Raw genomic sequence first — 57,671 nt, 5'->3', positions numbered from 1 at the left:
GCGGCCGGCGATCATGATCGCCGTCATCAGCACGCCGAGTTCGCGCAGGATCAGCACGCCGACGAGATCGACGACGAAAATATCGGCACCGAAATAGCTGAGCTGATAGGCGCCTTGCTGGGCAACGATGGCGCCGACGATCGCCGACATCAGCACCACCACCGGAATGGCGCCGACACCCATGCGGTCGATCTGGTTGAAGATCGCCGCCGGGTTGACGGCATGACCACGGCCGAGCTTCATCTGCGCGCCGCGGATGGTGGCGCCGAGGATGTTCATCGAGGAAAGGAAGTCGTCGCGCATCTCGTAGACGCGCCGGCCGACCGCCTCCAGCGCGCGAATGACGATGTTGGGCGGTCGCGCCGGGCCGGATTCGCGATCGCGCCGCACAGCCTCGCCCACCGCGTCGAGCAGGATCGACGCGATCTCGCTCTGGCCTTGCAACTGGATCTTGACGCCCTTCTTCTCGAAGGCGCTGACCAGCCGGTCGATCAGCCAGGCGCCGGCGGTATCCATCTTCTCGATCTTGGAAAGATCGAGCGCCAAAATCTTGAAACCGCTGCGTTTCTCTATTCTGCGCAGGTCGGCGTCGATCGACGCCACGGTCCGTGTCGTCCAGGTTCCGGAGAAGGCGCAGCCGAGAACGCCGTCCTCCTCGCCGATCGCCACGCGCGGTTCGTGGTTAGCCTCCCCTGCGGTCGTGCCGCTTGCGTCGCGCTTGCCGATATTGAACATGGCATCCTGTTTAGCTTGACGGGTCTGACCTGTCGATTTGCCGACAACCCTTGTCGCATAGCAGGAGCAGAAAAATATGGCGCGTGTCATTTCGGTCGAGGCCGAGCGTTTTCCAATCGCAGGAACCTTTACGATTTCGCGCGGTTCCAAGACCGAAGCCGAAGTGATCTCCTGCACGATCAGCGAGGGCAGCCACGCCGGCCGCGGCGAATGCGTTCCCTACAAGCGCTATGGCGAGACGATGGACGGCGTGCACGAGGCGATCGAAGCCATGCGCGACCGGATCGCCGGCGGCATCAGCCGAACCGCCTTGCTCACGGCCATGCCGGCCGGAGCTGCCCGCAACGCCATTGACTGCGCCCTGTGGGATCTGGAGGCAAAGGTCAGCGGAACATCGGTAGCCGATGCCATAGGTGCTGCTCCCATACGGACGCTCGAAACCGCCTACACGCTGTCGCTCGGCGAACCGGAGGCGATGGCGGCACAGGCCCGCGCCAATGCGGCGCGGCCCCTGCTCAAGGTCAAGATCGGTGGCGACAACGATATCGCGCGCATCCGCGCGGTGAGGCAAGCAGCGCCCGACAGCCGCATCATCCTCGACGCCAATGAGGCCTGGACAGACGACAATATCGTTGCCAACCTCGCTTTTGCCGCCGAGCAAGGCATTGCGCTGATCGAACAGCCGCTGCCAGCCGGCCATGACGAGATCCTGCGCCATATTGCGCATCCGGTGCCGGTCTGCGCCGATGAAAGCGTGCACGAGGTGAAGAACCTCGGAGCTCTTATCGGCCTCTACGACGCCGTCAACATCAAGCTCGACAAGTCGGGCGGCCTGACAGCCGCCCTTGTGTTGCGCGATCGCGCCCGCGAACTCGGTTTCAGCGTGATGGTCGGCTGCATGGTCGGTACGTCGCTGGCGATGGCGCCGGCGGTGCTGCTCGCTCAGGATGCCGATTTCGTCGACCTCGACGGTCCGCTGCTGCTCGCTCGCGACCGTGTGCCCGGCCTTGTCTATCAGGGATCGCTGGTGTCACCGCCTGAGAAGGCGCTGTGGGGCTGAGCGCGCCGCAAGCCCGATCAGCACCAGGCCGATCAAGGCGATCGGGACCATGGCAAAAAAGCCGTCGACGCCGAACCGCTCGTAAAGCGGGCCGGATGCCAGCGTCATTACCGCCATGAAGAAGCCATTGGAGAAATAGGCGATGCCTTGCGCGGCACCGGTTCGTTCCTCGGAGACCGTTTCGCCGATCATCTTCTGCAGGCCGATCAGCACCAGCGCCACCGAGACCGAGTGCAGCGTCTGGACGCCGAAAAATCCGGCAATGCCGAGGCCGAGCGACCAGACCAGCGGAAAGGCGATCCAGCGCACGATCGCGCCGATCCCCGCCATCGCCATGATCGACACGACGGAGAAGCGGTCGAAAAAGCGGGTGAACATCATGAACATGCGGACTTCCGAAACCACGCCCCACGCCCACAAAAGGCCAACAACCGAATCGCTGATACCGATCGATTTCCAGTAGATCGAGACGAAGCCATAGAGGAATGCGTGGCTGGCGGTGATGACGCCGACACCGATCGAAAAATACAGGAAATATGGGTTGAGAAGCTTCGGCGCGGCGTGCTGGATATCGGTGGCCGACAGCGGCGAGGCGCGCCGCGGACGGCCAAGACGCGGCGCCAGCAGGCCGGCGGCAAGAGCGGCGACAAACGCCACGAGAATGATCACCGGAACGGCCCGAGAGCCTGTCGCCGACAGAATGAAGCCCCCCGCGACATTGGCGAACAGATAGGAGATCGAGCCCCATTTGCGCATGCTGGCATAGTTCGAGCCGAAGCGGCGCACGCCTGAAAGCGCCAGCGAATCGGCGATCGGCGAATGCGGCGTCCACACGATTGTCAGCGCCAACGACACCGCCAGCACCGTCGCATAGGTCGGCACCAGGAAATAACCGGCCGACAAGAGCAGCGACGCAGCCACCAGCGCGACATAGACATCGGCGCGATCCCTGGCACGGTCGGCGAGCGCGGTCAGCAACGGCGTCGTCACCACGCGCAGGAACATGGGCGCCGCCAGGATGACGGCGATCTGCTCGGCATGAAAACCCTTGGCCTGCAGCCACAGCGGAAAATATGGCAGATGTGTTCCGAGCGGCACGAACAGCGTCGCGAAGATCATGCTCATGCGCAGTTCGAAATGGCGAGGCTTGACGAGTTGTTCGGGCGAAAGCGGCGGCAGGGACATGAATCGATCCAATCACGCTGCACTCGACCTGACGGCAACGTGTATCGATCCCTTAACATGGGCAAAAACCCAGCGGAACCGGTTGGACTAATCGATTGATCCCAGAGCCGGGACGACCGCCGGCGCTATGCCGCCTGCCCTACCCGTTCTTCGATGAGCAGCGGGATAAAGGGCTCGTCCGGCACTTCGGGCAGCACCTGTGCCCAGGTCAGGATTTGCATCTGGCCGTCAAAATGTTCGACCACGGCCGTGCAACTTTCCACCCAGTCGCCGGTGTTGATGTACTGGACATCGCCGAAATTCTCGATGACGGCATGATGGATGTGGCCGCAAATCACGCCGTCGACATGCGAGCGGCGCGCCTCGTCCGCAAGCATGGTCTGGAACGAGCCGATGAAGTTCACCGCCTTCTTGACGTTGACCTTGGCCCAGGAGGAGAACGACCAGTATGGCAGTCCGAGCAGCTGGCGCAGCCGCGTCACCACGCGGTTGACCAGCATGGCCGCGTCATAGGCGTGGTCGCCGAGATAGGCCAGCCAGCGCGCATTGTGGACGACGGTGTCGAACTGATCGCCGTGGATGACGAGCAGGCGCTTGCCGTCGGCGGTCTCGTGGATGGCGCGGTCGGCGACGACGATGCCGCCAAAATGCACACCCTGGAACTGGCGGGCGAATTCGTCATGATTGCCGGCGATGTAGGTGATGTTGGCGCCCTTGCGCGCCTTGCGCAGCAATTTCTGCACGACATCATTGTGGCTTTGCGGCCAGTGCCAGTTCCGCCGCAGCCGCCAGCCGTCGACGATGTCCCCGACCAGATAGATGATATCGGCATCGTGATGGCGCAGGAAGTCGATCAGGAATTCGGCCTTAGCCGCCTTCGAGCCCAAATGGACGTCGGAAATGAACATGCTGCGGAAAGTGCGGGGCTCTTGGCCGGACATCGCGATTTTCACCGTTGCTTTCGCGACAGCCTATGCCCCGATTCATGCAACAACCGTATGACGGTTGCGATTGGTCCAGCCGAGGGACTAGCTTGCCGCCGGCTCACAAGGAGAAATCATCATGGATCTCGGCATCAGCGGGAAAAAGGCCATCGTCTGCGCTTCCAGCAAGGGACTTGGACGCGGTTGCGCGATGGCGCTGGCAGAAGCCGGCTGCGACATCGTCGTCAACGGGCGCAATGCAGATCTGGTGGCGAAAACCGCCGCGGAGTTGCGCCAGCGTTACGGCGTGACGGTGACGGAGGTCGTTGGCGACGTCTCCAAGCCCGAGGTGCAGAAGGCGCTGCTCGCAGCCTGCCCGGAACCGGATATCCTCGTCAACAACAATGGTGGACCGCCGCTTCGCGATTTTCGCACCCTCGACCGCGAAAAGATCCTCGAAGGCGTCACCCAGAATATGGTGACGCCGATCGAGCTGGTCCAGGCGGTCCTCGACGGCATGGCTGCGCGCGGCTTCGGCCGTATCGTCAACATCACTTCGCTATCGGTCTACGTGCCCATTCCCGGCCTCGACCTGTCGTCCGGCGCGCGCGCCGGCCTGACCTCGTTCCTGGCCGGCGTGGCGCGGACGGTGGCGGATCGCAACGTGACCATCAACAGTCTTTTGCCGGGCAAGCTCGACACCGACCGGCTGCGTGGACCGCACGAGGCCGGCACATCAGAAGATCCCGCCGCCGCCGCTGCGCGCAAGACCCGCATCAGCGCCGATGTTCCGGCCAAGCGGCTCGGCACGCCGGAGGAATTCGGCCAGATCTGCGCCTTCCTGTGCTCGGTCCATGCCGGCTATCTGACTGGGCAGAACATACCGGTCGATGGCGGTCTCTACGTCAGCGCCTTCTGATCGAAGCGCCTGCCAACCAGCGGGACTCATTTGCTATCAAATCTACATAAGTAATTGATAGTTAACGGTTTTAGACGCACCGCCGGGTAAAGTTGTCGGCGCGTCATTTAGCGTCGCGAAAAACCTCGGCTGCATGCTAAAAGGGGTCTTCACGCAGATTCCGAGGGAGCAGCCGCATGGAAGGCGAGAGCAAAAAGACGCCACGTTCGGACCTCGACGAAGCCGCCCTCTACTTCCACAAGCACCCAAGGCCGGGAAAGCTCGAGATTCAGGCGACCAAGCCGCTCGGTAACCAGCGTGACCTCGCGCTCGCCTATTCGCCAGGCGTCGCCGCCCCTTGCCTGGAAATCCGCGACGATCCGGCGAGCGCCGCCGACTACACCGCGCGTGCCAATCTGGTCGGCGTCGTCTCCAACGGGTCGGCCGTGCTCGGCCTCGGCAATATCGGCCCGCTGGCCTCCAAGCCGGTCATGGAAGGCAAGGCCGTCCTGTTCAAGAAGTTCGCCGGCATCGACGTCTTCGACATCGAGATCGACGCGCCGGGGATAGAGCGAATGGTCGAGACGATCTCGGCGCTGGAGCCGACCTTCGGCGGCATCAACCTCGAAGATATCAAGGCGCCGGAGTGCTTCGAGGTCGAGGAGCAGTTGAAGGCCCGCATGGGCATTCCGGTCTTCCACGACGACCAGCACGGCACCGCCATCATCGTCGCCGCCGCCGTGCTCAACGGACTGGAATTCGCCGGCAAGACCATAACGGACATCAAGATCGTCAGCTCTGGCGCCGGTGCTGCCGCCCTTGCCTGTCTGAATTTGCTGGTTTCGCTTGGTGCGCGGGTGGAAAACATCTGGGTCACCGACCGTTTCGGCGTCGCCTATAAGGGCCGCACCGACGAGATGGACCGCTGGAAAGATCCTTATGTGAAGGACACGGACGCACGCACGCTGGCCGATGTCATATCAGGCGCCGACGTCTTTCTCGGCCTGTCGGCGGCAGGTGTGCTGAAGCCGGAACTGCTCCAGCATATGGCGCCGAAGCCGCTGATCCTGGCGCTGGCCAACCCGAATCCCGAGATCATGCCGGAAATAGCGCGTGCCGCGCGCCCCGATGCGATGATCTGCACCGGCCGTTCCGATTTTCCCAATCAGGTCAACAACGTACTGTGCTTTCCTTACATCTTTCGCGGTGCGCTCGACTGCGGCGCCAGCGCCATCAACGAGGAGATGAAGATGGCAGCGGTGCGGGCGATCGCAGCGCTCGCCCGTGAAGAACCTTCCGATGTCGCCGCCCGTGCCTATTCCGGCGAGACGCCGATCTTCGGCCCCGAGTTCCTGATCCCCTCGCCCTTCGATCCGCGCCTGATCCTGCGCATCGCCCCGGCGGTCGCCAAGGCTGCCTGCGATACCGGTGTCGCGACCAGGCCGATCACCGACTTCGCCGCCTATATCGACAAGCTCAACCGCTTCGTCTTCCGCTCCGGCCTGGTGATGAAGCCGGTGTTCTCGTCGGCCAAGGCATCGACCGCCAAGCGCGTCATCTACGCCGACGGCGAGGACGAGCGCGTGCTGCGCGCCGCCCAGGTGGTGCTCGAGGAAGGCATCGCCGAACCGATTCTGATCGGCCGTCCGCATGTCATCGAGGTGCGCCTGAAGCGTTACGGGCTGCGCATCAAGCCCGGCGTCGATTTCGGCCTGATCAATCCCGAGGACGATCCTCGCTATCGCCACTATGTCGACCTGCTGATCGAACTCGCCGGCCGCCGCGGCGTGACGACGGAGGCCGCGCGCACCATGGTACGCACCGACAACACGGTGATCGCAGCACTTGCGCTGAAGCGCGGCGATGCCGACGCCATGGTCTGCGGCCTCGAAGGCCGCTTCGAGCGGCATCTGCGCAACGTCACCCTGATCATAGGCCCGCGCACCGGCGTCAGGGATCGCGACCTCTCCACGCTCTCGATGCTGATCTCGCAGCGCGGGATCATCTTCCTCACCGACACGCACGTCTCCGTCGACCCGACGGCCGAAGAGATCGCCGAGATGACAGTGCTGGCAGCAGAAGAAATCCAGCGTTTCGGCATCGAGCCGAAGGCAGCACTCCTGTCGCATTCCGATTTCGGCTCGCGCGATTCGCCGAGCGCGATCAAGATGCGGCAAGCAGCGGCGATCCTGGCGCGCATCGCGCCCGAGTTGGAGTGCGACGGCGAGATGCACGCCGATACTGCGTTGTCGGAGCATCTGCGTCAGCGCGTCTATCCCCACTCCAGGCTGAAGGGCGAAGCCAATCTGCTGGTGTTTCCCAACCTCGATTCGGCCAACATCACGCTGACCGCGCTCAGGACCATGATGGATGCACTGCATGTCGGGCCGATCCTGCTCGGCACCGACATGCCGGCGCACATATTGACGCCTTCGGTCACGTCACGCGGCGTGGTCAACATGACGGCACTGGCCGTGGTCGAAGCCGCCCACAAGGCGCAGGCGGTCGTCAATCTGGGCTGAACGCGGATTTCGCGGTAAACTGCAGTTAACCGCGAACACGGTAGCCTTGCGGGCCAGCGGGCGGGATTTGGGCAGGCGGAGTTTGGGTGGATGCCAAGCGGAGGGTGGAAGCAGGCGCATGCTGCCGTGCTGCTTGGCCTTCTATTGTCCGCAACATGGGGGGTAGCCGAGCCACAGGCCGCCTCGCGGGTCTGCCGCCAGTTGGAAAACGACCTTGCCGCAGCCTCTCGCGGTGGCGGTGGCGGTCCGGCGCTGATCCGGAAATACGAGTCCGCAATTGCCCGGCAACGCGAGCAGATTTCGAAGGCTCGCAGCCAAGCGAGCCGGGCTGGGTGCGGTTTTTCGCTGTTTGGCCGCAACCTCGATCAATGTGCCGGGCTCAACGCCACCATCGACCGTATGAATGCCAATCTCGATGCGCTGCAGAGCAAGCGCGAACGGCTGGCCGACGGCGGCTCGCGCCGTGACCGTAGACGCATCCTGGCGGCGCTTGATGCCAATGGCTGCCGCGACGACACAGTTGCGCCAAGGCGCGCGCCGCTGCAGGAAGCCAACCGCGAAGGCGGCAGCACAAATCTGTTCGATCAGCTTTTCGGCGGCAACAGCCAGCAGCTCGATACATCGGATACGCTTGATCAGCTTGACGATCCCGGCGAGGAGCGCAGCGTCCGCCGGGTGCTCAACCGGCCCGGCATACCGGACTTTCCGAGCGTCGGCGGCGAATTCCACACCTCCTGTGTGCGCACCTGCGACGGCTACTTCTTCCCGATGTCGAACTCGGCCTCGGCAGGCGATTTCGAACGTGACCAGAAGAATTGCGAATCGAGCTGCCCCGGCACCGAGATGCAGGTTTTCTATTCGCGCGGCATGGACGACGATTCGGCCTCGATGACATCGTCAGTCACCGGCAGGCCCTACAGCGAATTGCCGACCGCCTATCTCTACAAGCAGCCAGACATGTCGCGGCCCCCGGCCTGCGGCTGCAACGCCGCGCAGAATTTCCAGGTCATCGCCGGCAACCCGCCGAATCCGGAACGATCCCAGCCCGAAACGAATTCTGCACCGATCATCCCGGTCCCGGTTTCCAAGCCGGACCCCGGTTCCGATCCGGAAACCTTGGCCAATCTGCAAGGCGGGCTCGACCGCGAGGCGATCAAGAGGCTTTCCGCCAAACCGGTGACGTCGCCGGTATCAGCCTTGCCGCCGGACCAGCGCAAAATCAGGGTCGTCGGGCCAGCGTTCCTTCCCGACCCATCAGCGGCAATAGATCTGCAAGCTCAGGCCCCGAAGGCAGCCCGGTAAGGGCAAGCCTGAGCGGCATGAACAAGGCCTTGCCCTTGCGCTCGGTCGCTTCCCTTATCTTGCCCGTCCAATCCTTCCAGATCGTCGCGGTCCAGGGTTCCTCCGGCAGCAGATCGAACGCCTGTTGAAGGAAATTGCGGTCGTCATCGGAAAATTCCGGCTTCTCCTGCGGTCCTTCGCGCAGGATACGCCACCAGTTGGCCGCATCGGCCAGCCTGTCGAGATTGCCACGCACTGCCAGCCAGAACGGTTCGGCCTCTTCGCCCGAGACGCCGAGCACGATCAGCCGGTCTTGCGCCTCGGCGAATGGCATGTGGTGCAGCAGTGTCCGGTTGAGCACGAACAGCTCGTCCGGATCGAATTTGGCCGCGGATTTCGATGTCGCCGAGGGATCGAAATGTTCGGCGAGTTCACTCATCGTCGGCATCGCCGCGACGTTCTCCGAGGTGCCGACCAGCACGGCCAGCGAAGCGACCGCCATCGGCTCGATGCCGTCCTCGCGCAGGCTTTCGATGGAGAGCGCGCCGGTGCGCTTCGACAGTCCCTCGCCCGATGCGGTGGTCAGCAGATTGTGGTGGCCGAATACTGGCGGCTCGGCCGCCAGCGCCTTGAACAGCGCAATCTGCACGCCGGTGTTGGTGACGTGGTCGTCGCCACGGATGATATGACTGATGCCCATCTCGATGTCGTCGACCACGGAGGGAAGCGTATAGAGGTAAGTACCGTCCTCGCGAACCAGCACTGGATCGGAAAGCGAGGCGAGATCGACGGTTTCCTCGCCGCGCACCAGATCGTTCCACTGGATTTCGGTGCGTTCCGGCTGTTGCGGATCGCTCGAGAAATTGGGGAGGAGAAAACGCCAGTGCGGCCGGCGGCCATCGGCCTGGTATTCGGCGATCTGCTCGTGCGTCAGGGCCAGCGCCTCGCGGCCATAGACCGGCGGCAGGCCGCGCGTTCGGCGCACCTTGCGGCGGAGATCGAGCTCCTCCGGCGTTTCGTAGCAAGCATAAAGAACACCTGATGCTTTCAGCCTCTCAACCGCCGCGTCATAGAATTCGAAACGCCGCGACTGGTACTCGGTGGCGTCCGGGAAAATGCCCAGCCAATGCAGATCGTAGAGGATGGCGTCGGAAAATTCCTGCTTCGAGCGGGCAATGTCAGTGTCGTCGAAGCGCTGGATGAAGCGGCCCTTGTTGTTCATGGCAAACAGCCAGTTGAACAAGGCCGTGCGCGCATTGCCGATATGGATGCGGCCGGTTGGCGACGGGGCGAAACGAACGGTAACTGTCATAAGCGGGGCGTACCGGATGCTTTTGCGGTTGACAAGACGCGCCCCCGCGTTGCCCGGCAGACATAGAACATGGCGGCTGGAATGAAAAGACCGGCCGGCGTGCGCCTCAGTCGGCGCTTAGGCGGCGGCCAGCTTCCGACCGCAGCCGGCCGGTGGCGCCGCCGAACGGGGCGTTGAAGGCGATCAGCGGCCGAAGTCATCGGAACTGAGGCGGGTCCAGCGATCGCCCATCACCCCACCGATAAAGATATCGCCGGAGCGGACCGCTTCCGTAACCTCGGCGATTCGCGAGCGGACCATCGTCCCCCCGGCATAGCGGAAGAAGAGATTCTTATAGCCGAAGAGTTGGGGCATGAATCTGCTCTGTGTCTGCCCGGTGATACCCACGCAGCCCATTTCCCACGCGGCCGCGATGAGCCCATCCAGCGTCGCGCGCCAGTGCGATCCGGACGCCTGGATTTGCAACAGACTCGCGATGTCGCCGGCTTGACCGTAGAAGGCATAACAACCGAGCATTTTGCCCGTCTCGTCGTAGCTTCCACCAAAATGAAGTGGGCCGTCGGCCCGCTTCTCGGCCGCCAGTGCGAGCAGCCGTGGCAACTCGCCATTCTTCCAACTTGGACGAAGGGAGTAATCGGACAGGAGGGTCGGCAGCCGCTCGGCAAATTGTGCGGCATCGATCGGCTTGCAGTAGACGCGTTGCGACGGCGAAGCCTGGACGGGGGGCTCGAACCGTCTTTTCGCAAGACTATCCAGTGCTCGTGAGCAGGGATCGAGCGCCAAGCGAAGCAGGCCGGGCCATTTACGGTGCAGCGTGGCGGCGGCCATCGCGGCCGGCCGGAAAACATAGGTCCATCCGAGACAATGCACCGGCAGAAGCTGATATTTCATCGGGCGCGCGAAGGCCAAAGATGTCCGGTTGGCCGAATCGGTCAGCTGCAGATCGAATTCGCCTTGGTGCAATGCGCGCAGCAATTGCGGTCCGGCCGTACCGTCATCGGTGCCGGGGTCGGCCATGAGTGGACCGATGATCGCCGCGTTCAATGCCGCTCCCTTGAGCTCGTAGCGGGCTTTCAGGACGCCGAGGAAACCACCCAGACGACCCTGCCGGTTGATCTGGACGAGAGCGCTGCTCACGCCGGTCTGGCTGGCAGGGTCAAGATAAATCTCTCTCATATAATCGGCCGTCTCCGCGATCGCGCGTTCAAAGAGACGACGCCGCCGCCGTCGGCGAAACTTGGTCAGGAAGAGTGCGGCGACGCCCTCGAGATCTGAGGCAGCGAGCGGCCGAACCGAGCCGTGCCGAGATTCCAGCACCGACGGCGCAGCAAGCTTTTCGGGACCGCCATTTGCGGAAACAAGATGCATCGTAAGGACCGCTCCGGGCTGCTTGTGTATGTTTATATTAGGCAATGACAGAAACAACGCATCTTCGGTGGGTAACGTAAACAGACGTCTCAAACCCAGGAGCTGGAAAGGCACCCCACAGTCGGATTTGCTTGGCCGGTATACGCTGGGTGACAGATTTGCGCTGCGCCGCTTCCGCTGGCTGATAGTGCCTAATCGAGCTGGCCGTCGGCCGAAGCCGGCGGCCATCTCAGGGTCAGATCACTAGACCCTTGGTCAGTTCCAGCGCCTGGCGCTCGAACAGACGGCGGTAAATGCCGCCCTTCAGCCGGATCAGCTCGTCATGCGAGCCTTCCTCGACGATCTTGCCGCGATCGAAGACCAGCAGCCTGTCGAGCGCCCGCACCGTCGAAAGCCGGTGCGCGATGACCAACGTGGTGCGACCGACCATCAGCCGCTCCATCGCCTGCTGGATCAGCACTTCCGATTCGGAATCGAGGCTCGATGTCGCCTCGTCCAGGATCAGGATGCGCGCATCGGCAAGAAAGGCTCGCGCGATCGCCACGCGCTGACGCTCGCCGCCCGACAGTTTCACACCGCGCTCGCCGACCAGAGTGCCGTAGCCCTTCGGCAGGTTGGTGATGAAATCATGCGCGCTCGCCAGCCGCGCCGCATGCTCGATCTCATCCTGCGTCGCGCTCGGCCTGCTATAGGCGATGTTTTCGGCCAGCGACCGATGGAACAGGATCGGCTCTTGCTGGACGATGGCGATCTGCCCCCGCAGCGACGCTTGCGCCACCTGCGAGATGTCCTTGCCGTCGACCAGGATTTTTCCCGCATTCACGTCATAGAGCCGCTGGATGAGCTTGACGAAGGTCGTCTTGCCCGAACCCGAATGGCCGACCAGCCCGACTCGTTCACCCGGCGCGATGTCGACCGAAAAATCACGATAGAGCGCCGATCGGTGACTGCCGTAGTGAAAGGTGACGTTATCGAAGCCGATCCGTCCTTCAGTGATCCGGATCGGCTTGGCGCCGCGCCGGTCCTCGATACCGAGCGGTTCGGACTGGAAATCGACCAGCTCCTCCATATCGTTGATCGAGCGCTGCAGATTGCGGATATGCGTGCCGATATCTCTGAGATAGCCCTGCAGCACGAAAAACGAGGTCAGAACGAAGGCGACGTCACCGGCGCTCGCCTGACCCCACGACCACAGCATCAGCGCCAGGCCGATCACCGCGGCGCGCATGGCCACCAGCAGCGCCCCTTGCGTGGTGCCGTTGATGGTGCCGCGCACCCAGGTGCGCCGTGTGCGCGCACGCCATTTGGCGACGACCCTGGCGAGGCGTCGCTCCTCGCGCTCCTCGGCGCCAAAGCCCTTGACCACGGCGTTGCAGCTCACCGCGTCGGCCAGCGAGCCGCCGAGGCGCGTGTCCCAGGTGTTCGCGAGCCTTGCCGCCGGGGCGACATAGCCAAGCGACAGCATCGTCGTGACCATGATGAACAGCACCGAACCGGCGGCAACGACCGCGCCCATCAGCGGCCAGAACCAGCCGAGCAGCAGCGTCGAGCCGACCAGCATGACGACGGACGGCAGCAGCGCGATGAGGATCGTGTCGTTGAGCAGGTCGAGCGCCCACATGCCGCGTGTCACCTTGCGCACGGTCGAGCCGGCAAAGCTGTTGGCATGCCAGTCGGTGGAAAAGCGCTGGACGCGATGGAAGGCGTCGGCAGCGATATCCGCCATCATTTTCAGCGTCAATTCGACGATGCCCATGAAGGCAAGGTTGCGCAAAACAACGCCGGTCAATGCAAGGGCCATCAGCATCGAAAACGCCGTCACCGCGGCATTCCAGGCAATCGCGTCGGCGCCGGCGCTGCTGGCGACGGCGTCGACCAGCCGGCCGGAATAGAGCGGCGTCAGGACGTCGGCCAGCGTCGACAGCAGGAAGCCGCCCATGATGAGCGAAAGCCGCCACGGCTGGCGCCGCCAATGGGTTAGCGTGAAGCCAAGAACGCTGCGAAACGCGCCCGCGCGCAAATCGATTCGAAAACGAGCCATGATGTCATTCGGGCGCAAACGAGCCCGATCCCAGTAAGGTCGAAAATTGAAGAAGCCGCGCAAGGGGCCAATGAGTGCCCGGAAAGCGGAGCGGCATATTTGGCGTCTCGCCCGTAATCGGGCGACGACCGGCATCGGCATAAGCCTGTGCTCAATCCGGCATCGGCTCGAAGGGCAAACCTTCGCGGAGCGCCGGGTGAGACCTAAGCTTCGCGGCCTCGCATTACCATTTGAAATACTGCCATTCAGACCTCCCGCAAATGAATCGCGGAGAGGCCCTTATAGAGACGCCCCGATGCATCGCCAAGATCAGCGCACGCTAAAAGTGTATCTGGCCCAACCACTGCGATTATTTTGCAACAATGGCTGATGTAAGCCAGCCGCGGGCTTTCAGCGTCTAGCCTCCATCCCTGAAACGATTGGTAATGGGGTAGCGGCGGTCGCGGCCGAAATTCTTCTTGGTGATCTTCACGCCCGGGGCCGCCTGCCGGCGCTTGTATTCGGCGATGTAGAGCAAATGCTCGATGCGCGTCACCGTCGCCCGGTCATGGCCGCGCGCAACGATGTCGTCGACGCCCATTTCGTTCTCGACCAGGCATTCGAGGATGTCGTCCAGCACCGGATAGGGCGGCAGCGAGTCCTGGTCGGTCTGGTTCTCGCGCAATTCCGCCGACGGCGCCTTGTCGATGATGTTCTTCGGGATCACCTCGCCAGAAGGCCCGAGCGCGCCCGGCGGCACATGGCTGTTGCGCCAGCGCGACAGCGCATAGACCTGCATCTTGTAGAGGTCCTTGATCGGATTGAAGCCGCCATTCATGTCGCCATAGAGTGTGGCATAGCCGACCGACATCTCGCTCTTGTTGCCGGTGGTGACGACCATCGAGCCGAACTTGTTGGAGATCGCCATCAGGATGGTGCCGCGCGCGCGGCTCTGTAAATTCTCCTCGGTGATGCCTTCCTTGGTTCCTTCGAACATCTGCGTCAAAGCGTGCAGGAAGCCTTCGACCGGCTCGAAGATCGGCACGATGTCATAGCGGCAGCCGAGCGCACGGGCGCAGTCCTCGGCGTCCTTCAGCGAGTCCTTCGAGGTATAGCGGTAAGGCATCATCACCGCGCGCAGGCGCTCCTCGCCGAGTGCATCGACGGCAAGGGCCGCGCAGATCGCCGAATCTATGCCGCCCGAGAGACCAAGCACGACATTCTTGAAACCGTTCTTGTTGACGTAGTCGCGCAGGCCGAGCATGCAGGCGCGATAGTCGGCCTCTTCCCTGTCCGGGATTTTCGACATTGGCCCTTCCGAGCAGACCCACCCTTCGGCTTGCCGTTTCCAGGTGGTGACGTCGATTGCTTCCTCGAACTGGCTCATCTGGAAGGCCAGTGTCTTGTTAGAACCTATGGCAAACGAGGCGCCGTCAAAGATCAGCTCGTCCTGGCCGCCAAGCTGGTTGGCATAGATCATCGGCAGCCCGCATTCGATGACCTGGCGGATGACGACCTGGTGGCGAACATCGATCTTGGCGCGATAATAGGGCGAGCCGTTCGGCACCAGCAGGATTTCCGCCCCGCTTTCGGCCAGCGTCTCGCAAATGTCGACATCGCCCCAGATGTCCTCGCAGATCGGAATTCCGATCCGCACGCCGCGGAAATTGACCGGCCCCTGAATTTCGGGCCCGGCCTGGAAAACGCGCTTTTCGTCGAATTCGCCGTAATTCGGCAGATCGAGCTTGTAGCGCTCGGCGATGATCTTGCCGCCATCGGCGAAGACAATCGAATTGTGCGTGCCGCTCTTGCGCTTCAGTGGCGTGCCGATGATGACGCCCGGACCGCCGTCGGCGGTATCGGCGGCAAAGTCCTGTGCCGCTTTTTCGCAGGCCTTCAGGAAAGCCGGCTTCAGCACCAGATCTTCCGGCGGATAGCCGGCGAGGAAAAGCTCGGTATAGAGCACGAGATCGGCGCCTTGGCGGGCAGCATCGGCTCTCGCCTCGCGGGCTTTGGCGAGATTGCCGGCGACGTCACCGACGGTCGGGTTTAGCTGGGCGATCGCGATGCGCAGGATGTCGAGAGGCTTGGTCATGCCTGCTGACTTAGCGCGGCAAATTTCGTCGGGCAATGGCGTTCGTTTGGACCAATTCGGACTGATCGTGGCCGCACTGCCGGCGATCAGTCGTCACCCATATATTCGCGCAATGATTGCGGAGAATGGTTCTCCCCGATCGACATCGCCAGGATGCGCGATATGTGGCGGCGCGGCAGACGTGTCTGCGCCGCCCACTGATTGATCTGGGCCTGGATCTTGTCGAGATCTCTCTTCGAGGTCGGGCTTTCGGCGATTTCGAGCCCCGAGTCGCGCAATGCCGCCGCCATATCGCCCGAAATGACGAAGGCATCCCAGCCCAGCCAGCGCAGGAAATACTGGCCGGTGTTGCCGCCGAGCCGGCTGCCATGTTTGCCGAGATAGGCCATCAGCCCGACTTGGTCGTCGGCCGGCCAGTTGGCGAGGAATTCGCCGAAGCCACCATGCTCCTTCGACACGCGCTCGACGAAGGCAGCGTTGTCGCGAACGGATTTGATCTTCTGCGGATTGCGCACGATGCGCTGGTCGGAAGCCAGATCGTGCCAGAAATCATCGGGCTGGAACAACAGCCGTTTCGGCTCGAAGTGGAGAAACGCCTCTTCGAAGCCCGGCCATTTCTGTTCGATGACTACCGATGAGTCAATTAAACATGATCTTGCGCCACGATGTACGCTGTTGGGACGGGCCGCAGGACGCCTTCTCAGCTAGGCTCTGCGGCGCTTGGAAAGAGCCCGCAACAGGACCACTTCGTTCATGATCCCGCTTCGCACAACCCCGACGATTTCCTCAGCGAGGTCTTCCCTCTGTTCCTTATCGATGCGGCAGCGGGATTTAGTGTCACCTATCTCGCCACGACAGAATCAAACTTGAATTTATAGAGCGGACTCACCATCGAGGACTCCTCCAGCAGATTGGAGTCCGCAAGCCCGCTGACATCCGACGGGTAAAAATGCCCCGAGAAAACAATTGTTTGGCCGACCTCTAAACCCAACAGAGTTTGATACAAGCTCGAGTCAGCGGTTATGAAACTTCCGTCCTCAGGCTTGGTTCTTTCCGACGACCCAAGTGTTTCTGCGGTCTGGTTTAGAATTCCGCTCACCATCGAATCCGGATTATCCAATAGGCCTCCCGAACCAATTCTAATTTCGTCGCCGATCTCAACGGAAAGAGACGCCCAACGGCCACTCACCCGATCAACTTTGGACACCTTCCCTACCCAGTTCGAGACTGAACCGTCTTTGCTGAACGCTTCGAGCTTTTTACCCCTCTCCTGTACAAGCGTGGATTTCAGCAGGTCGTTTTCTGACCCCTTGTATCTCTGCCGAAATTCGCCGTTGATTGCTAAAAACCTCGCTTCTTGATCAGGCATGACCGGATCAGATTGAACGTTCTGAACCGGATTAGGCTGGGCACCTGCGGCGTCGGTTCCATTGCTGTTGCCGGCGCTGGCGGCAGTCTGGGTCCCAACCGCAAATTTCGTCGAGTTACCATTGAGGTTGATGGCAAGGTGCAGCAAATACAGCCCCCCAACTACAACCACGAACCTGACCAGAAATTTCGTGCCAAATTTGCCCTCGGTCGCCCGAGCATCCGCAGTGTTCGAATTCGAAGGAAACATCAAAGCCGACACGGCCTTCTCGAACTGCTTCTTGGTCAGAGTTTTGTCCGACAGCAACCCGTACAGCTTGTCGATTTCCTCGGCTATCCTGAGATGCTTGCCGCTGACGAGCTGCGACTTGGCACTCTCGTATCCTTTTGCGGAGATAACCCCCCTCTCCCGGAGAGACGAAAGACGAATTAATTCATCGGCAATTTCTGCGCTCATTCCCAATCACCCCAAACCCGTACGTCGCCACCTAACTCAATAGCCAATGGTGGTCGGATTTTCAACGAGAATTCCGTAACTTACTACGTCTTTCTAGGCGTTTCACCGGATGTTGTTCGGTTCACGGTTTGAAACTGGCAGCGCAATGCTGCCCTATGTCAGCGACCAAAAACTTCGGCACGATTCTGAGAGAACTCCGCAACTTGCGAGAGCTTACGCAAGAGGAGTTGGCGCTCCGGACGGAGAGGTCAGTAGACGCCGTCTCCCAGTGGGAAAGAGGTTTGTACTGGCCAAATTTCGAAACCCTTGTGCGCCTCGGCAAGGCTCTGGATGTCCCCGTGAGAGTTTTCTTTCAGGACGGCGATCTGGCTCAATCTGAGCAACGTGCCATGCTGGAGATTCAGGCCAGCGTGATACTCTCAGGGCTTACCGACAGCGATTTGAAGGTCGCAGTGGAGCAGCTAACGGCGTTGGCAAAAAGAACCAAATCGGCCTCTTAGCAGAAATCCCCGAGTCCCGCTTTTGGCAGCTAAACTTCCCGCACCCTCCAATGATCAGCCTTTGACTTTCGTTTCCCGCCTTGGTCGCACCGAGTGACAGCTAAGTGCTTAACGCCGGGCGACCCGTAGCCCAGTTCTGTCCAATGCACTCCGCCGTCTTTTGTCTGGAGGGCGGGAGGACAGGAGGACTCATCCAGTTTGGTCGGCCGTTTTGGCGAGGCTAGGACGAAGAAAAGCCTGAGCGGGTCCGGAAAACCGTTGTTGTACTCCACCAGCGCAGTCAGCCTAGTCAGCTTGCTTTTAACCTGCCTATTCCCCCAGTGCTGCCCCGCCTTCGCCTCGACGATAATCAGGGTCCGTCCGTAGGCGACTAAGAGATCAAAATCCTCCTGTGTGCCCTTAACCTGACCCGACCCATTTGGGTATGGAGGGAAAGGTTCTTCAGATTTCAATGTGGTCGATAAGGCACCGAACAACCAATCAACATGATAGTCGATTGCCCACCATGCGTTCTCCGGGACCCTGACGTCCGCTTCCGGTCCAAAAATCGCATCAAGCTTGGCCCGGAACACTTGCGAGAGTGGCTGAAGCCCAACCGCCTCCCTTAGGAGCCAATATCGCTCTTTTCGGTTGAATCGGTCGAGGGCGGACACAAGTACTGACATTCAAGACTCCACTTAAGGAAAGGAATAACCCACCGTCGAGTTCCAAACTACATCAAGATGCCCCAAGGCTGAATGCATATTCGTTGAACAGCTTGGCGCATGTCAGTTCGTTATTGTCTAGCTTCGATTCTATAAAGCCTGTCTGAACCAATGCCCGAACATCATGGGTAACAATCCTCATGTCCTCCTTCGAAAGTCCCTTCACCGTGCCATAATAGGTTTTCCTTTTGGAGTTGTCGGGGTGTTCCGGGTTATCGGTGGGCTTCAACAATTGCATGTTCAGAGGGATATAGCCGAACCCGAGGATAACCACGGTTCTAGCCCTGCGAACGGCAGTGTGGATTGCTTGAATCTCGCTGGATTCTCTGTCCACACCTTCTGTGTAGGTCTTGATGTTTCCAGCTAAAGACAAAAGAGCGGAGCCGGGCATATCTGCGCCGAAATCTGCAAACGCTACCCCGCCCATCCAAGGCAAGTTCCCGACTGTTCCATAGGGATGGTAAATCGACATCGATTTGACCACGTCTGCCGCTTCTTCTGGCGAAACTCCGTAGTAGGTTTGGATGGCATGATACATAAAGTGCTCAAAACACCGATCATAGTTGAAAGTGATCACGTCGAGATTCGTCAGCCTTCTCTGGAATTCGTCAAAGTCTGACTCAAAGAGCAGGCTGGCGAACCGGTTATACCAAGAGTCGCTCAGACTTCCGAAATTAAACGGATATCCCGAACTGTCTGTTTTCAGGGCCATCCTGCTATTGCCTTCTGCGGCCAAGATGCAGCGTACGATTCCGAGTTTCCCGCAAAGCTCAAAGAACTCTGATTTGCGATGTGAGTGAAGGTAGTTATCTATCGAGCGGGCTAAAGGTAGCGCAGCACTTATCCGTTCGCAGGCTTTTAGCAATTCGGAGCGGTCATTGCCGGTCGCATAAAGGGCTTCGTTGATCGCCCCGTCCGCAACTCCACGTTCGATTAGCTGTAGCGGCGAGTCGCTGTAAACTAGTAAGGCGTTCGAGATGTCCCGTTTCAATGCGTCGCCTAGCGGCAAGCCAACCTCGTAGCTGGCCCCTGCCCCAAGGATCAAAAGCGTTCTGTCGGCGAACATCGCTGAACCTTCGGTGTCAACTGGGTTCTACATTTGGCAATGAACTTTCGATAAAGCTACACCGAAACAGTATACTCCTCATCGTCTCTCACCTTAGTCAAAAGGGCGACGGCTTCCTTTGAATATCGCCTAAAACATCCGTTGCCGGACGGAACAGCATAGTGATACTGGTTGTCACTCGAACAGATATCAATCCCCTTCTCATCTCGTATTCTCTCAATCAGCTTGCGAGGCCTGTGCCATCTACCATATCCGAGTTGTTTCCCAACTGCCGTTAGAGTGAATGGGTGGCTCGCATTTGGGCTGTCGGACTTGGCGATACCCAATAATTTTGGAAGCTCATCATCTGAATCAGCAACAGATTGAAGTTGATCGTAGTTTATTTCCAATCCACCTTTAGGTATGTCGGTACGCAGTAGCTTGAAAAAACGAGCTGAAATAGCTCGAAGCAATTTTGGATTTACCCACTTGAGAGGGCTTTGCTCAGACAGTCTCGTAAAGAGCCAGTCAAACTTGTCTGTTACAATAGCCCGAACACGAAGTTGCGAATCTTCCGATCCAATGACGTACTCCTCCCGGAAATCAGTTAAGGTGGCAGCATCTGGCCGCCACTCTACATAGAATATATTTTCTATTAATTTATCCGGCCCTCCTAGTATTTCACCTATATCTTGTATTATTTCAGTAACATTTGGGTCTCCTAGTCCATAACCAAATATAAAAACAGGATGCTCAGCAAGATATGTTAGAAGTTTTGCAGAAATATACTTCTTCTTTGTTCTGTAATTCTTATAATCTTCACCCGTAATAACCAACGATGCCGGATCTTCCATCGAACCGTGAATTTTGAATATCTCGCCAATGAGATTCATGTCCCGGCGAATGACCTTCTCTCCCACTACAGCTTCATAGTCGCCGAATATGCTCTCAAGAAAACTGTCGTAGTTCGTTGTTATGATTGCGTGAGGGTTGGTTTTCCGAAGGAGCTTTATCTCTTCGGCGAATTCTAACGTCTCGATCTCAGTTGCCGCCGGGCTGGCTCCAGAAATTTGTTGGGCTACGATATGTTTTAGGAACAACGACCTATCGTAGTTTTCCTCGAAATACTCGCCCGGAAAGCTGTTTTTGCCCGTTGTCCAAGCCCATTCGAACGCCTTTTCTTCGAGGATCGTTCCTATCTCAATGGTGCTTTGGTTTGTTTTTTGCCGCAAATATTGGAAGTCGGGGTCTGACATACCGATGTAATTGGCCACGTCTTTCAGGAGTTCCATCCATGTCGGCGCATTGAAATATCGCTTTGACACACCTGTTCCGATGAAGAAAATTGGTTGGCATTCCAAATCTTCGAGCGTTTCCTTGATTAGCGAGGACGTTCGCTCTTGGTAACGCTCGTACGGTGACTGCGGCATCATCTCCCCTTCCGGTTCTAGCAGGACCGTGTCTTTAGGCCCTGCTCCAGTGGGACCAACCGTAAGCACCGCTACCCGTCCCACACAAGTCGGTTTGACATTTTAGGAATCTTATCCTATGACTTCTTAGAGGCTATTGGGAAGGATTCGGGATGTTTGTGGGGTATGCGAGAACCAGCACCGTCGAGCAGCAAGCAGGTTATGAGGCTCAGCTTCGTGATCTCAAATCGCAGGGTTGCGACAAGGTTTTCAGGGAGCAGGTGTCTTCCGTAAATTCGCATCGCCCGGAACTAGAGCGAGCAATCGAGTTCGTGCGAGAAAACGATGTTCTCGTTGTCACCCGACTTGATCGACTCGCCCGCTCCGTTGGCGACCTGCAACAGATTGTTGGCAGGCTGGAGGCCAAGAAGGTCGGGCTGAAGATACTAGACATGGCGATTGATACGTCCTCGGCAACCGGCAGACTTCTCATGAATCTCGTGGGCTCTATCGCCCAGTTTGAGCGTGAGATTATGCTGGCCCGTCAACGGGAAGGCATTGCCAAGGCCAAAGCTGAACACAAGTTCAGAGGACGTGCCCCCACGGCCCGCCGCAAGACATCTGATGTCGTCTCGATGCATCGGGCGGGAAAGAAGCCAACCGACATTGCCAAGGCACTCGGCGTGGGCCGCTCATCGGTCTACCGAATTTTGGCAGCAGTAGCATAGTGGGACTCGGAGGATAGGCACGATTGCGGAATCGGGGCGCAGCTTCAACATCAGGCGCTATCGATACACAGCGCCATTTTCGCCGGCGCTTTAAGGTTGACGGCTTGCTGTTCGAGTTCGCCGCTATCAACGGCGGCCCGGTGACATTCCGAACCATCGGCGGGGCAACCCCATTGAAAGCGTTTGCAGGCGGCTCATGGTTGGCATGGGACGCCGAGGTCGCCCAGTTCACGGAAGGCGGCTACTTTCGAAATGGATTTCCCGTTCTGCGGCACGTTGTGGCGTTGACCGCAGAATGGGTCCAGCGGGAAAAGCCCTACAGCTTCCATTTCGAGGCGACCGACGACAGAAAACACCGGATTTATGAATACCTCGTCGCACGATACGGCAGGTCGATAGCTCACCGGTATACATCCTATCGGGACGGCTGCCTGTTCTGCTTTGTGCGCAGGTCCAATCCATAGTTTCTGCACTCAATCCGTGCCGAGCAGCTTATCGCCCGTTTGACTGCCGTACTTACGGAGCCGATTCGGAAAACGGCAAAATATTATACCTGTTCTACAGATCAAAAAGCAATATTATTTCGTCAAAAGTCAACAAGTCTTTGTCTACATATGTCTGACATAATGTAATACGCATCAATATTCTTCCAATCCGCTAAGCGGATTGTCGGTCAGCATTTCCATTTTGTCATATCGCCAAGCGATTTATCATGAGCATTTTTGAAAAGGCATTGCGCCAACAACGTTATAATTGTATCTAATAGAAAGTAAAAGAAATGAATATAGACGAATTTCTCCAATCAATGGATGAAGAGAAAGCACCAAAATCAATACAGACTATAATCGATAATTTTAGAGAAGATTATCGAGTAATATATATGGAATTTAGGACTTCAGTTAGTGGTGATAGATACCAAATTGCAAACTTTCAGCTATCACAGCTTTTAGTCGAGATGAACCTCTCGATCCTATATATCCTGCAATCTGCAAATCTGGACCCGAAGCAATATGTTTAGTGTCCGTCTCGATCAACCAACACACGACGCTCTGGGCATCCTAGCAAAGCGATCCTCGCTCAATGCCAGTTCATTCGTCCGCCAGATCATCAACAACTACCTTGCTAAGCACGCCACGAAAGTAGCTAAAGAGCTGATTCGAAACGAGGTGCATAAGCACGATCTGAATCAGTTCGTCACCATTCCATTCGTACAGGCAAGCGATCCGGAAGCTGCCTACCGCCGACTGTCCGGAAAGGCCGAACACGCCATCACGCCGGCAAAGCCATTTGCCCTTTTCGAAAGGGATCGCCCCACAGGAGAGCGATTGGTGAAAGCCTACTTCTCGGCCATGCGTAGGAAGTTTGGCTCAGATGGTAATCTGCCCGCATTGGGCGTTTATGAGACGATAAAAAAGAACGGCATAGATGCCACCTTCTTGCATTATCACTGCCTGCTGGCCATCCCGGAGCCCGAGGAAGGCCGTTTCGTCGAGGCGACCTCCGATTTCTGGACAAAGATAGGAAATCGCCACTTTGGCACGCCCATCATTTGCAAGGTAGAACGAGCTAATTCCAAGGAAGCCGTGGCCGGATATGCATTGAAAAACGTCAATGACGATTACCCAATCGACTCCATCATCATGGTGGGTTTCGACCGGGTACTCGGTTGACGGAAACAAAGCCAATCAAATGGTCGGCAAGCCTGCTGACTGCACTTTCCTTGATAGGATTATTATCCTAGTCTTGAAGTTTCCACACGGAGATCGCAATCCTCACAGCGGCTATCGCAGGCTGAAATCGACCGCTTTGTGGCGGCAACGGAAGAGCTACACAAGGCCATCGTGAAGCCGTTCATATCGCCGCATTGCGACCACTACCGAGCTACCCGTGTCTTGCATGAGGTTCTATTGAAAGCCGTTCGAGATGTCACCGGCAAGGAAGTCGGGTTCATCCAGTGGTGCACGACGGGACCGGTACAAAAAATCTAATTGGGTCAATCTGCCGCTTTGATGGCTACAGCGGGTTCTTCCACTTTCGGCAGTTTCTCCCGCTGAAACTTTTCGGCCTTCTTCACTATTGCATCATAGCGAAGTGGGTTTGCCTTTTTCAGATAGTTCACAATGGCCAATTGGCGGCTGTAATCCGCATTCGAAAATAGTTTCAACTCCAATGACGGCCAGATCGTAGCCACTATGGAAAAAGCTATGGCTATGAACAGAAGACAGATGATTGTTCCGCCAATAAACATGATCATGTATGAAAGGAATTGGTATTCGATTGCAAAATTTATGACTGGTGACATGATGTTGAATTCATCGATTTGGGAGCTTTGAATCGATATGGGCCTGTCCCCTACGGCCACAAAGAATTTGGCTTGTGGTTCAATTCCATTACTCAGGCGATAGCCGCTTGATATGGCAGAAACAGTGATCACGTCACCGGGGTTCATGGTGAAGTGCTTATCACCCGAAAGGGACTCTATTATCCCGTCATGTTGAATCAATGCATTCTTATATTCCGTAGCTCTAACCAGAACATCCTTGTAAATCCGGTTCCCATTGTTACGAATGTCAAACCTTTGAATCGTATACAGTTCGGCATAGAAGTTTGGGTCTGCGGAAACCAGCAGCTTTTTACCGGCCTCCATGGGAATGCCAACTATCGTTTCATGAACTGCAATATTTGGGGTTTGCGGACCATCTGTCAGAAAATAATAGCTGAATGTCGCAACAACAATCGCACTCAAAATGGAACTTATGGTTGCGATAAAGACGTTTTTCATTGCCCGCCGTCCTAAGTGAAAATCGAACCAGTATAACAGGCAAATCCTATGGTTACAGGAGCTTACCGGGGTTTCCACGGGTTTTATTGGGTCCGTCAAACCTAGTTTGTAGCCGATTCCTATAATTTTTTAGAGTCATGGAAAGCTGGACGCAGAACACACCAATTGTGTCTCCGATTCATGACGAATTCCTAAGGTGTCCTGTCCCGCTCTTGCTCTGCCACGGCTGACAGGATGGTGAACATCAGCTTGGCTATGCCATTGCCGGTCACATCGCCACCGATGTTCAGCATGTGAAGCTGAACACCATATCCCTCACGTCTTCCGAGGTGTTCAGACCATCACGGGCTGAACGAACCATACGATCTAGCTTGGTGACTAGGATCACATCCCCTTTGCCTATTTCTGCCACCATACGGCCCCCTGTGGACGTTCGGCCAGTGGAATGGAACCAGACACGCCAGCTTCAACGAACGTCTCTGTGTCCGTCCAGCCCTTCATCATCGCATAGCCTGCAAGCTCACGGGTCTGGGTCTCCAGTGATTCACCATTCTTGGCTTGTTCGTCGGTGCTGACTCGAATGATACCTTTCCGGCTCTAGCCAGTGCAAATTCTTCCTTGGTTCTGGTGGCCTTTGGCAGCTTGGTCTTGTCACCCCCAAAGCCCAAATTCAGGACGAAAAACGCTTCTCTGCCGTCCTTGTCCCGGTTGTCGGGATAGATGGTTCTGGTGGCACCACCTTTGAACTTGATCACGTATCGGGAGTCCAATGCAGACTTCTTTGCAGCACCTTCGGCAGCACCCAGCCATAGTTCCTTACCAGCTTCGTTGTCAGCTTCCATGGCGGCTTTGCGGTACACCTTTGCCCAATGCTTCCTGTCCAGTTCGATGGACTCCACAATGGTCCTGATGTGTTCAGCCGCCTTGGCTCTTAGCTGGTATAGCTGTTCAATGGTCACTTCCCCTTTGCCAGTTCCTACCTTGGGGAAATGAATGCGGATGCCGTCTATGGATGCCTCACGTTCTGACTGGATTTTATTCCGCTCAATCTCCAATGCCTGCATCTCGTCGTTGATAGCCTTGATCCGCTTGGCATTCTTCACCATGGGTTTCCTGAATGACTCCTCTAGGATGTCATCGGCTTCCGTCATTTTCACGTACTTTTGTTGGTTCTTAAACAGCCCTAGCCGCTCACCATCCAACTGTTGAATTTTATCAGTGATTGTCTCTTGGCTTGATCCTGTCCCGCCATGGATGATTTCTTGAAGATCGATTTCAGCGACAAACGACAAGAACGAACCTTCAAAGCGTTCGTAGTTCCATGGTGCAGCTTCATGACATTTCCCGGTTAGAGAGCCCTTGCAGTAGAACTGTATGGCTCTGCCCGGCTTTGGGTTCCTGATGGTCATGGGCTCTTTGCAGAATGCACACTTGGCGATGCCCGAGAACAAGTTGGAATATGTCTTTCCCTTCCTGCCTCTCCCGGTGCGCTGGCGTTGGGCCATGCCTGCCTGAATGCGGTTGTATTCCTCTATCGTGATGACTTGTGGAAAGATCATGCACGGTTCGGACTTCGGTGGAGCGTAAAGCCCGTATGTCGCCTTGGATTTTAGGATGTAATGGACATTCGCTATCGTCCAATATTCTGCCCTGCCCTTCCTACGCTTATCCATGGCAAACGGTTTGATGCCATTGGCATTCAGGGTTTTGGCAATCATGGGCAAGCCACAACCGGCCAAGCTCATGTCACACACTCGCCTGACAATCTCTCCCTTGTCTTCGTCCAGCTTGGCCTTTTTGGTTTCAGGGTCTTTGAACAGCCAACCCGGCAGATTGCCAGACACCACTTGGCCCGTGTTTTGGGCAAGCGCATTGCGCTTGATATAGCTGTTCTTCACTCGCTTCCCTTTCATGGCTGACTCTTCCTTGGCCCGCATTGCCACCAGCACAAGAGTCAGTGCGTCCATGTCGTCACAATCGGGACGATATTCCTTCTCTGGCGATAGGGTGACGATGATGATTCCAGCTTTCCAAATCTCTTGGACGATGGCAGCGGTGGCAAACATGCCTTGACGTGACAGGCGATCAATCGACTCCACCAACAGGTAAGAGCCACGCTTGATTTTTCCTGCCTCTGCGGCTTTCAGGAATGCCCCTAGCGCACCCTGTTCAAGGTTCCTGCCCTTGAATGCTGACAAGCCTGCATCGGTCATGATGCGATCATCAGCCAACGGGATTCCGTTTTCGATGCTCCACTTTTCGGCCAATGCGAATTGGCGTCTGTAGCTATCGCCAGAACCTTGGATAGCGGTGGACCAACGAATGTATGAGTAGGCTACAGGTCCGGTGTAGGCCAATGCCGTTTCAGCCACCAAATCCGGCTTGATAGATTCAAAGTTCAGTGATTTGGCCACGATAGATTCAAAGTTTTGATCCGTAGGCACTATAGATTTGTCATTTGTTTTCATATGGTTAGCTCCGTTCGGACACATGTGGGCGTGCCCCAAAACGGTTTCAAGGGCTACCCGATGTCCAAACGTTTAAGACGTGACGCGCCAGACGAAACCGGCGGCAAACACGCGCTCGGCCATAATAGACAGAATGCGATTGTCCGCGATCTCAGCCACGGCGGCATTGTCGGGCGCGGGGCCCAGCAGTGACGAAAGCTCCGCTTCGCCACCCTTGCGTTTTGCGGCACGTGCGCGGATTTTTGCGAAATCGGCCATTCTGCTTGTGTCCTCGCGTCGTGCTTTTGACGACCGGCATCTTCCTATATGGAAATCAGGCTGCCAAGCCGATGCTTTGTATGGAGACATCCATGAACAAGACCGTGCCGGAACTCGCCAATCTCTGGCTGAGGCGAAACCCGGAGAGCCTGAGCGAACTTGAGAGGCGGGTGCTGCAGAGTACCGTCGACCGCAAGCCCATAGCGCAGGACATCAATGTCAATCTTGCCGGCCTTCAGGGCGTGGGCGACCGTATCGCCGACGCCATTGCGCGCGTCGGCGGCTCGTGGACGTTCATCCTGTCCTTCATCGCCTTCCTGATCCTCTGGATCGGTGCCAATTGGTGGCTGCTGGGGCGAGAATCGTTCGACCCCTACCCTTTCATCTTCCTCAACCTCGTCCTCTCGATGATCGCCGCCTTGCAGGCGCCGGTGATCATGATGTCGCAGAACCGACAAGCGGCGCGCGATCGGATCGACGCCGCGCACGATTACGAGGTCAACCTCAAAGCCGAGATCGAGATCATGGCGCTGCACGAAAAGCTGGACGAACTGCGCCACAGCCAGATCATCGGCATGCGCGACGAGATCGCGCAGATAGCTGAACAGGTGAAGCGGATTGACGAGCGACTTGCCCCCCAGACCCAGCCCTCATGACGGAGGCCGTCCATCATTTCATCGAACAATATGGACTGTTCGCCATATTTCTCGGCTGCGTTGCCGAGGGTGAAAGTGCCGCCATCCTCGCCGGCTTTTTCGCGCATCAGCAGGTCTTCGTCCTGTGGCACGCCTTTGTCGCGGCTGGCCTCGGCGCCTTCGTCGGCGATACCTTCTTCTTCATCCTTGGACGAAGCTTTGCCGACCATCGCTATGTCGTCAGATTGCGCAAGCGACCCGGCTTTCGCCGCGCCTTTCGCCTGCTCAACACCCATCCCAACATTTTCGTCCTGTCGAACCGCTATGTCTACGGCATGCGCCTCGTCGGCGGCATCGCGGCCGGGCTTTCCAATATCCCCGCGCCGCTCTTCGTCATCCTCAACGCTATTTCGTCGGCGATTTGGGCGGTGCTGTTCGGCACGATAGGTTATGTCTTTGGACTGGGAGCCGAGCACTTCATCGGCCAGGCGTTGATGCGCCACGAGCGCTTGCTGGTCGGGCTGGGCATCGGCCTGACCGTGGCGATCCTTGCCTGGTTCGTTGCCCGTCACATCGCCAACAGGGAGCGCGCCAAGGAGAGCTGAGCTGGATGTGCTTGAGATTCAGGTCATGCCGCCATCACCTGGATATTCCAGCACCTCCTGCTAAATCGGTAGGCCCGTGATCCGCTCGATGATGGCGATGCCCCAGACGCCGGCGACGATGAGCACCGAAATCAGCACCGCCAGCGAACCGCAGTCCTTCGCCAGTTGAATGTCGACATTGAACTCGCGGCTGAAGGCATCGCATGCCGCCTCGATGCCGGTGTTCAGCACTTCGACCAGAATCAGCAGCAGCACCGCGCCGATCAACAAGGCATAGCCGCGCCATGAGATCGAAACGAACCAGCCGAGCGGCAAGGCAAGCGCAAGCAGCACCAGTTCCTGCTGGAAAGCCTTCTCGCTGGCCGCCAGCTTGCGAAACGCCCGCACCGAATTGAAATAAGCGCCGATCAGCCGCTGCATGCCAAACCCCTTTCCGAATCACCGGCACGGGATAATGCAATTGCTGGCCAGATCAACGAAATAAGGCGATTTTTCCAAGAATCATTCGGCGACCGGTATGGACGGTGTCGATTTCTCAAACTGTGGCAGGCCGTCGTCGATCGAATAATAGTCGCCCTTGTCGCCGACGAAAATATGGCATTCGCCCTCAAGGCCTGTCGGCTTGTCGAACGACCCTGCCATGACTGAGATGTAGTCCTGGTGTCGCGGCTCCCAGAACATCACCGATCCGCACGCCTTGCAAAAACCACGCCTGGCGAAGGCAGACGCCTCGTACCAGGTGATGTTTTCCTTGCCCTCGATCACGATATCGGCATTGGCAACATTGGTCGCGGCGTAGAAATGTCCGCTCTGCTTGCGGCATTGCGAACAATGACAATAGACGACGCCACGCAGCGCTCCGTGCGTTCTGAAGCGGACCGCTCCGCACAGACACGAGCCTCGATGACCATCACTCATGGCGACTCCTTCTTGGAGAAAACTCTGCCTGGCACGAGCTTCGCCATCACGTTTCCAGCTTTGCGGCAGCCACGCGCCAGCAAATGCGACACATGCTGGCGCCGCGAACCCGAAATTCAGTTTCATTCAAGCTTCTGCAGCCGCAAATAGAGAAAAACGCGTCCGCACTTTACAAATTAAGGAAACTTTAGCGCCGGCGCATTTATGGTCACGGCAAGCGAAGGTCGTGGGTGGGGACGCGTCTCGTCGCAAATTGTGGACTATCGGGTGGCATTCCCCAGGACGGCGACACGTGGAACCTGCAAATTCTACGGCGGGATCCGAGGGGAAGAGTGATCAGAACATGCAGCTGGCAGCCGTCCCCACAGAACGAAAGACCGACATCGCAGCCAGTGTCATCGCCACAATGCGCCAGCTGGGCGTGCTCGGCCTGCCGCGCAACTACGAGATCTTTTACGAGGCCCTGAGCGGCACCAATCGCGAACTCAGCCTCGCCGTCGTTTCGCTGAGCAACCGGCCGACACAGGATGAACTGGACCAGATCGGGCGCACTTTCTTTGCCCAGAACCATGGCCCCGGCATCGTCGAGCATGCCAGGGACGTTATTGCCAGAGAGCTTGAAGAGGTCGCCTCACTGTTGCGGAGCGAGCGTAGCCACATCGAGAAATACGGCAGGATCCTCGATGAGACATCGAGTGGCCTCAGCGGCCGCAGCCTTCTGTCTCAGGATCTTTTGCAGAAGATTGCCAACGCCATGTCGGTTGCCACCAATTCGACGATCGATCACGGTCGGCAGGTGGCCTCGACGCTCCGCGACAAGACTGCCGAACTGGAGAGCGTCAAGTCGAAGCTCGAGGAATACAAGCGGCTGGCCGATACCGATCCTTTGACCCATATCTGGAATCGCCGCGCCTTCGACAAGGAAATCACGAGGATCTACAACAGCAACAAGGGTATCCTGTTCAACGCCTTGATCCTTGCCGACATCGACCGTTTCAAGGACATCAACGACCGCTACGGCCACCCGGTCGGCGACAAGATCATCCAGATCATAGCCGACATTTTCCAGACAGGCATTCGCGGCGACATGTTCGTCGCCCGCACCGGCGGCGAGGAGTTCGCGCTGATCATCGAGGGCGCCAGCGAGGATGCCACCTACGAGATAGCCGAGCGCATTCGCGCCCTAATCGAGGAGACGCCGTTCACCAGCAGCCAGACCGGTACCAATTACGGCACCGTCACCGTCTCGATGGGCATCTGCATGGCATCCGAGGCCGAGGGGCCCGAGGACCTCTACACCAAGGCGGACCGGGCGCTCTATCGCTCGAAGGTCAGTGGCCGCAACCGCGTCACCAGGCACTCGACGATGGCCGGTCGGGCCGGCAAGAGCTGGCTGCTCTACAAGAAGGACTGATACCTTCGGTTCCTGCCTGCCCTCGCGGCCTGTGCCGGCAGCACGAACGCAGGGCTGAAAACAAAAAGCGCCCGATTTCTCGGGCGCCCTTTCATGAATTCATCCGGATCGCGGCGAAAAATCAGCCGTTGACGGCCTGCTTGTGCTGCACCGGGTGGCTCTTCTTCAACAGATCCGAGACTAGAAACGCCAGTTCGATCGCCTGGTCGGCGTTGAGGCGCGGATCGCAATGGGTGTGGTAGCGGTCCTGCAACTCCTCGGCGGTGATGGCGCGCGCGCCACCGGTGCATTCGGTGACGTTCTTGCCGGTCATCTCGACATGGATGCCGCCCGGATGCGTGCCTTCGGCGCGGTGCACCTCGAAGAAGGTCTGCACCTCCTTCAGGATGCGGTCGAACGGCCGCGTCTTGTAGCCTGCGGCCTCGATCGTGTTGCCGTGCATCGGGTCGGACGACCACACCACGCTGCGGCCCTCCTTCTGCACGGCACGCACCAGCTTCGGCAGATGGTCGGCGACCTTGTCGGAACCGAAGCGCGCGATCAGCGTCAGCCGGCCGGGCTCGTTCTCGGGGTTGAGCAGGTCGATCAGTTCCAGCAACCCGTCCGGCGTCAGCGACGGGCCGCATTTCAGGCCGAGCGGGTTCTTGATGCCGCGGCAATATTCGACATGCGCATGGTCGGGCTGGCGGGTACGGTCGCCGATCCAGATCATATGGCCCGAGGTGGCATACCAGTCGCCGGAGGTCGAATCGACGCGGGTCAGCGCCTCCTCATAACCGAGCAGCAACGCCTCGTGGCTGGTGTAGAAATCGGTCTCGCGCAGTGCGTAGTTGGTTTCCGAGGTGATACCGACGGCCTTCATGAAGTCCATCGTCTCGGTGATGCGATTGGCGAGCGATTCATACTTCTCGCCTTGCGGACTGTCGGACACGAAGCCGAGCATCCAGCTATGCACATTCTCCAGGCTGGCATAGCCGCCCTGCGCGAAGGCACGCAGAAGGTTGAGCGTCGCCGCCGACTGGCGGTAGGCCATCTCTTGCCGTGCAGGATCGGGAATGCGTGACTTGGCGTCGAATTCGATGCCGTTGATGATGTCGCCGCGATAGCTCGGCAGCGTCACCCCGCCCTTGGTCTCGTTGTCGGACGAACGCGGCTTGGCGAACTGGCCGGCTACGCGGCCGACCTTCACCACCGGCTGTGCGCCGGCGAAGGTCAGCACCACCGACATCTGCAGGAACACACGGAAGAAGTCACGGATGTTGTCCGCGCCATGCTCGGCGAAGCTCTCGGCGCAATCGCCACCCTGGAGAAGGAATGCGTCACCGGCAGCGACGGCCGCAAGCTGCTTCTTCAGCTTGCGTGCCTCACCTGCAAAAACCAACGGCGGAAAGGTCGCGAGCTGGGCTTCCGTGGTCTTCAGCGCGGCAAGGTCCGGATAAGCAGGAACCTGCTTGATCGGTTTTGCTCTCCAAGAATTCGGCGACCATTTCGTCATCGCTGCACCCAACGCTCTTTCCGAGCAATTCCAGGAAAAGTGTGAAACGGTTTTCCGTCCGGAATTGCGTCAAACAAACAAATGGGCGCCATCGCCCGCCAACCCGCCCTATAAAGGGATCGCGGCTCCATACACGAAGCCGATTTCCTATTCTAGACCGGATTTGGCTGCGTGGCGAATGCCCGCCTGGCGAGGCGGTTTCCTATCCCTGCCCTACGCCGCCGCCTTCTCCACCAGCCGCGCCAGTTGCGTCATGACGACCGCGGAGCCCGCCAGCCGCTTCTCGGCCGTTGGCCAATCGCGCACGAACACGACGCTGTGGTCCGGCCGGATCTTGGCCAGCGACCCCTGCTCGCCGATGAACCGGACCAATCCGACCGGGTTGGAGAATTCACGCTTGCGGAAATGGATGACGACGCCCTTCGGTCCGGCGTCGAGCTTCTCGACATTGGCCTTGCGGCACAGCGCCTTGATGAAGACGATCTTCAAGAGATGCTTGACCTCCTCGGGCAGCGGGCCGAAGCGGTCGATCAGTTCGGCGCCGAAAGCATCGATTTCCTCGGTGTTTTCGAGATCGCCGAGACGCCGATAAAGCGCCAGCCTGAGCTGCAGGTCCGGCACATAGCCTTCCGGGATCATCACCGCCGTGCCGACGGCAATCTGCGGCGACCAGCCGCCATCCTGCACCTCGCCGGAATCCTTCACCTCGGCGACGGCCTCTTCCAGCATCTGCTGGTAGAGTTCGAAGCCGACCTCCTTGATGTGGCCGGACTGCTCTTCGCCCAGAAGATTGCCCGCGCCCCTGATGTCGAGGTCGTGGCTGGCCAGCTGGAAGCCGGCGCCCAACGTGTCGAGCGATTGCAGCACCTTCAGCCGGCGCTCGGCGGTGTCGGTCAGCTTGCGGTTGGCCGGCAGCGTGAACAGCGCATAGGCGCGCACCTTCGAACGCCCGACGCGGCCGCGCAATTGGTAGAGCTGCGACAGGCCGAACATGTCGGCTCGATGGATGATAAGCGTGTTGGCCGTTGGGATGTCGAGGCCGGATTCGACGATGGTGGTCGACAGCAACACGTCGTACTGGCCGTCGTAGAAGGCATTCATGATGTCGTCGAGTTCGCCCGGCGGCATTTGGCCATGGGCCACCGCAACTTTCAGTTCAGGTACGGATTCTCTCAGGAAGTCATGGATTTCTGAGAGATCGCTGATGCGCGGCACGACATAGAAGGAATGCCCGCCGCGATAGCGTTCGCGCAGCAGCGTCTCACGGATCACCAGCGGATCGAAGGGCGAGATGAAGGTGCGCACCGCCAAGCGGTCGACCGGCGGCGTGGCGATCAGCGACAACTCGCGCACCCCGGTCAACGCGAGTTGCAGCGTACGCGGGATCGGCGTCGCCGACAGCGTCAGCACGTGCACATCGGTTTTCAGGTCCTTCAGCCGCTCCTTGTGCTTGACGCCAAAGTGCTGCTCCTCGTCGATGATCAGCAGGCCAAGATTCTTGAACGAGATCGCGGACCCAAGCAGCGCATGGGTGCCGATGACGATGTCGACCTGGCCCTCGGCAATGCCCTTCTTCGTTTCCGCCAGTTCCTTGGCACCGACCAGACGCGAGGCTTGGGCAACGCGGATCGGCAGGCCTAAGAAACGCTGCGAAAACGTCTTGAAATGCTGGCGCGACAACAGTGTCGTCGGCACCACCACAGCCACCTGAAACCCTTCCATCGCCGCGATGAAAGCGGCCCGCAACGCTACCTCGGTCTTGCCGAAGCCGACATCGCCGCAGATCAGCCGGTCCATCGGCTTGCCGGCGCCAAGGTCGTCGCGCACGGAGTCGATCGCCGTCTGCTGGTCATCGGTCTCCTCGTAGGGGAAGCGGGCGGAGAACTCGCCGTAGAGGCCTTCGGCCGGCACCAGCGCCGGTGCGGCGCGCATCTGCCGTTCGGCGGCGATGCGGATCAATTGCCCGGCCATGTCGAGCAGGCGCTTCTTCAGCCGCGCCTTGCGCGACTGCCAGGCGCCGCCCCCGAGCTTGTCCAGCGTCGCCTCGGCGGTGTCAGAACCGTAGCGCGACAAAAGCTCGATGTTTTCGACTGGCAGGAACAGCCGGTCGTCGCCGGCATAGTGGATTTCCAGGCAATCATGCGGCGCGCCGACTGCCTCGATGGTACGCAGACCGACGAAACGGCCGATGCCATGGTCTGCATGGACGACGATGTCGCCCGCCGACAGCGCCGAGGCTTCGGCAATGAAATCCGAGGGACGCTTCTTGCGCTTCGAGCGCCGGATCAGCCGGTCGCCGAGAATATCCTGTTCGGCGACGACGACCAGTCTTTCGGTCTCGAAGCCGGATTCGAGCGGCAGCACGGCGAGCGCCGCCTGCCCCGGCTCGAGCTTTTCGGCTTCCGCCAGGGTCGCGACCTGCTTGAGGTTGCCGAGGTGGTGCTCGCCAAGGATCTGCCCAAGCCGGTCGAGTGAACCTTCGGTCCAGCCGGCGACGACGACGCGGCGGCGCGTCGCGCGCTCGTCGGCGATGTGTTTGACGACGACGTCGAACACATTGATGCTGGGGTCGGCGCGTTCCTCGACGAAGCTGCGGCCGTGCCGCGAACCGGCGTGATAGACTTTCTTCGCGCCGGCATCGGGCGCATCGAACGGCGTGAAATCGATCGCTTCGCGCGGCCCGAGCGAGGCGATCAGGTTTTCCGGCGAGAGATAGAGCAGGTCCGGCGGCACCGGCTTGTAGGGCACGGCATCCTTCAGCGCACTGTCAGCCTGCTTCTTGCGCGCCTCGTAGTGATCAAGGATCAGCGTGTGGCGTTCGGCCAGCGCCTCATGCGCCAGGTGGTCGAAGACGACAGGTGTATCGGTGAGATAGTCGAACACCGTCTCCAACCGCTCGTAGAAGAACGGCAGCCAGTGCTCCATGCCGGCGAAGCGCCTGCCTTCGCTGACCGCCGCATAGAGCCCGTCGTCGCGCTGCGGTGCGCCAAAAGCTTCGATATAGGAGCGGCGGAAGCGGCTGATCGTTTCCGGCGTCAGCGCCACTTCGCTCATCGCCTGCAGCGCCATCGATTTGCGCTGGCCCGTAGTGCGCTGGGTAGCGGCGTCGAAGACACGGATCGATTCCAGCGTGTCGCCGAAGAAGTCGAGCCTGAGCGCCTCCGTCCAGCCTGGGGCAAACAGGTCGAGAATGCCGCCGCGCACCGCGAATTCGCCGATGCCGCGCACCGTCGGCACCCGCTCGAAGCCGGATGTTTCCAACCGCGACACCAGTGCGTTCATGTCGATCTGGTTGCCGGGCCTGGCGTGGAAGGTCTGTGCCTCGACCAGTTCAGCCGGCGGAATGCGCTGCAGCAGTGCATTGGCAGTGGTGAGGATGACGGCGCGATGCGGCTTTTTCGCCAGCGCGATCATGGCGGTCAGCGCATCGAGGCGCTTGGCGGCAGCGTCCGAACCAGGCGACACGCGGTCGTAGGGCAGGCAATCCCAGGCCGGTAGTTCGAGGATCGGCAGACTTGGCGCCGCGAAGGACAGCGCCTCGATGATCGCCGGCAGGCGCTGGCCGTCGCGCGCCACGAACAGCACCGGCTTGTCGGGCGCGATCTCAAGTGCCGCCTGCACCAGCGCGAAGGCTTCGTAGCCGTCGGCGACGCCGTCGACGATGAACTGGCCGGCGCGGCCTTTCGGCAGACCGATGGTGGGAATGAGGCTCATGAAATCACTGTCTTGCTTGTCGCAATTCCGGACGGAAAACCGCTTCGCACTTTTCCTGGAATTGCTTGTGTTCAGAATGTCATGGAGTGGCGGAACGCCAGGATCTTTCGCAGGATGGCACAATCGATATCTGCCGGGACCGGGCGTTCGCCGGTGACCATGGGCAGGAATTCAGTGTCGGGAATGTCGAGGAGCTTCTCATATTGGTCGATTTCCTCGTCGGTCAAGGCGCCGATCTCAGCGTCGGCGAAAGTGCCGAGGATCAGGTCCATCTCGCGCATGCCGCGATGCCAGGAGCGAAACAGAAGCTTGCGGCGGTGGGCGTCCAGCCCCTCGCTTGATCTCGTCGTTCCGGTCATTGTGCCGCATCCTCGCTTGCTGCGGCGCATATAGCGTGGATAGAAGGTGCTGTCAGCCTTGCGCTGTAGCCGTCGCAACATAAGCTGACATCATGCGCCCCACCATCCTCGACCCCTTGTTTGTCCCGATCACTTCGCTTGCCGGCGTCGGGCCGAAGGTTGGCGCCCTGATCGAGAAAGTCGTCACCGCCGATCTCGGTGATCGCGCCGCCCGCGCCGCCGACCTTCTGTTCGTGCTGCCGCACACCGTCATCGACCGCCGCAGCCGTCCGGGTATCGCAGGATCCGCTGAAGGCCAGATCGTAACGCTCGACGTGCGCATCGACCGCCACCAGCCGCCGCCGCGCGGCAACAGGTCGGTACCCTACCGGGTCTATGCCCATGACGACACCGGTGAGATCGCGCTGACCTTCTTTCATGCGCATGCTTCCTATCTCGAAAAGGCGATGCCCGAGGGCGAGCATGTGGTGGTCTCCGGCCGCATGGAATGGTTCAACGGCCGCCCGACCATGGTCCACCCCGATCATATAGCGCTGGCCAGCGAAGCGGAGAACCTGCCGCTGGTCGAACCGGTCTATCCGCTCACCGCAGGGCTCTCGGGCAAGGTGCTGCGCCGGGCGATCGGCCAGGCGCTTGCGCGCGTGCCTGAATTTCCCGAATGGCAGGACGGCGCCTTCATGCGCCGGCACACCTTTTCGGCCTTTGGCGATGCGCTCGCCCGCATCCACAATCCGGCAGACCCGATCGACGTCTCTGTCGACGGCGCGGCGTGGCGGCGGCTCGCCTATGACGAGTTGCTGGCGGGCCAGGTCTCACTGGCGCTGGTGCGGGCAAAAGTTCGCCGCCTGTCTGGTCGTCCCCTGGTCGGCGACGGCAGCATCGTCGAGAAGCTGCGCGCCGCACTGCCCTACTCGCTGACATCAAGCCAGGAGTTTGCGCTGGCCGAAATCAATGCCGACCTCGCCGATCCCGAACGCATGCTGCGGCTTTTGCAGGGCGATGTCGGCTCCGGCAAAACGGTTGTGGCGTTGCTGGCCATGGCGCGTGCCGTCGAGGCCGGCGGCCAGGCCGCCTTGATGGCGCCGACGGAAATCCTGGCGCGCCAGCACCTGGCGACGATCGCGCCGCTTGCCGCCAAGGTCAGACTGCGCATCGCCATTCTAACCGGCCGTGAAAAGGGCCGCGAGCGCACCGATACGTTGGCAGGCCTGGCCAGCGGCGAGATCGATATCGTCGTCGGTACCCACGCGCTGTTCCAGGAGACCGTCACCTTCCACGACCTGGTCCTCGCCGTCATCGACGAGCAGCACCGCTTCGGCGTCCACCAGCGCCTTGCCATCACCGCCAAGGGCGATGCACCAGACATGCTGGTGATGACGGCGACACCAATCCCGCGCACGCTGGTGCTGACCGCCTTCGGCGACATGGACGTGTCGAAGCTGACGGAAAAGCCGGCCGGCCGCCAGCCGATCCGCACCGTCACCTTGCCGCTGGAAAGGCTGGACGAACTGGTCGGCCGCATGGTCGACGCCGTTGCCGGCGGCCAGAAGATCTACTGGATCTGTCCGCTGGTCGAGGAATCCGAAGAGATCAAGCTGATGTCGGCCGAGGACCGTTTTGCCTCGCTGAAGCCGCTGTTCGGCGACCGCATCGGCCTTGTCCATGGCCGCATGAAGGGTGCCGACAAGGACGAGGCGATGCGCGCCTTCAAGCAGGGCGAGACACGCATCCTGATCGCAACGACGGTCATCGAGGTCGGCGTCGATGTGCCGGACGCCACCGTCATGGTCATCGAACATGCCGAACGCTTTGGCCTCGCCCAGTTGCACCAGTTGCGCGGGCGTGTGGGGCGCGGCGACAAGCCGTCCTCCTGCGTGCTGCTCTACAAGGACCCGCTCGGCGAGACCGCGAAGCGCCGGCTGTCGGTAATGCGCGAGACCGAAGACGGGTTTCTGATTGCCGAGGAAGACCTGAAGCTGCGCGGCGAAGGCGAATTGCTGGGCACCCGTCAGTCCGGCACGCCGGGTTTCCAGGTGGCGCGCATCGAGGCGCATGCCGACCTTCTGGAGGCTGCTCGCGACGACGCCAGGCTGATCCTGTCGCGCGATCCGGAGCTGCAATCAGACCGAGGCGACGCGTTGCGCCTGTTGCTCTATTTGTTCGGCCGCGACGAGGCCGTGCGGCTCTTGCGCGCCGGCTGAGCCAGGGCGGCAACCGACGGATTGGCAAGCATTCCCTCGATCGGCTCGCCGTTCACGACAACCATCTGCTTGACCTCGGGCGCCACCAGCCCGGCCGAGACGATCAGCTTGGCGCCGTCCTCGATCGTCATGTCGAGCAGCACGATGTCCGACTTCGGCACATACATCAGAAAGCCGGTCGTCGGGTTCGGTGTGCAGGGCATGAAGACGGCAATCAGCGGATCGCCTGCCTGGTCGAGCTTCTGGTTGATCTCGGTCTCCTTCTCGCTGGCGACGAACACCAGCGACCAGACGCCCTTGCGCGGATATTCGACCAGCCCGACCTGTCGGAACATGTCGCCCTTGTTCGACAGCACGGTCTCGAAAATCTGCTTCAGCGAGCCATAGATGCCGCGCACCAGCGGCATACGGCCAAGCAGGCGTTCGCCGAAATTGACGATGGCGCGGCCGACGATGTTGGCCGTCAGGAAACCGATCAGCGTGATCAGGATCAGCGCCACGATCAGCCCGAACCCCGGAACCGGAAAGGGCAGGTACGTATCAGGACTGTAGCGCAACGGAATATAGGGCTTCACCCAGGAATCGACCCAGCCGATAAACGACCAGGCGATGTAGGCGGTGATCGCCAGTGGCGCGCAGACGACGAAGCCTGTGAGGAAATAATTCCTCAGCCGGGTCATGCCGGAGGTCTTAGGGGAGTCGGACATGGTTCACCGGGGACGCGGGTTGCACCGCAACATAATGAACCAGAGGGCGCATTGGAACTGCGAAGTTTTTAAAGCGCCGATTATGCCGCCGCGTCTAGCGGTTCGATTTTCTCGAGTTCCGGCGCCAGTTTCTTGGCTTCGGTTTCAAGCTCATAGGCCTGTTGAAAATTCATCCAGAATTCGGGTGTGGTGTTGAAAAATCTGGCGAGGCGGAGGGCCGTATCGGGGGTCAAGCCGATCTCCTCCTTGGCAATGCGCTCGATACGGGTGCGCGGAAGATTGAGCTTTTTTGCCAGCGCGCCGGCACTCATGCCGAGCGGGGCGAGATATTCTTCGCGCAGGAATTCTCCAGGATGAACTGGACGTGCGAACTTGAGCATAATTCAGGGTCCTCAAGGGTTCAGGGCAAATGCCTGCTCAATGGTAATCGACGATCTCCACGTCTTCAGCGCCAGCGGCGGTCCATTTGAAGCAGATGCGCCATTGGTCGTTGATGCGAATTGAATGCTGTCCAGCGCGGCTCCCTTTCAGGGCTTCGAGGTGATTTCCGGGCGGCGATCGAAGGTCATTCAGTTGGGCAGCGTTGGCAATTGCGCGGAGGCGACGTTCGCCGCGGGCAACCAAATCCGGCGGAAAGCCTTTTAGCGCCTTCCCTTCGGCAACCGCTTCGACCGCCTTGCCTTTGAACGAAACGATCAATAACCCGCCCTCTGGACTGTATCATACATTGATACAGACCGGCACGCAAGCAAATGTATCATCGGCCGATACAAATTTGCCACCGGTTGATCGGTGGCAAATGGTGAGTTGCCGATAGCTATTCCACCGTCACCGATTTCGCCAGATTGCGCGGCTGATCGACGTCGGTACCCATGAATACGGCGGTGAAATAGGCCAGCATCTGGATCGGCAGCGCGTAGATGATCGGCGAGATGATTTCCGGCACGTCGGGCAGCACGATCGTCTCCATCGTCTTCACGCTCGTCAGCGCCGCACCCTTGCTGTCGGTGATCAGGATGATCTTGCCGCCGCGCGCCGCCACTTCCTGCATGTTCGACACGGTCTTTTCGAAAATGCGGTCATGCGGCGCGATGACGATGACCGGCATGTTCTCGTCGATCAGCGCGATCGGGCCATGCTTCAGTTCGCCGGCGGCATAGCCTTCGGCATGGATGTAGGAGATTTCCTTGAGTTTTAGCGCGCCTTCCATGGCCAGCGGAAAATTGGTGTCGCGGCCGAGATAGAGCACGTTCTTGTAGTGCGCGAGCTCGCGCGCGATCTTCTCGATTTGATGATCGAGCTTCAGCACCTGGTTGGCAAAGCGCGGCGCCTCCGAAAGCTCGCGCACGAAGGTCTTTTCCTGCTCCTTCGAAATCGTGCCACGCGCCACGCCGGCGCGCACGGCGAGCGATGCCAGCACCGAAAGCTGGCAGGTGAACGCCTTGGTCGAGGCGACGCCGATCTCCGGCCCGGCGAGCGTCGGCAGCACGACGTCGGATTCGCGCGCCATGGTCGATTCCCGCACGTTGACGACGGCGCCGATCTTCATCCCCGCCTTGCGGCAGTAGCGCAGCGAGGCCAGCGTGTCGGCGGTCTCGCCCGACTGCGAGATGAAGAACGCCGCGTCGCTTTTCGACAGCGGCATTTCGCGGTAGCGGAATTCGGAGGCGACATCGATGTCGACCGGCAGCCGCGCATAGCGCTCGAACCAGTATTTGCCGATCAGGCCGGCGAGATACGCCGTACCGCAAGCCGAAATCGCCAGCCGGTCGATCTCTGCGAAATCGAACGGCAGATCGAGCGGCTTGGAGACGCCGCCGACAAAGTCGAGATAATTCGCCAGCGTGTGCGAGATCACCTCCGGCTGTTCATGGATTTCCTTCTCCATGAAGTGGCGCCTATTGCCTTTGTCGACCATGAAACTGGTCGAGAGCGACTGCTGGCGCTTCCGGTCGACCTTTGTGCCGTCAATGTCGAAGATTGCGACGCCATCGCTGCGCACCACCGCCCAGTCGCCATCTTCGAGATAGGTGATCGAATTGGTGAACGGGGCGAGCGCGATTGCGTCGGACCCTAAAAACATCTCGCCATCGCCATGGCCGACAGCCAGCGGCGGACCGTTGCGGGCGCCGACGATCAGGTCTTCATCGCCCTTGAACATGATGGCCAGCGCGAAAGCGCCTTCCAGTCGCTTCAGCGCCTGGTGCGCGGCATCAACCGGCTTCAGCCCCTTGGCAAGTTCGCGAGCCACCAGATGCGCCACGACCTCGGTGTCGGTCTGCGACGAGAAAGAATAGCCGTCGCGGATCAGTTCTTCGCGCAGCTCGGCGAAATTCTCGATGATGCCGTTGTGGACGATGGCGACGCCGTCGGAAAAATGCGGATGCGCATTGGTTTCGTTGGGCACGCCATGCGTCGCCCAGCGCGTGTGGCCGATGCCGATCGTGCCGTCGAGCGGCTCGTTTTTCAGCAAGCGCTCGAGGTTGACCAGCTTGCCTTCGGCGCGGCGGCGGCCAAGCTGGCCGTGCTCGATGGTGGCGACGCCGGCCGAGTCATAGCCGCGATATTCGAGCCGCTTCAGCGCATCGACGATGAGCGGCGCAACCTGCGAGTGGCCGACGATTCCAACGATACCGCACATACAGACAGCCCCCGATTCCCCATGGAAAACCAGCGCTATTTAGGGATGGCCGGCCTGCCGCGAAAGTCACATTGTATTTCGCCCCGTATAACGGAACGCTTCTTCCTGTCGATGCACCATGACAGACCGCTCTTGCAATCCGGTTACTGCAATCGTTCGCGTTTTTGCAGGGGCTGGGTTTACTTTTTCTTCGCAGCCGCGGCCGAAGCAAAGCGTTCGCGCAGCTCCTTGCCCTTGCCGGGGATCGTCTTCTGGCGGGCGCGGCCGAAGGCCAGCGCGTCGTCGGGCACGCTTTCGGTGATCACGCTGCCCGAGGCGATGTAGGCGCCCATGCCTATGGTGACAGGGGCCACCAGTGAGGAATTCGAGCCGACAAAGGCGCCCTCGCCGATGTCGGTGAAAAACTTCGAATAGCCGTCATAGTTGCAGGTGATGGTGCCGGCACCGATATTGGCGCCCGCGCCAACCCGCGCATCGCCGATATAGGTCAGATGATTGACCTTGGCGCCCTCCTCGATAACAGCCTGCTTGACCTCACAGAAATTACCGACCTTGGCCTTCTGTCTGAGATCGGCGCCCGGCCGCAGCCGCGCGTATGGTCCGATATCGCAGTTGGAAGCGATGGTGGCGCCTTCGATATGGCTGAAAGCATGGATCTTGGCGCCCGTGGCGATCTTCACGCCCGGACCAAACCAGACATTGGGCTCGACGATCGTATCGGCGCCGATCTCGGTATCGTGCGAGAAGTACACGGTCTCGGGCGCAATCAGCGTCACGCCCGACAGCATTACCTCCTGGCGCCGACGCTGCTGCCAGATGCCTTCGGCCTGCGCCAGTTCAGCGCGATTGTTGATGCCGAGCGCATTCTCGAAACTGGCCTCAGTCGCAACGACATCGAGACCGCGCCCGCTGGCTATCTCGACGATGTCGGTGAGGTAATACTCGCCCTTGGCATTCTTGTTGCCGACGGCTTCGAGCAGCATCAGAGCTTGGGCGCCGGCCACCGCCATCAGCCCGCCATTGCAGAAGGTGATCTTGCGCTCTTCCTCGCTGCAATCCTTCTCCTCGCGGATGGCGACCAGTTTGCCACTCTTTTCGATCAGCCGGCCATAGCCAGTTGGATTGGGGGTACGAAAGCCGATGATGACGACGGCAGCACCTTCCGCCAGTTTCAGCCGCGCCACGGTGAGCGCATCCGCGTCGATCAGCGGCGTGTCACCGAACATCACCAGGATATCGTCATAACCCTTTGATATCGCTTCGCGAGCAGCAAGAACGGCATGCGCGGTGCCGAGGCGCTTTTCCTGCACAAAGGTCTCGGCTTTCGGAGCGAATTTTGCCGCCGCCTTGCGCATCTCTTCCGCGCCATGGCCAATCACCAGCACCTGGCTGCCGGCGCCTGCGGCCTCGGCAGCCTTCACCACATGGGCGACCATCGGCAGCCCGGCAATCTGGTGCAGCACCTTCGGCAACGCGCTCTTCATGCGCGTGCCTTCGCCGGCGGCGAGGATGACGGACAGGCAGGATCTCTGGCTCATGGAAGGACAACCATATGAAGGGGTTGGGAATCAGGACATGCTAACAGTGGCGCCATGCTGCACCAATGCGGTTAAATTCCGGTGAGATCGGCGGCCCCGGCTGGAGCGAAGTGTGCTGGTCGCATAATGCTTTATTCAAAATAAATACTCTATCGGTATTGCTTTTGAAAACCCCAGCTTTGACGAAAATAGCCGCATGAGAATCTTATATAGAATTTTTGTCGCCTTGATCGCTTTCTTAACAGGAGCAATCGTTGGCGGTGTAGCAGGTATCATTCTGATCAGTATTCTAACAATAGAATCAGACGTTTCAGGGTTTCTAGAAAAATCTTTTATTGTTGTCCCCATATGTGGCTTGATCGGCGGACTTGGGTCCCTGTTCATATTCGGTCCTATGGGACAGCGGGAGTAATACCGCGACTATCACCGGCAAGAACCAGGATCAGGCTATCCTAACCGCCCCAACACCGGAAAATTCTCCAGCAGCCAATAGGACACGGCCTGCACGCCGCCGGTGAGGAAGAACACACCGGCGACGACCAGCAGCGCGCCGATCGCCTTTTCGACGCGGCCGAGATGGACGCGGAATTTATCGAGGAAGCGCATGAACGCACCGGAAAACAGCGCTGCGATCAGGAATGGGACGCCCAAGCCGAGCGAATAGGCGGCAAGCAGCAGCGCGCCCTCGCCCACGGTCTCGCGGCCGCCGGCCAGTGTCAGGATCGGCCCCAATACCGGGCCGATGCATGGCGTCCAGCCGAACGCGAAAGCCAGCCCCATCACATAGGCGGCGATCACACTCGCCGGCTTGCCTTGCGACTGGAAGCGCGCCTCGCGCGACAAAAGCGGGATGCGCAGGATGCCGAGGAAGTTCAGGCCCATCAGGATGATCAGCACACCGGCGCCCATCGCCAGTTGCTCCTGCCAGACCCGTAGCAGCCGGCCGATGGTCGACGCACCGGCTCCGAGCGCAACGAACACGGTGGAAAAACCGAGCACGAAGGCGATCGAGGAATAGAGCAGCGCGCCGCGGGCGCCTTCGCGCGTCGTCGCACCCGCATTGCCGCGGAAATCGTCGACCGAGACGCCTGCCATATAGCAGAGATAGGGCGGCACCAGCGGCAGCACGCAAGGCGACAGGAACGAGATCGCTCCCGCCCCGACCGCGCTGACATAGCCGATGTCCAATGCCATTTCCAAGAACTCCAGTGCCGTGGCTGATATAGCGACGCGCAGCCTTGTTCACCAATCACCATTGTGTTGGCAAGATCATCCCTTGCCGAACGCACTTGTCGGGGAAGAAACGGCGACGTTCAGGCGTTGATACGATGAGGCCGCGATTTCCCGCGCGTCTCCAGATATCAGTCAAGGAGATCTCCATGAAAACCATAACCGTTGGGCTGGCAGCGCTGTTGCTCAGCACCGCTGCATCCTTCGCTGCCGACGCGTGGACGGAAGCCGAGGTCAATGGCACCAAGATCTACACCGACGCCAACGGCATGACGCTTTATACCTATGACAAGGACGAGAAGGGCAAGAGCAACTGCTACGACAAATGCGCCACCAACTGGCCGCCGCTGAAGGCCGCAGCCGGCGCCAAGCCGGAAGACGAATGGAGCGTTGTCGGCCGCACCGACGGCACCAAGATGTGGGCCTATGACGGCAAGCCGGTCTATACCTTTATCAAGGACAAGAAGCCCGGCGATGTGAGCGGCGACGGCGTCGGCGAGGTCTGGCATATCGTCAAGGCCGACTAGCGTACTCGGTACCCAGCCGCCTGATGGCGGTACAAGGGCTGGTCGCCGGGCAATCTTCATGCAGCGGGCCACCGGCGTCGACCACCTTGCAACAAACCTCCGGTTTCGGTTCAGCGACTCGGGTGGAAAGCAGATCGGGTCGTTTCCGATGACATAGGGTCATTTCCGACGACTAGGGATCACCATCCCCTTTTCCAAAATTCTGTGATTTCCTCCATACACTCTAAGAGTGTATTGCTGCGGAGAGCCCCGCAATTTGGGCGCTTCCCCTTGACCGGATGCAAAAGCGCCGCCATGTGAGCGACACATGAACGAGATTTCGTCGCGCGCAGCGGAATTCTTCTGCCGCACCACAGCTGATATGAGACCTCATGGACGTCGTCGTCGTCGAATCGCCGGCCAAGGCAAAGACAATCAACAAATACCTCGGCAAGAACTACAAGGTTCTGGCCTCGTTCGGCCATGTCCGCGATTTGCCAGCCAAGGACGGCTCAGTGCGTCCGGACGAGGATTTCGCCATGTCCTGGGCGGTCGACACCGCTTCGGGCAAGCGGCTTGCCGACATCGCCAAGGCGGTCAAGGATGCCGACGGCCTGATCCTCGCAACTGACCCGGATCGCGAGGGTGAAGCCATCTCCTGGCATGTGCTGGAGGTGCTGAAGCAGAAGCGCGCGCTGAAGGACAAGCCGGTCAGCCGCGTCGTCTTCAACGCCATCACCAAGTCGTCGGTGCTGGAAGCGATGGCCAATCCGCGCCAGATCGATGCGCCGCTGGTCGATGCCTATCTCGCCCGTCGGGCGCTGGATTATCTCGTCGGCTTCACGCTGTCGCCGGTGCTGTGGCGCAAACTGCCGGGCGCCCGCTCGGCCGGACGCGTCCAGTCGGTTGCACTGCGCTTGGTCTGCGACCGCGAATCCGAGATCGAGCGCTTCATCCGCGAGGAATACTGGCAGATCGCGGCTCTGCTGGGCACGCCGCGCAACGAGAATTTCGAAGCGCGGCTGACCGCCTTCGATCGCAAGAGGCTGCAAAAGCTCGACATTTCCAACAAGGCGCAGGCCGACGACATCAAGACGATGCTCGAAGGCGCGACCTTCAAGGCCGTGTCGGTCGAAGCCAAGCCGACCAAGCGCAATCCCGGCCCGCCCTTTACCACCTCGACGTTGCAGCAGGCCGCTTCATCGGGCCTTGGCTTCTCGGCCAGCCGCACCATGCAGGTGGCGCAGAGGCTCTATGAAGGCATGGAGATCGGCGGCGAGACCACCGGCCTGATCACCTATATGCGAACCGACGGCGTCCAGATGGCACCCGAGGCGATCGACGCCGCACGCGACGCCATCGCCAAGGAATTCGGTCCGAAATACCTGCCGGAAAAGCCACGCTTTTACACGACCAAGGCCAAGAATGCCCAGGAAGCGCACGAAGCGATCCGCCCGACGGATTTCATGCGCACTCCGGCATCGGTCAGGCAATATCTCGATTCCGACCAGATGCGCCTCTATGAGTTGATCTGGAAGCGCGCCATCGCCAGCCAGATGCAGCCGGCCGAAATCGAGCGCACCACCGCCGAAATCGAGGCGGTCAACGGATCGCGCACAGCCGAACTTCGCGCCGTCGGCTCGGTCGTTCGCTTCGACGGCTTCATTGCCGCCTACACCGACCAGAAGGAAGACGACGCGGAAGACGAGGAAAACCGTCGCCTGCCCGAGATCCGCGCCGGCGAGCAGCTTGCCCGCCAGGCGATCAACGCCACCCAGCACACCACCGAACCGCCGCCGCGTTATTCCGAGGCTTCGCTGATCAAGAAGCTGGAAGAGCTCGGCATCGGCCGGCCTTCTACCTACACGGCGATCCTGAAGACGCTCGAAGACCGCGACTACGTCACCATCGACAAGCGCCGGCTGGTGCCGCAGGCCAAGGGCCGCCTGCTGTCGGCTTTCCTCGAAAGCTTCTTCAAGCGCTATGTCGAGTACGACTTCACCGCGTCCCTCGAGGAAAAGCTCGACGAGATTTCCGACGGCAAGCTCGCCTGGAAGGATGTGCTGCGCGATTTCTGGAAGGATTTTTCGGGCGCCGTCGGCGACATCAAGGAGTTGCGCGTCACCGACGTGCTGGATGCGCTCAACGAGGAACTGGCGCCGCTGGTGTTTCCCGCGCGCGAGGATGGCTCCAATCCGCGCATCTGCCCGAAATGCGGCACCGGCAACCTGTCGCTGAAGCTCGGCAAGTTCGGTGCGTTCGTCGGTTGCTCGAACTATCCCGAATGCTCCTTCACCCGCCAGCTCGGCGACGCTGCCAACCCCAATGGCGAGAATGGCGGCGGCGAAGACGGTACCAAAGTCATTGGCAAGGATCCTTATACGTCAGAGGAAATCACGCTGCGCAGCGGCCGCTTCGGCCCCTATCTGCAGCGCGGCGACGGCAAGGAAGCCAAGCGCTCCAGTCTGCCCAAGGGCTGGACGGCAGAATCGATCGACCACGAGAAGGCGCTGGCGCTGCTGTCGCTGCCGCGCGACGTCGGCCAGCATCCGGAAACGGCCAAGATGATCTCGGCCGGGCTCGGCCGCTACGGCCCGTTCGTCCTACATGACGGCACCTACGCCAATCTCGACAGCATCGAGGACGTGTTCTCGATCGGGCTGAACCGCGCCGTGTCGGTGATCGCCGAGAAGCAGTTGAAGGGCAAAGGCGGCCGCAATGGCGGCACCGCCGCGGCACTCAAGGAGCTTGGCGAACACCCCGACGGCGGTGGCAAGATCGTCGTGCGCGACGGCAAATACGGGCCTTACGTGAATTTCGGCAAGATCAACGCCACCCTGCCCAAGGGCAGGGATCCGCAGTCGGTGACCATCGAGGATGCGCTGGCGCTGATTGCCGAGAAGGAAGCCAAGGGCGACGGCGGCAAGAAGCCGTTCCGCAAGGCGGCCGCGGCCAAGGCCCCGGCAACCAAGAAAACGGCAGCCAAGAAAACAACGGCTCAAAAGCCGGCTGCGAAGAAGCCGGCAGCGAAGAAAAGAGGGTAGGACGGCGTGGCGCGCAAGATCACCGGTAGAACCCACGGCGATCCGCGCACCGCCGACACGAGGGCCAAGGTCAAGGACGACTATCGGCCCTCGCGTGACGAAATCCTGCGCTACATCGCTGAAAATCCCGATCGCGCCGGAAAACGCGACATCGCCAAGGCGTTCGCGCTGCGCGGCGACGACCGCATCTGGCTGAAGGATCTGCTGCGCGACCTGCAGGACGAAGGTTTCCTGACCAAGGAGCGCAAAAGGTTGGCCCGCGTCGGTGCCCTGCCCCACGTCACGGTCCTGGATATTTTTGATCGTGATGAAGATGGCGTGCTGTTGGCGCGTCCTACCGAACACACAGCCAATGGACCGCCACCCATCGTTTCCATCCGCCTGTCGCGCAGTGGCGGGGGACCGGCCCCAGGCATTGGCGATCGCGTGCTGGCCAAGACTTTCCCCGCCGACGAGACGAATGTCGCCCTGGGAGGTCCGGCATACACCGGACGCGTGGTGAAGATCTTCGAAAAGCGCACTGACGCCGTGCTCGGTGTCTTTCGCATCCTGCAGGACGGCACATTCCGCATCGAGCCGGTCGAACGGCGCCAGCCCGAACTGATCGTCGACAAGGAATTCCAAAACGGCGCCAAAAGCGGCGACCTGGTCGAGGTCGAGCCTGCGCGGGCCTCCCGCTATGGGCTGCCGAGAGCCAAGGTGCTCAACGTGCTGGGCTCGCTGACCAGCGAAAAGGCGGTCTCGATGATCGCCATCCACGCACACGACATTCCGCATATTTTTCCGGCCGACGTCATCGCCGAATCCGAAGCCGTCAAGCCGGCGACCCTCGCTCACCGCGAGGACTGGCGCGACCTGCCGCTGGTCACCATAGATCCGGCCGACGCCAAGGACCATGACGACGCCGTCTTCGCCACGCCGGATCTCGACGAGAAGAACCCCGGCGGCGTGGTCGCCACCGTGGCGATCGCCGATGTCGCGGCCTATGTGCGCTATGGAACGGCGCTCGACCGCGAGGCGCTGAAACGCGGCAATTCGGTCTATTTCCCGGATCGCGTCGTGCCGATGCTGCCCGAGCGCATCTCCAACGATCTCTGCTCGCTGCGCGAGGGCCAGGACCGGCCGGCGCTGGCGGTGCGCATGGTGTTTTCGGCGCAGGGCCGCAAGCTCAGGCACTCCTTCCATCGCGTCATGATGAAGTCGGCCGCAAAGCTTGCCTACAGCCAGGCTCAGGCGGCCATCGACGGCGCGCCGGACGAGAAGACCGGTCCGATCCTCGATACGGTGCTGAAGCCGCTATGGGACGCCTATGCGATCCTCAAGCGCGGCCGCGAGGGCCGCCAGCCGCTCGAACTCGACCTGCCGGAACGCAAGATCCTGCTCAAGCCGGACGGCACCGTCGATCGCGTCATCGTGCCGGATCGGCTCGATGCCCACAAGCTCATCGAAGAATTCATGATCCAGGCCAATGTCGCGGCAGCCGAGACGCTGGAGGCAAAGAAGCAGGAACTGGTCTACCGCGTGCATGACGCGCCATCGCTCGCCAAACAGGAATCGCTGCGTGAGTTCCTGCAGACGCTGGGCCTGTCGCTGGCCCGCGGCGCGCAGATGCAGCCAAGCCAGTTCAACGGCATCCTGGAGCGCGTGCGCGGCGCCGACAATGAGGGCCTTGTCAACGAAGTGGTGCTGCGCTCACAGAGCCAGGCCGAATACTCGCCCAAGAATATCGGCCATTTCGGTCTCAACCTCAGGCGCTACGCTCACTTCACCTCGCCGATCCGGCGTTACGCCGATCTGATCGTGCATCGCGGACTTATTGCCGCACTCGGCCTTGGTCCGGGCGGGTTGACGCAAGACGAAGCGGCTCGTCTCGAAGACGTCGCGGTACTGATCTCAGGCACGGAACGCCGCGCAATGGCGGCAGAGCGGGATACGGTCGACCGTCTTGTCGCCGCTTATCTCGCCGAGCGCATCGACGACCGTTTCGACGCCCGCATCTCTGGCGTCACCAAATCAGGACTATTTGTCCAATTGCCGCAGTACGGCGCGGATGGTTTCATCCCTGTGTCAACATTGAACGGCGATTACTACATATACGACGAAACAGCCCGTTCCCTGTTCGGAGAACGCTCGGGCAAAGGCTACCAGCTCGCGGACCGCGTCGAGGTCCGGCTCGTCGAGGTGGCGCCGATGGCCGGCGCGATGCGCTTCGAGATGTTGACCGATCCGAAGCCTTTGCCGGGCTCCAAGCGGTCGTTTCACAAGGCCAAGGGCCGCGCCCGCGCGTCGCAATCGCGACCGGGTTCGCGCGGCAGGAGACGATGATGACGACAGCCACGGAAGAACAGATTTTCGGCGGAGAACATCACTCGGGCCGGGCTGCCCGCCCGCTGTGGACGGCGATGAAGCGCGGCCTTCTCGGCCGCTGCCCGCATTGCGGCGAAGGCAAGCTGTTTGGCGCGTTCACCAAGACCGTCGACACATGCAGTGTCTGCGGCGAGGAACTGCATCATCACCGCGCCGACGACCTGCCTGCCTATCTCGTCATCGTCATTGTCGGCCACATCGTGCTCGGCGCCTTCATGGGCGTGGAGGCAACGTCCACCCTGTCCACGTGGCAGCACATCGCCATCTGGGTGCCGCTGACCATACTTTTGTCGGTCGCGCTGCTGCAGCCGGTCAAGGGTGCCGTCATCGGACTGCAATGGGCCTTCTATATGCATGGCTTCGGCGGCGAAAACGATGTGATCGAGCCGCATCCCGGAGCCTGAATCGCGGCCAAGAATGCGGCTTGGCGCAACATCCCGACCGTGAAAGGCCACTTTCGCTTGCCAGAAGTTTCCGTTAGTTCCTGCGCATGGACGGTATGACCAAGGCGGAAGTCGACAAGATCGGACGGAGCATGATCGCCCAAAGCGACCAGCCAATTCGCCCCCGTGATGCCGCGACGCTGATCCTGCTCGACCGCAAGCGCGATGACGTGCTGGTCCTGATGGGTCGCCGCCATGCCGGCCACGCCTTCATGCCAGGCAAGTTCGTCTTTCCCGGCGGCCGCACCGATCCGGCCGACAGCCGCATCCCTGTCGCTGCCGCATTGCATCCGGAGCAGGAAGCCAGGCTGATCGCCGGGCCCGGCCGCACAAGCACCGCACGAGCTCGCGCCATCGCCTTGTCGGCCATCCGCGAGACTTATGAAGAAGCCGGATTGCTGATCGGCCGCAAAGGCGCTTTCACCACCGCCCGGCCCGACTGGCAAGGCTTTGCCGAACACGGCGTGCAGCCCTCCCTGGACATGCTGCGTTTCATCGCACGCGCTATCACGCCGCCCAACCGGGTGCGCCGCTTCGACACCCGTTTCTTTAGCGCCTGGCGCGACGATGTCGCGGTCGAACTGCCGGGTGGCGGTCCGACCAACGAACTCGAAGAGCTGGTCTGGCTGCCGCTTGCCAAGGCCCGGGAAGCCGACATACCCGACATCACCCGAATGATCCTGGACGAGCTGCAAAGGCGCCTCGCCCATGATCCGCTGCTGCGTCCGGCCGGCCCCGTACCCTTCTACCGGCTTGTCCGCAACCGCTTCACCCGCGAACTTCTCTAGAGCAATTCCAGGAAAAGTGTGACGCGGTTTTCCGTCCGGAATTGCGTAAGATCAAAAAGACAGAGTAATCAGCACCCATGACGGTCGATACCCAACAACAGGGCGACGAACGCGTACACTGGCTGCCGATGGTGGCGGCGATCTCGTCGATCAGCGTCGTCGGTATTGCCATCGGGCTCGGCATGCCGCTGCTCAGCGTCATCCTCGAAACACGCGGCCATTCAGCCTCGATGATCGGCCTCAACACGGCCGTCGCCGGCCTCGCCTCGATCGCCGGTGCACCGCTGGCCACACCGCTTGCGATGCGCTTCGGCGTCGCGTGGACCATGATTGCCATGATCGCCGCCGGCGCGCTGGCCTTTGTCGGCTTTCATTTCGCACCCGACTTCTGGATGTGGTTTCCACTGCGCATCGTGCTGCACATCGCGCTGACGGTACTGTTCATCCTGTCTGAATTCTGGATCAGCACCTCGGCGCCGCCGCACCGGCGCGGCCTTGTCCTCGGCATTTACGCCACGGTTCTGTCGCTCGGCTTTGCCGCCGGACCGTGGCTGTTCGCCCATCTTGGCAGTTCCGGCTTCAGGCCGTTCGGCGTCATCATCTGTCTGGTGACGCTGGCGGCAATACCGGTGCTTGCAGCGCGCAACGAGAGCCCGACCATCGTCTCCGACGGCGAGACCAGCAATTTCCTGCGCTACATCTGGCTGGTGCCTTCGGCGACCGCAGCCGTGCTGGTGTTCGGCGCGGTCGAAACCGGCGGCTTTGCGCTGTTCCCGATCTACGGCAGCCGCATCGGCTATTCCGAGGCCGACGCGGCCCTTCTCCTGACCATGATAGGCCTTGGCAACGTGCTGCTGCAAATCCCCATCGGCATGATCAGCGACCGCGTCAGCGACCGCCGCTATTTGCTGATTGCCTGCGCCATGGTTGGCCTCGCCGGCACGGCCTTCATGCCCTTCTTCGCCCAGAACTGGCATCTGATGGCGGCACTACTGTTCGTCTGGGGCGGCGTAGTCGCTGCCATGTACACGATCGGCCTTGCCCATCTCGGCTCGCAGCTTTCGGGCCATGAACTGGCGTCGGCCAACGCCGCCTTCGTGCTGTGCTACGGCGTCGGCATGGTTCTCGGTCCGCAGGCGATTGGCATCGGCATGGATGCATTCGGTCCAACCGGCTTCGGCTGGTCGCTCGGCCTGTTCTTCGCCGCCTACATTGCCCTGGTCGCCTTCAGGCTGGTCCGCAAGATCCTGCTGTAGCGCGATTGCTGCCAGCCCGCATTGGCATGGCACGGTGAGAGGCTGCTGACAGAACCGTGTCAGGAGCACAGGGCTAAAAGGGTGTCCCAAAACACTTGAGGACACTTCCATGATCGACAGCGGCTTTGAAACCACATCGCTACGAATGACACTGCTTCTGCTTGTGACCTTCCAGGCTCCGGCCGCCGATGTCGACCGCATCATGGACGCGGTGGTCGCGATCGCGCCGCTGGTCATGGGCAAATATGACCGCAATGCCTATCAGTCGGCGTATGGCATCGAGCGCTACAGGCCGCTCGACGGTGCGGCCGCCGGGGCCGAAACCGAATTGCGGCGGCGCCCGGGCACTGTCGAGGTTTCCTTCGAATTGCCCGACGACCAGGCATTGGCCGCCCGCGTCGCCGAGGCGATTTTCCAGGCCCATTCCTACCAGGAACCGGTGATCCGCATTCAGCCGATCCTGGCCAGCCGTTCCAAGGGGCTGGATGACCGCGCCAATCCGAATCGCTGGTGGAACACGACCGGAGACTGGAAGAAGGTAGCGGCATCGGCGACAGAAACCGCATGATCTCCAGTTACCGGCAGGCTCAGGCGGGTCGCACGAGGCCAACCGGGCTTGACTTTCCAGGCGCGTTCTTTATGTGTCGCGCCAAGTTTCCCGCGTCCGGGTGTTTCCCCGTGCTCCAGCGGCCAAAACCCCACGAACAAACGGACTGATATCATGGCCAAAGCCGCAAACATCAAGATCAAGCTTCTGTCGACCGCCGACACCGGTTTCTTCTACGTGACCAGCAAGAACAGCCGCACCAAGACGGACAAGCTGTCGTTCCGCAAGTACGATCCGGTCGCCAAGAAGCACGTCGAATTCAAGGAAACCAAGATCAAGTAATCTGGGCTTCCCTCTGCAATGTCGAAACGCCGCCCAATGGGCGGCGTTTTCGTTTGTAACGTGCGGAGGCCGCGCACCTCGCGCACTTCACGCCCTCACGCCTTCACCAAGTCTGTGAAGTGTATCATTTTAACACAATCGCCAATTGGTAGACTCCCACGACGGATAGGCAGTTAGTTCAGCGTCAGGCTAAAGGGGGGATGCCTCGAAATGGGAGAGAACTATGTCCATTCAGAAAGGCGACTATCGAACCAACAGAGCCGACTATGCGATTGCCGCGATGCACAGGGGAGTGACCGCCGAAGATAGCGTTCGGGACGATATTCTGGCGGCAAGAAAGAAGTCCCTATGGCTAAAAGAACGGCGATCAGCCAAGTCGGCTGAGAACCCCTTGGACAGCTCGCCGCTGCCCAAAAGAAGCCCTCGCGGATAGAGCCACGGCAGCCTCACGCGATCGCACCATAATCATGCACCGCCGACTCGCTCATATTTGCAGATGCAGCCGGCGGTATTTGCCTCTCGCATGGCGGCCCAACGCGTGGCGAAATGGCTCCCGTTCTTTTAGAAGACGGCAGGACTAAAGTCTTGTTCTCTACACGCAAAGGTCTGAGGGGTCTCGTTAGGTTCCGCAAATGTCTGTTGGACGTTCCGTTACTTTAGTTAATGGAGATGTAGTCATCCCTTGTATTTCCCACCCGGGAACGGTGCCTGCTGCGGCCATTCGTAATGTATAGGCCTGTCGTTCAGATGGTTCAGCGCGCTGTACAGATCGCTGTGCAACTGGTCGATCGCATGCCAAATCCCCTGCCCGGCTGAGTTCCGTCAGCCGATGCGATCACCGCTTTTCGGATCGAACAGATGCAGCGACGCCGGATCGGCCGCCAGCCGGACCACGTCGCCGGGCTTTACCCCGGCACGGCCCATGGCGAAAACGCAAAGCTGCTGGCTGGCCAGCTTGACGTAGAACTGCGTCGAAAGCCCGAGCGGCTCCACCACCACCACCTCGCCCTTCAATGCGCCGTCGTCTGCCAGCCGGATATGCTCGGGCCGCAGACCGACTGTGATGGCGTCGCCGCCCTTCAGCGGCAGGCCTTCTGGCAACAGCAGCGCCTGGCCATCGGCCAGCACGGCCTCCGAGGCACCGCCCTTGCGAACCGTCGCCGGCAGGAAATTCATGCCGGGTGAACCGATGAAACCGGCGACGAACATGTTGGCCGGCCGATCGTAGAGATCGAGCGGCGCGCCGACCTGCTGGATCAGCCCGTCATGCATGACGACGATGCGGTCCGCCATGGTCATCGCCTCGATCTGATCGTGGGTGACGTAGACGGAGGTGGTTTTCAGTTGCTGGTGCAGCGCCTTGATCTCGGCGCGCATATGGACGCGCAGCTTGGCGTCGAGGTTCGACAGCGGCTCGTCGAACAGGAAGACCTTGGGATCGCGCACGATAGCGCGGCCCATGGCGACGCGCTGGCGCTGGCCGCCGGACAATTGCCGCGGCAGGCGTTGCAGGAAAGTGTCGAGCCCGAGCCGCTTGGCCGCGCCGTCCACCCTCGCGTCGATCGTCGTCTTCTCCGCCTTTTTCAACAGCAGGCTGAAGCCCATGTTCTTCGACACGTCCATATGCGGATAGAGCGCATAGGACTGGAACACCATGGCGATGTCGCGGTCCTTGGGTGCTACGTCATTGACCAGTCGCTCGCCGATGCGGATCTCGCCACCGGAAGCCTCCTCCAGCCCGGCGATCATGCGCAAAAGCGTGGACTTGCCGCAGCCTGACGGCCCGACCAGGACGACGAATTCGCCATCTGCGATTTCAAGGTCGACTGCGTGCAGGACACGGACGGCGCCATAATCCTTGCGGACCTTTTCGAGCGTGACAGAAGCCATCGATCTATCCTTTGACGGCGCCGGCGGTCAGGCCGGTGACGAGATAGCGTTGCAGGAAGGCGAAGAAGATGCAGACCGGGATCAGTGCCAGGATGGATGCTGCCATCATCTGTCCCCAGTCGACGGCGAACTTGCCGATGAAGGTAAGCAGGCCGACAGCGAAGGTCTTCTGGTCATCACTGGAAATCAGCATCAGCGCGAACAGAAGCTCGCTCCACGCGGCCGTGAAGACGAAGCCCAGCGTCGCCCCCATGCCAGGCAGCGTCAGCGGCACGATCACCTTGCGCATCGCTTGCGCGCGGGTGCAGCCGTCGATCATCGCCGCCTCTTCCAGGTCCTTCGGAATGCCGTCGAAGAAGGACTGCATCAGGAAGGTGGCAAAGGCCGTATTGAAGGCGGTGTAGATGATGATCAGCCCGGTCAGGCTGTTGATCAGGCCGATCTGACCCATCACGCGGTAGATCGGCGGAATGACCATCACCAGCGGAAAAGTCTGGGTCAAAAGCAACATCAGTGCAAGTGCTGCCTTGCCGCGAAAGGTGAAGCGCGACATGGCATAGCCGGCGAGCGAAGCAATGATTGTCACCAGCGCCGCCGTCGACACCGAGACGATGACGCTGTTGAGGAAATATCGCGGAAAATCGGTGGCCTCGAGCACGGTGACGAAATTCTGCAGCGTCATTTGCGACGGCCAGAAGGTGATGCCTTCGGAATACAGAAGCCGCTCCGGCGTGACCGAGATCTTCAGCGTCCAATAGATCGGAAACAGGGCAAAGAGCACGTATGCCGCGATCGCCGCGTAGAGGCCGATGCCGCCGAAGAAGCGCTGCGAGGTTGAACGCCCTGCGATCATCAGACGTGCCTCACCAGCGTGCGACGAATGCCGATCAGGGCAATCGCATAGGCAATGAGCAGGACCAGCAGCAGCACGGCCACCGCCGAGGCATAGCCCTTGTCCAGCGACTTGAAGGCGCTGACGTAGATGTAGACCGGAACCGTGTTGGTCGAGCCGGCCGGTCCACCCTCGGTCATGACGAAGATCAGGTCGGCGAAGGTGGCGATCCAGATGGTGCGCAACATCACGGTGATGGCGATGGTCGGCGCCAGGAACGGCAGCGTCACCTTGGTGAAGCGCTGCCAGGGCGAGGCGCCGTCGATCGCTGCCGCCTCATGCAGTTCCGATGGAATGGATTTCAGCGCCGCCAGCAGCGTGATGGCGAAGAACGGAATACCGAACCAGACATTGGCGACGATCGGCCCCCACATGGCAGTTGAAGGATCGGACAGCACATTTGTCGGCTCGGCCTTCAGTCCCAGCGCAAACAGCCAATGCGGCAACGGGCCGATGATCGGGTTGAACAACCAGGCCCAGGTCAGGCCCGACAGGAAGGATGGCACCGCCCAGGGCAGGAACACCAGCGCCTGCACCAGTTTGCGGCCGCGAAACGGCTTGTCGAGCAGCAGCGCCAGGCCGAGGCCGAGGAAGAACTGGAAAAGCAGGCTGGCGACGGTCCACCACAGCGTGTTGACCAGCGCCTGCCCCAGCACCTGATCCGACAGCATCGCCTGATACTGCCCGAGCCCGACATATTCGGACTTGAACGCCGAGAATTTGCGGAAGGAGTAGCTGATACCGATGACCAGCGGCACCAGAAGCACCACGACCAGCAGGATGATCGCCGGGCTGAGATACAGCCATGGCTCGATTGCGACGTGCGATAGCCGCTTGCGATGCGGCTTGCCGACGGATCGTATTTCGGACACGGCATAGGTCATTGGCTGAGGATCGGCTCCCTGGAGCGACGTCGGGCAGCGTCCTTATAACCCGTTGTAAGGGGGGGAAGTCCCCCGCCCGGCCAATATGGGGCGCGCGCCCCAGTAGGCGGACGGGGGCGGGGGGGGGGGCCGCCCCG

51 protein-coding genes and 2 pseudogenes (1 of these 53 running past the window's edge) are annotated in these 57,671 nt (G+C 60.1%); 22 read left to right on the top strand and 31 right to left on the bottom strand.

Going from position 1 to position 57,671, the window contains the following annotated elements; genetic code table 11:
- Positions 1–735 carry the 5' portion of an ABC transporter permease gene (locus NKJ89_RS21505; RefSeq protein WP_352605414.1) on the bottom strand. It extends 453 nt beyond the left edge of the window, so the window shows 735 of its 1,188 coding nt (coding positions 1–735); the start codon lies at positions 733–735; the stop codon falls past the left edge of the window.
- Between the two features lie 76 nt (positions 736–811).
- On the opposite strand from NKJ89_RS21505, the gene dgcA reads away from it, so the two are divergent.
- Entirely contained in the window at positions 812–1,795 is a 984-nt protein-coding gene (dgcA, locus tag NKJ89_RS21500; protein WP_352605411.1) for an N-acetyl-D-Glu racemase DgcA, read from the top strand.
- Here the strand turns inward: dgcA and NKJ89_RS21495 are convergent.
- Complete coding sequence (locus NKJ89_RS21495; RefSeq protein WP_352605409.1) at positions 1,766–2,980, bottom strand: MFS transporter; 1,215 nt, start codon at positions 2,978–2,980, stop codon at positions 1,766–1,768. The two genes, dgcA and NKJ89_RS21495, sit on opposite strands and share 30 nt — an antisense overlap.
- 125 nt (positions 2,981–3,105) lie before the next feature.
- The gene (locus NKJ89_RS21490; protein ID WP_352605407.1) at positions 3,106–3,921 is read right to left on the bottom strand and encodes a UDP-2,3-diacylglucosamine diphosphatase; all 816 of its coding nucleotides are present in this window, start codon (positions 3,919–3,921) and stop codon (positions 3,106–3,108) included.
- Positions 3,922–4,042: 121 nt separating this feature from the next.
- Here NKJ89_RS21490 and NKJ89_RS21485 point away from each other — a divergent pair, with 121 nt between their 5' ends.
- The 3 genes from NKJ89_RS21485 to NKJ89_RS21475 all read left to right on the top strand — a co-directional run bounded on the left by NKJ89_RS21485 (position 4,043) and on the right by NKJ89_RS21475 (position 8,625).
- The gene (locus NKJ89_RS21485; RefSeq protein ID WP_352605405.1) at positions 4,043–4,822 is read left to right on the top strand and encodes an SDR family oxidoreductase; all 780 of its coding nucleotides are present in this window, start codon (positions 4,043–4,045) and stop codon (positions 4,820–4,822) included.
- A gap of 176 nt (positions 4,823–4,998) precedes the next feature.
- Positions 4,999–7,323: an NADP-dependent malic enzyme gene (locus NKJ89_RS21480; RefSeq protein WP_352605403.1), complete on the top strand. Its 2,325-nt coding sequence runs from the start codon at positions 4,999–5,001 to the stop codon at positions 7,321–7,323.
- Positions 7,324–7,413: 90 nt separating this feature from the next.
- Complete coding sequence (locus tag NKJ89_RS21475; RefSeq protein WP_352605401.1) at positions 7,414–8,625, top strand: DUF2865 domain-containing protein; 1,212 nt, start codon at positions 7,414–7,416, stop codon at positions 8,623–8,625.
- Here the strand turns inward: NKJ89_RS21475 and gltX are convergent.
- The 6 genes and pseudogenes from gltX to NKJ89_RS21445 all read right to left on the bottom strand — a co-directional run bounded on the left by gltX (position 8,543) and on the right by NKJ89_RS21445 (position 17,224).
- Entirely contained in the window at positions 8,543–9,916 is a 1,374-nt protein-coding gene (gene gltX / locus NKJ89_RS21470; RefSeq protein ID WP_352605399.1) for a glutamate--tRNA ligase, read from the bottom strand. The two genes, NKJ89_RS21475 and gltX, sit on opposite strands and share 83 nt — an antisense overlap.
- A 183-nt stretch (positions 9,917–10,099) precedes the next feature.
- The gene (locus tag NKJ89_RS21465) at positions 10,100–11,284 is read right to left on the bottom strand and encodes a hypothetical protein (RefSeq protein ID WP_352605397.1); all 1,185 of its coding nucleotides are present in this window, start codon (positions 11,282–11,284) and stop codon (positions 10,100–10,102) included.
- A gap of 235 nt (positions 11,285–11,519) precedes the next feature.
- Positions 11,520–13,325 (bottom strand): ABC transporter ATP-binding protein, encoded by a 1,806-nt coding sequence (locus tag NKJ89_RS21460; protein ID WP_352605395.1) that lies wholly within the window; start codon positions 13,323–13,325, stop codon positions 11,520–11,522.
- A gap of 397 nt (positions 13,326–13,722) precedes the next feature.
- Positions 13,723–15,399: an NAD+ synthase gene (locus NKJ89_RS21455; RefSeq protein ID WP_352605393.1), complete on the bottom strand. Its 1,677-nt coding sequence runs from the start codon at positions 15,397–15,399 to the stop codon at positions 13,723–13,725.
- A gap of 86 nt (positions 15,400–15,485) precedes the next feature.
- Positions 15,486–16,028: pseudogene (locus NKJ89_RS21450) on the bottom strand (DNA-3-methyladenine glycosylase I); the annotation flags it as partial.
- Between the two features lie 212 nt (positions 16,029–16,240).
- On the bottom strand, positions 16,241–17,224 hold the full coding sequence (locus NKJ89_RS21445) for a hypothetical protein (RefSeq protein WP_352605391.1): 984 nt from the start codon (positions 17,222–17,224) through the stop codon (positions 16,241–16,243).
- 155 nt (positions 17,225–17,379) lie between these two features.
- On the opposite strand from NKJ89_RS21445, the gene NKJ89_RS21440 reads away from it, so the two are divergent.
- On the top strand, positions 17,380–17,724 hold the full coding sequence (locus NKJ89_RS21440; protein ID WP_352605389.1) for a helix-turn-helix domain-containing protein: 345 nt from the start codon (positions 17,380–17,382) through the stop codon (positions 17,722–17,724).
- Positions 17,725–17,753: 29 nt separating this feature from the next.
- Here NKJ89_RS21440 and NKJ89_RS21435 read toward each other — a convergent pair whose 3' ends face one another.
- The 3 genes from NKJ89_RS21435 to NKJ89_RS21425 are packed head-to-tail and all read right to left on the bottom strand — an operon-like array spanning position 17,754 to position 20,906.
- On the bottom strand, positions 17,754–18,389 hold the full coding sequence (locus NKJ89_RS21435) for a hypothetical protein (RefSeq protein WP_352605387.1): 636 nt from the start codon (positions 18,387–18,389) through the stop codon (positions 17,754–17,756).
- A 52-nt stretch (positions 18,390–18,441) separates the two neighbouring features.
- Positions 18,442–19,494 (bottom strand): hypothetical protein, encoded by a 1,053-nt coding sequence (locus tag NKJ89_RS21430; protein WP_352605385.1) that lies wholly within the window; start codon positions 19,492–19,494, stop codon positions 18,442–18,444.
- 56 nt (positions 19,495–19,550) lie between these two features.
- Positions 19,551–20,906, bottom strand: coding sequence for an SIR2 family protein (locus NKJ89_RS21425; protein WP_352605383.1), 1,356 nt, complete (start codon positions 20,904–20,906; stop codon positions 19,551–19,553).
- A gap of 149 nt (positions 20,907–21,055) precedes the next feature.
- Between NKJ89_RS21425 and NKJ89_RS21420 the strand changes: the two genes are divergently transcribed.
- The 4 genes from NKJ89_RS21420 to NKJ89_RS21405 all read left to right on the top strand — a co-directional run bounded on the left by NKJ89_RS21420 (position 21,056) and on the right by NKJ89_RS21405 (position 23,598).
- A complete protein-coding gene (locus tag NKJ89_RS21420) occupies positions 21,056–21,610 on the top strand; it encodes a recombinase family protein (protein ID WP_352605381.1) in 555 nt (184 codons plus the stop codon).
- A gap of 104 nt (positions 21,611–21,714) precedes the next feature.
- Positions 21,715–22,074, top strand: coding sequence for a hypothetical protein (locus NKJ89_RS21415; RefSeq protein ID WP_352605378.1), 360 nt, complete (start codon positions 21,715–21,717; stop codon positions 22,072–22,074).
- Between the two features lie 546 nt (positions 22,075–22,620).
- Positions 22,621–23,280 (top strand): hypothetical protein, encoded by a 660-nt coding sequence (locus tag NKJ89_RS21410; RefSeq protein ID WP_352605375.1) that lies wholly within the window; start codon positions 22,621–22,623, stop codon positions 23,278–23,280.
- 126 nt (positions 23,281–23,406) lie between these two features.
- Positions 23,407–23,598: a hypothetical protein gene (locus NKJ89_RS21405; protein ID WP_352605455.1), complete on the top strand. Its 192-nt coding sequence runs from the start codon at positions 23,407–23,409 to the stop codon at positions 23,596–23,598.
- A gap of 5 nt (positions 23,599–23,603) precedes the next feature.
- On the opposite strand, the gene NKJ89_RS21400 is transcribed toward NKJ89_RS21405, so the two are convergent.
- The 5 genes and pseudogenes from NKJ89_RS21400 to NKJ89_RS21380 form a co-directional block, all read right to left on the bottom strand.
- On the bottom strand, positions 23,604–24,392 hold the full coding sequence (locus NKJ89_RS21400) for a hypothetical protein (protein WP_352605373.1): 789 nt from the start codon (positions 24,390–24,392) through the stop codon (positions 23,604–23,606).
- A gap of 286 nt (positions 24,393–24,678) precedes the next feature.
- Entirely contained in the window at positions 24,679–24,807 is a 129-nt protein-coding gene (locus tag NKJ89_RS21395) for a recombinase family protein (RefSeq protein ID WP_352605370.1), read from the bottom strand.
- Positions 24,792–24,932 (bottom strand): recombinase family protein, encoded by a 141-nt coding sequence (locus NKJ89_RS21390; protein WP_352605452.1) that lies wholly within the window; start codon positions 24,930–24,932, stop codon positions 24,792–24,794. Before NKJ89_RS21390 ends, NKJ89_RS21395 begins: the two co-directional genes overlap by 16 nt.
- On the bottom strand, positions 24,893–26,860 hold the full coding sequence (locus NKJ89_RS21385) for a recombinase family protein (RefSeq protein WP_352605368.1): 1,968 nt from the start codon (positions 26,858–26,860) through the stop codon (positions 24,893–24,895). Before NKJ89_RS21385 ends, NKJ89_RS21390 begins: the two co-directional genes overlap by 40 nt.
- Before the next feature lie 81 nt (positions 26,861–26,941).
- A pseudogene (locus tag NKJ89_RS21380) lies at positions 26,942–27,118 on the bottom strand (DNA-3-methyladenine glycosylase I); the annotation flags it as partial.
- Positions 27,119–27,210: 92 nt separating this feature from the next.
- Here NKJ89_RS21380 and NKJ89_RS21375 point away from each other — a divergent pair.
- Positions 27,211–27,774, top strand: coding sequence for a DUF1003 domain-containing protein (locus tag NKJ89_RS21375; RefSeq protein ID WP_352605365.1), 564 nt, complete (start codon positions 27,211–27,213; stop codon positions 27,772–27,774).
- Positions 27,771–28,358, top strand: coding sequence for a DedA family protein (locus NKJ89_RS21370; RefSeq protein WP_352605363.1), 588 nt, complete (start codon positions 27,771–27,773; stop codon positions 28,356–28,358). The genes NKJ89_RS21375 and NKJ89_RS21370 overlap by 4 nt, the downstream gene beginning before the upstream one ends.
- Before the next feature lie 60 nt (positions 28,359–28,418).
- Here NKJ89_RS21370 and NKJ89_RS21365 read toward each other — a convergent pair whose 3' ends face one another.
- Positions 28,419–28,778, bottom strand: coding sequence for a diacylglycerol kinase (locus tag NKJ89_RS21365; RefSeq protein ID WP_352485664.1), 360 nt, complete (start codon positions 28,776–28,778; stop codon positions 28,419–28,421).
- An 81-nt stretch (positions 28,779–28,859) separates the two neighbouring features.
- The gene (locus tag NKJ89_RS21360) at positions 28,860–29,276 is read right to left on the bottom strand and encodes a GFA family protein (protein WP_023757488.1); all 417 of its coding nucleotides are present in this window, start codon (positions 29,274–29,276) and stop codon (positions 28,860–28,862) included.
- A gap of 343 nt (positions 29,277–29,619) precedes the next feature.
- On the opposite strand from NKJ89_RS21360, the gene NKJ89_RS21355 reads away from it, so the two are divergent.
- Entirely contained in the window at positions 29,620–30,690 is a 1,071-nt protein-coding gene (locus NKJ89_RS21355; RefSeq protein WP_352605360.1) for a GGDEF domain-containing protein, read from the top strand.
- Between the two features lie 121 nt (positions 30,691–30,811).
- Here NKJ89_RS21355 and NKJ89_RS21350 read toward each other — a convergent pair whose 3' ends face one another.
- The 3 genes from NKJ89_RS21350 to NKJ89_RS21340 all read right to left on the bottom strand — a co-directional run bounded on the left by NKJ89_RS21350 (position 30,812) and on the right by NKJ89_RS21340 (position 36,258).
- On the bottom strand, positions 30,812–32,185 hold the full coding sequence (locus tag NKJ89_RS21350; RefSeq protein ID WP_352605358.1) for a class II 3-deoxy-7-phosphoheptulonate synthase: 1,374 nt from the start codon (positions 32,183–32,185) through the stop codon (positions 30,812–30,814).
- Between the two features lie 213 nt (positions 32,186–32,398).
- Positions 32,399–35,899, bottom strand: coding sequence for a transcription-repair coupling factor (gene mfd / locus NKJ89_RS21345; RefSeq protein ID WP_352605355.1), 3,501 nt, complete (start codon positions 35,897–35,899; stop codon positions 32,399–32,401).
- A gap of 71 nt (positions 35,900–35,970) precedes the next feature.
- On the bottom strand, positions 35,971–36,258 hold the full coding sequence (locus tag NKJ89_RS21340; protein ID WP_352605353.1) for a succinate dehydrogenase assembly factor 2: 288 nt from the start codon (positions 36,256–36,258) through the stop codon (positions 35,971–35,973).
- A gap of 92 nt (positions 36,259–36,350) precedes the next feature.
- Here NKJ89_RS21340 and recG point away from each other — a divergent pair, with 92 nt between their 5' ends.
- Positions 36,351–38,459: an ATP-dependent DNA helicase RecG gene (gene recG, locus NKJ89_RS21335; protein ID WP_352605350.1), complete on the top strand. Its 2,109-nt coding sequence runs from the start codon at positions 36,351–36,353 to the stop codon at positions 38,457–38,459.
- Here recG and NKJ89_RS21330 read toward each other — a convergent pair.
- The 6 genes from NKJ89_RS21330 to NKJ89_RS21305 all read right to left on the bottom strand — a co-directional run bounded on the left by NKJ89_RS21330 (position 38,411) and on the right by NKJ89_RS21305 (position 44,539).
- Positions 38,411–39,166 (bottom strand): DUF502 domain-containing protein, encoded by a 756-nt coding sequence (locus tag NKJ89_RS21330; protein ID WP_352605348.1) that lies wholly within the window; start codon positions 39,164–39,166, stop codon positions 38,411–38,413. The two genes, recG and NKJ89_RS21330, sit on opposite strands and share 49 nt — an antisense overlap.
- 80 nt (positions 39,167–39,246) lie before the next feature.
- Positions 39,247–39,546 (bottom strand): HigA family addiction module antitoxin, encoded by a 300-nt coding sequence (locus NKJ89_RS21325; RefSeq protein ID WP_352605346.1) that lies wholly within the window; start codon positions 39,544–39,546, stop codon positions 39,247–39,249.
- Positions 39,547–39,583: 37 nt separating this feature from the next.
- Positions 39,584–39,865, bottom strand: a complete 282-nt coding sequence (locus NKJ89_RS21320) for a type II toxin-antitoxin system RelE/ParE family toxin (protein WP_352605344.1) — start codon at positions 39,863–39,865, stop codon at positions 39,584–39,586.
- Between the two features lie 118 nt (positions 39,866–39,983).
- Positions 39,984–41,807, bottom strand: a complete 1,824-nt coding sequence (gene glmS / locus NKJ89_RS21315) for a glutamine--fructose-6-phosphate transaminase (isomerizing) (protein ID WP_352605342.1) — start codon at positions 41,805–41,807, stop codon at positions 39,984–39,986.
- A gap of 179 nt (positions 41,808–41,986) precedes the next feature.
- A complete protein-coding gene (gene glmU / locus NKJ89_RS21310) occupies positions 41,987–43,345 on the bottom strand; it encodes a bifunctional UDP-N-acetylglucosamine diphosphorylase/glucosamine-1-phosphate N-acetyltransferase GlmU (RefSeq protein WP_352605340.1) in 1,359 nt (452 codons plus the stop codon).
- A 447-nt stretch (positions 43,346–43,792) separates the two neighbouring features.
- The gene (locus tag NKJ89_RS21305; RefSeq protein WP_352605338.1) at positions 43,793–44,539 is read right to left on the bottom strand and encodes a cytochrome c biogenesis CcdA family protein; all 747 of its coding nucleotides are present in this window, start codon (positions 44,537–44,539) and stop codon (positions 43,793–43,795) included.
- A gap of 185 nt (positions 44,540–44,724) precedes the next feature.
- On the opposite strand from NKJ89_RS21305, the gene NKJ89_RS21300 reads away from it, so the two are divergent.
- From NKJ89_RS21300 to NKJ89_RS21260, 9 genes are all read left to right on the top strand, one after another.
- Positions 44,725–45,102 (top strand): COG4315 family predicted lipoprotein, encoded by a 378-nt coding sequence (locus NKJ89_RS21300; protein ID WP_352605336.1) that lies wholly within the window; start codon positions 44,725–44,727, stop codon positions 45,100–45,102.
- 371 nt (positions 45,103–45,473) lie between these two features.
- Positions 45,474–48,125 carry a type I DNA topoisomerase gene (topA, locus tag NKJ89_RS21295; protein ID WP_352605334.1) on the top strand — a complete coding sequence of 884 codons (2,652 nt, stop codon included), beginning with the start codon at positions 45,474–45,476 and terminating at the stop codon, positions 48,123–48,125.
- Between the two features lie 6 nt (positions 48,126–48,131).
- Entirely contained in the window at positions 48,132–50,450 is a 2,319-nt protein-coding gene (rnr, locus tag NKJ89_RS21290) for a ribonuclease R (RefSeq protein ID WP_352605332.1), read from the top strand.
- Positions 50,450–50,896: a DUF983 domain-containing protein gene (locus NKJ89_RS21285; RefSeq protein WP_352605330.1), complete on the top strand. Its 447-nt coding sequence runs from the start codon at positions 50,450–50,452 to the stop codon at positions 50,894–50,896. Before rnr ends, NKJ89_RS21285 begins: the two co-directional genes overlap by 1 nt.
- A gap of 86 nt (positions 50,897–50,982) precedes the next feature.
- Positions 50,983–51,723: an NUDIX hydrolase gene (locus NKJ89_RS21280; protein WP_023757503.1), complete on the top strand. Its 741-nt coding sequence runs from the start codon at positions 50,983–50,985 to the stop codon at positions 51,721–51,723.
- 77 nt (positions 51,724–51,800) lie between these two features.
- Complete coding sequence (locus tag NKJ89_RS21275; RefSeq protein WP_023757504.1) at positions 51,801–52,979, top strand: MFS transporter; 1,179 nt, start codon at positions 51,801–51,803, stop codon at positions 52,977–52,979.
- 109 nt (positions 52,980–53,088) lie between these two features.
- Positions 53,089–53,547 carry a YqfO family protein gene (locus NKJ89_RS21270; protein WP_352605328.1) on the top strand — a complete coding sequence of 153 codons (459 nt, stop codon included), beginning with the start codon at positions 53,089–53,091 and terminating at the stop codon, positions 53,545–53,547.
- Between the two features lie 153 nt (positions 53,548–53,700).
- Positions 53,701–53,868, top strand: a complete 168-nt coding sequence (rpmG, locus tag NKJ89_RS21265; protein ID WP_006201775.1) for a 50S ribosomal protein L33 — start codon at positions 53,701–53,703, stop codon at positions 53,866–53,868.
- Positions 53,869–54,091: 223 nt separating this feature from the next.
- Positions 54,092–54,301: a hypothetical protein gene (locus NKJ89_RS21260; protein WP_084025140.1), complete on the top strand. Its 210-nt coding sequence runs from the start codon at positions 54,092–54,094 to the stop codon at positions 54,299–54,301.
- A gap of 389 nt (positions 54,302–54,690) precedes the next feature.
- On the opposite strand, the gene NKJ89_RS21255 is transcribed toward NKJ89_RS21260, so the two are convergent.
- From NKJ89_RS21255 to NKJ89_RS21245, 3 genes are read right to left on the bottom strand one after another with little or no spacing between them, the layout of a single operon-like run.
- A complete protein-coding gene (locus NKJ89_RS21255; protein WP_352605326.1) occupies positions 54,691–55,758 on the bottom strand; it encodes an ABC transporter ATP-binding protein in 1,068 nt (355 codons plus the stop codon).
- Positions 55,759–55,762: 4 nt separating this feature from the next.
- Complete coding sequence (locus NKJ89_RS21250) at positions 55,763–56,611, bottom strand: carbohydrate ABC transporter permease (RefSeq protein ID WP_352605324.1); 849 nt, start codon at positions 56,609–56,611, stop codon at positions 55,763–55,765.
- Positions 56,611–57,534, bottom strand: coding sequence for a carbohydrate ABC transporter permease (locus NKJ89_RS21245; protein ID WP_352605322.1), 924 nt, complete (start codon positions 57,532–57,534; stop codon positions 56,611–56,613). The genes NKJ89_RS21250 and NKJ89_RS21245 overlap by 1 nt, the downstream gene beginning before the upstream one ends.
- Between the last annotated feature and the right edge of the window lie 137 nt (positions 57,535–57,671).

Source organism: Mesorhizobium sp. M0047 (assembly GCF_040323315.1).
In the GTDB taxonomy this organism is placed as follows: Bacteria; Pseudomonadota; Alphaproteobacteria; order Rhizobiales; family Rhizobiaceae; genus Mesorhizobium.
This window is presented reverse-complemented; position numbering and strand designations above follow the sequence as displayed.

Coding starts and splice junctions, on each gene's coding strand:
- NKJ89_RS21305 (WP_352605338.1), bottom strand. CDS start 44,539: ATGGCATTGGACATCGGCTATGTCAGCGCGGTCGGGGCGGGAGCGATC.
- NKJ89_RS21360 (WP_023757488.1), bottom strand. CDS start 29,276: ATGAGTGATGGTCATCGAGGCTCGTGTCTGTGCGGAGCGGTCCGCTTC.
- NKJ89_RS21460 (WP_352605395.1), bottom strand. CDS start 13,325: ATGGCTCGTTTTCGAATCGATTTGCGCGCGGGCGCGTTTCGCAGCGTT.
- NKJ89_RS21490 (WP_352605407.1), bottom strand. CDS start 3,921: ATGTCCGGCCAAGAGCCCCGCACTTTCCGCAGCATGTTCATTTCCGAC.
- NKJ89_RS21420 (WP_352605381.1), top strand. CDS start 21,056: ATGTTTGTGGGGTATGCGAGAACCAGCACCGTCGAGCAGCAAGCAGGT.
- glmS (WP_352605342.1), bottom strand. CDS start 41,807: ATGTGCGGTATCGTTGGAATCGTCGGCCACTCGCAGGTTGCGCCGCTC.
- NKJ89_RS21245 (WP_352605322.1), bottom strand. CDS start 57,534: ATGACCTATGCCGTGTCCGAAATACGATCCGTCGGCAAGCCGCATCGC.
- NKJ89_RS21440 (WP_352605389.1), top strand. CDS start 17,380: ATGTCAGCGACCAAAAACTTCGGCACGATTCTGAGAGAACTCCGCAAC.
- mfd (WP_352605355.1), bottom strand. CDS start 35,899: ATGAGCCTCATTCCCACCATCGGTCTGCCGAAAGGCCGCGCCGGCCAG.
- recG (WP_352605350.1), top strand. CDS start 36,351: ATGCGCCCCACCATCCTCGACCCCTTGTTTGTCCCGATCACTTCGCTT.
- NKJ89_RS21485 (WP_352605405.1), top strand. CDS start 4,043: ATGGATCTCGGCATCAGCGGGAAAAAGGCCATCGTCTGCGCTTCCAGC.
- NKJ89_RS21355 (WP_352605360.1), top strand. CDS start 29,620: ATGCAGCTGGCAGCCGTCCCCACAGAACGAAAGACCGACATCGCAGCC.
- NKJ89_RS21445 (WP_352605391.1), bottom strand. CDS start 17,224: ATGAGCGCAGAAATTGCCGATGAATTAATTCGTCTTTCGTCTCTCCGG.
- NKJ89_RS21255 (WP_352605326.1), bottom strand. CDS start 55,758: ATGGCTTCTGTCACGCTCGAAAAGGTCCGCAAGGATTATGGCGCCGTC.
- NKJ89_RS21340 (WP_352605353.1), bottom strand. CDS start 36,258: ATGACCGGAACGACGAGATCAAGCGAGGGGCTGGACGCCCACCGCCGC.
- NKJ89_RS21435 (WP_352605387.1), bottom strand. CDS start 18,389: ATGTCAGTACTTGTGTCCGCCCTCGACCGATTCAACCGAAAAGAGCGA.
- NKJ89_RS21250 (WP_352605324.1), bottom strand. CDS start 56,611: ATGATCGCAGGGCGTTCAACCTCGCAGCGCTTCTTCGGCGGCATCGGC.
- NKJ89_RS21365 (WP_352485664.1), bottom strand. CDS start 28,778: ATGCAGCGGCTGATCGGCGCTTATTTCAATTCGGTGCGGGCGTTTCGC.
- glmU (WP_352605340.1), bottom strand. CDS start 43,345: ATGAGCCAGAGATCCTGCCTGTCCGTCATCCTCGCCGCCGGCGAAGGC.
- gltX (WP_352605399.1), bottom strand. CDS start 9,916: ATGACAGTTACCGTTCGTTTCGCCCCGTCGCCAACCGGCCGCATCCAT.
- NKJ89_RS21270 (WP_352605328.1), top strand. CDS start 53,089: ATGATCGACAGCGGCTTTGAAACCACATCGCTACGAATGACACTGCTT.
- NKJ89_RS21385 (WP_352605368.1), bottom strand. CDS start 26,860: ATGAAAACAAATGACAAATCTATAGTGCCTACGGATCAAAACTTTGAA.
- NKJ89_RS21430 (WP_352605385.1), bottom strand. CDS start 19,494: ATGTTCGCCGACAGAACGCTTTTGATCCTTGGGGCAGGGGCCAGCTAC.
- NKJ89_RS21455 (WP_352605393.1), bottom strand. CDS start 15,399: ATGACCAAGCCTCTCGACATCCTGCGCATCGCGATCGCCCAGCTAAAC.
- NKJ89_RS21350 (WP_352605358.1), bottom strand. CDS start 32,185: ATGACGAAATGGTCGCCGAATTCTTGGAGAGCAAAACCGATCAAGCAG.
- NKJ89_RS21375 (WP_352605365.1), top strand. CDS start 27,211: ATGAACAAGACCGTGCCGGAACTCGCCAATCTCTGGCTGAGGCGAAAC.
- dgcA (WP_352605411.1), top strand. CDS start 812: ATGGCGCGTGTCATTTCGGTCGAGGCCGAGCGTTTTCCAATCGCAGGA.
- NKJ89_RS21330 (WP_352605348.1), bottom strand. CDS start 39,166: ATGTCCGACTCCCCTAAGACCTCCGGCATGACCCGGCTGAGGAATTAT.
- NKJ89_RS21370 (WP_352605363.1), top strand. CDS start 27,771: ATGACGGAGGCCGTCCATCATTTCATCGAACAATATGGACTGTTCGCC.
- NKJ89_RS21260 (WP_084025140.1), top strand. CDS start 54,092: ATGTCCATTCAGAAAGGCGACTATCGAACCAACAGAGCCGACTATGCG.
- rpmG (WP_006201775.1), top strand. CDS start 53,701: ATGGCCAAAGCCGCAAACATCAAGATCAAGCTTCTGTCGACCGCCGAC.
- NKJ89_RS21410 (WP_352605375.1), top strand. CDS start 22,621: ATGTTTAGTGTCCGTCTCGATCAACCAACACACGACGCTCTGGGCATC.
- NKJ89_RS21300 (WP_352605336.1), top strand. CDS start 44,725: ATGAAAACCATAACCGTTGGGCTGGCAGCGCTGTTGCTCAGCACCGCT.
- NKJ89_RS21475 (WP_352605401.1), top strand. CDS start 7,414: ATGCCAAGCGGAGGGTGGAAGCAGGCGCATGCTGCCGTGCTGCTTGGC.
- NKJ89_RS21480 (WP_352605403.1), top strand. CDS start 4,999: ATGGAAGGCGAGAGCAAAAAGACGCCACGTTCGGACCTCGACGAAGCC.
- NKJ89_RS21275 (WP_023757504.1), top strand. CDS start 51,801: ATGACGGTCGATACCCAACAACAGGGCGACGAACGCGTACACTGGCTG.
- NKJ89_RS21425 (WP_352605383.1), bottom strand. CDS start 20,906: ATGATGCCGCAGTCACCGTACGAGCGTTACCAAGAGCGAACGTCCTCG.
- NKJ89_RS21495 (WP_352605409.1), bottom strand. CDS start 2,980: ATGTCCCTGCCGCCGCTTTCGCCCGAACAACTCGTCAAGCCTCGCCAT.
- NKJ89_RS21395 (WP_352605370.1), bottom strand. CDS start 24,807: ATGGTGGCAGAAATAGGCAAAGGGGATGTGATCCTAGTCACCAAGCTA.
- NKJ89_RS21285 (WP_352605330.1), top strand. CDS start 50,450: ATGACGACAGCCACGGAAGAACAGATTTTCGGCGGAGAACATCACTCG.
- NKJ89_RS21280 (WP_023757503.1), top strand. CDS start 50,983: ATGGACGGTATGACCAAGGCGGAAGTCGACAAGATCGGACGGAGCATG.
- NKJ89_RS21325 (WP_352605346.1), bottom strand. CDS start 39,546: ATGCTCAAGTTCGCACGTCCAGTTCATCCTGGAGAATTCCTGCGCGAA.
- NKJ89_RS21465 (WP_352605397.1), bottom strand. CDS start 11,284: ATGCATCTTGTTTCCGCAAATGGCGGTCCCGAAAAGCTTGCTGCGCCG.
- NKJ89_RS21400 (WP_352605373.1), bottom strand. CDS start 24,392: ATGAAAAACGTCTTTATCGCAACCATAAGTTCCATTTTGAGTGCGATT.
- topA (WP_352605334.1), top strand. CDS start 45,474: ATGGACGTCGTCGTCGTCGAATCGCCGGCCAAGGCAAAGACAATCAAC.